The organism is Devosia yakushimensis (assembly GCF_030159855.1).
Taxonomy (GTDB): Bacteria; Pseudomonadota; Alphaproteobacteria; order Rhizobiales; family Devosiaceae; genus Devosia; species Devosia yakushimensis.
Genome location: NZ_BSNG01000001.1, coordinates 1,079,959 through 1,136,760, shown reverse-complemented (window position 1 = coordinate 1,136,760; position 56,802 = coordinate 1,079,959). Strand labels below are relative to the sequence as shown.

Genomic DNA, 56,802 nt, shown 5'->3' with positions numbered 1-56,802 from the left:
AGGGTTTACCAATCCAACAAGCCGCCGCGCGAGCTGCTTTCGATGCGGTAGCCGCTATCGGCCAGAAGCTTGACGCTGGTGCTGAGGTTGTCGAGCACAAATTCCCCGGCTCCCGTGCGCACGATCAGCACGACATGCCCTTCCCCCTGCCGCGTCTTGGTATAGCCGATCCGCAGGGCCGAACTGGGCACCCCTTGCTGGATAAGCGCGGCGCGCTTGGCAAGGACATAGTCCTCGCAATCGCCGGCGCTGGCAGTGGCGTTCCAGGTATCGATGCGTCCATCCGCGCGCGGTGTTATCGACCGGTTCACCTGCCGGTTGACCGCCTGCACCAATTGCACGAGGCCGGTTGTCGCCGCCACCGTGCTTTGCCCGGTCGCCTGGCATTGCGCGCTGTGCTTGAGGCAAAACAACTGCAATCCCAGCGGGGGCCTGTGTTCGGCAGCCTGTACTGCGATTGTAGAAAAACCCGCAACAGAGATCAAAAGAAACGCTACGAATATACTATTCAGGCGGCGATTTACATGTTGCATTTGTGTTGACTCAAGCAAAATTCCGAATAACTCTCACCGCCAATCGATTAATAAACTGATAAGGTCCTGCCGGCGTCGAACGCGGCATGGGCTGAGGATCGCGACCATGTTGCGCGTTCGAGACCTGGATCAGAATGCCGCAACCAATCCATTGCTGTTCGCCACGATCAGCGCCGTGCTGGTGGCCGCCGGTCTATGGGGCATTTCCCAGGAGGCGCCGCCCTTCTTTGCCGATGGCTGGGGCGAGCGAACCGTCGTAACGGCGATGCTGGCCGACACTATCCACCCTGCCCCCTCGATCCAGTCGCAACTGGGTTACCTCTTCAATTGCCAGGTCGCGCTCACCTCGCTGTCCGGTCGCGCGCAGCCGGCCCCGGCTCGCCAGCGGGCGGCCGAGAAATGCCGCGACGGCTCCGATATGATCACCAATTCCTCCCCCACCTTCTCCGCCGCCTGGCAGATGGGCGCGCTCGCCGCCGCGACCATGGAGGATTGGCCCGGCATGAACTGGCGGCTGCGCCAGGCCTACGAAACCGGCCCCAATGAACAATGGCTGGCCGAGCGCCGTATCGACCTGGCCCAGACCCATGTCGAACAGCTCGATCCCGATCTGCTGCCCCGGCACGATCGCGATCTCGTTTTACTTTTGCTGGACGACAATGGCCGCCGCTTCCTGGCACCGCGCTATCATGCGCTGGCCGATATGCGCGCGCGCATCGATACCGTGCTGCCCAGCCTGCCGGTCGACAACCGCACCCGCTTTGAAAGCCTGGCCGGCTATCTGGCCGTGGAACGGTCGCGCACCAATGGCCGCTGATATCTGGTTTGAAGAGGACGCCGACGAGCAGGACCGGCCCGAGCAGCGCGGCTCCCTGTCCGGCTATGTCCTGTGCTGGAGCCTGCTGGTCTTTCTCGCCTGGGCTCCGGTGCCCATGGGCAGCAACCGGGCGCTGTTCTGGGGGCTGAACATCTTCCTCATCGGCGCGATCGGGCTAACCTATTTCGGCTGGCTGGCCCGGCATGGAACGGCCCCACGCATCGCGCCGCACCAGCTCGCGCCCCTGCCGCTGCTCTATCTGGTGCTGTGCCTCTATCTCGTCACCCAGCTCATCCGTTTCCCCATTGCCGGCCTCGACCCCATCTCCATGGCGCCGGGCGCTACGCTATGGATGCTGCTGCGCATGCTCACCTATGGCATGCTGTTTTTCCTGGTGCTGCAGGCGACCCGCAATCGCGAACGGTTCCGGCTCTTCCTTGATGCCATGCTGGCCATCGGCGCCCTGCATGCCGCCGCCGCGCTCATCATGCTGCGCATGGGCGATACCTATCTGGGCTATGAGAAATGGGCCTATCTCGGCTCGGCCACCGGCACCTTCGTCAATCGCAACTCGTTCGCCACCTTCATGGCGCTCAATTGCTGCCTCGGGGTCGCCCAGCTCATGCGCGCGCTGCTCGACAGGCGCAACGAGGATTACCGGCAGGATTATTATTGGCTGCGGCTGGCGCTAACCACCTCGGCGGTGATGATCATCATGGCCGCCCTTGTCGCCAGCCAGTCGCGCATGGGCACATTGGCCGCCGGCATCGGCACGGCCACGACATTGTTTTGCGCGCTGCTGGCAACCTCGCGGCGCAAACGCACCTTCATCACTGCAGCGGGCCTGGCTCTGACCGGCTGCATTGCCATTATCTGGCTCTATGGCGCGCAATTGCTGAACCGCATGATGGAGGTCGACCAGTCCTGGGCTACCCGGGAGGCGCTCTACCGGCAGGTCATCGAACTGATCGGCCAGCGGCTCTGGACCGGCTTTGGCGGCGGCAGTTTCGAAATCGTCTTCCCCATGGTGCATGCCCCACCCGTCGCGACGGGCCTGGTATGGGACAAGGCGCATAATACCTATCTGACACTCTGGTCCGAGCTCGGCCTAGTCGCCGGGACGCTGCCGGTCCTGTTGCTGGCGGTGATCGGCTGGAAATTGCGCACCGCGCTCCGGCACGACCGCCGGCTTTGGCTGCCCGCCGCCATCGGCCTTGGCTGCCTCGTCGCCGTGGCCGTGCATGCACTGGTCGACTTCAGCATGGAAATCCAGGCAGTCGCTCTATGGCTCGTGGCTATTCTGGCCGCCGCCAGCGCCCAATGCTTGCGGCGATCGAGTGACATCTGATTGTCATTCGGAACAGACATCGAACAAAACATGGATTTTTTAAGACTCAACGGACAAAAGGCCGATATCCAAATAGACGCCCAGTCACCGTCCATGCAAATTTTGCAAGAACAAATGAGAACCTTAAAGAAACAATTGTGGAAACATCCAAGACTCGGATCGACTCAACACTCTACGAACAGGCGCCGTACTTTTTACTTAAGTACTTTCAAATAACTGGTCGTGAAAAACACCAATCGAAGCAAATGCCTATCAAATGCCTACAAGGTGCATACAGCCAACTCACCATGCCCGGCCGTCGATTTAACCAGGAAATCCGATATTATAAAAAAGCGGAAATCCGACATAGCCAATTGTCTGAATTCAAGTGTAAAGTAAATTATCCATGCCATTGCCAAGCAAACGTATGGTTTCAGTAACGCGTTCGGTCCATTGAATATTTCTGGTGGTACATGCACGAGCAAGAGTTCGGCCTTCGCAATATATTCGGCACCATTCGGCGGCAATTGGGGCTAATCCTTGCAATCCTAATACTGGTCCTGGGAGTCTCCACTCTCCTGATCATCTCACTCACTCCGATGTATCGGGCCACCACATTGGTACTGGTCGATCCATCCGAGAAAAATCTACTCAACCCGACGAACTCGACCTCGAGTTCGGCGTCCGACAACGCGCGGGTCGAGAGCGAAGTATCCATCGCCCAGTCCGAAAAGACAGTCGAACTGGTTCTCGATCAACTGAAGCTGGCGGACGATCCGTCCTTCCAGCCACAGCCCGGCCTGCGCGAGCGCCTGGCAACCATGCTGCGCATCGCCCCGCCCGAAACCTATACCGCCGAAGAGCTGCGCCAGTTCGCCGTCGGCAAGTTGCAGGACGCCATTACAGTCGAGCGGCAGGGCCTGACTTATCTGATTACTATTTCGGCCAATGCGAATTCGCCTGAAAGGGCGGCGCAGATCGCCAATACCATGGCCGAAAAGTATATCCAGTCGCAGTTGCAGTCCAAGATCAACGGCGTACTCTCCGGCCGCAATGTCATGGAGCAGCGCGTCACCGAAACCCGGACCGGCCTTGTCGATGCCGAACGCTCCTTCAACGACTTCATCATTTCCAGCGCCCGCACCATTGCCGAGCAATCGGGCCGCACGGATATCGACCAGATGCGGATCGAGCTTGAAAAGGTCGTCGGCGATCGCGAATCCGCCTCCAGCACACTGACCCTGGCCGAAACGGGCCTGGCGCAGAACAATTGGGCCCAGGTCGCCGACACGCTCAATACCCAGACCCTGCGGGATCTCCAGAAGCGCGAGCGCGAAATCCAGGCGGAGCTGACCGGCGTTGTCGACGGCTCTGAACAGGCCGATGCGCTGCGGGCCGAGCTGGTCGGCGTGCTCGACAATTTCCGCACCCAGGCCAATGCCCAGATGGAGCAATTGCGCCAGGAGATCGCCGCCAACCGCGCGGTCGAAACCGACCTGCAATTGCAATTGCGCTCCAACATTCTCACCAGCAACCTGCCGCCGGAAGTGCTGGCGACCATGTATGAGCTGCAGCAGAATGCTGAAATCGCTCGCACGCAGTACCAGCAGATGCTGGTGCGCCTGCGCGATATCGAGGCCCAGGCCTATCTCCAGCTGGCCGATAGCCGCATCGTGTCCGAAGCAACCCCGCCCACCGGCGCGGCTTTCCCCAATACCCGCTTCCTCGTCATGGTCGCAGGCATTCTGGGCCTGCTGCTGGGCCTGGCCGCGGCCTTCCTGCGCGAACAATTCATCGGCGGCGTCATCAGCACCGATCAGCTCGAAGGTATTGTCGGCCCCACCCTGGTCACCAGCCTGCCCAGCCAGAAGCGGCTCGGCCGCGGCCAGGAGGGCAAGCCGGTCAAGAGCCTCACCGAACTGATCGCCACCCAGCCCTATTCCCGCTTTGCCGAAGCCGTGCGGCGCCTCATGATCAGCACCGACCAGGCGCTGCGCCGGGTGCGGGGCGACGATCTCTCCGATGCTGCCTCGATCATCATGGTCACCTCTGCCAATGCCGGCGAGGGCAAGACCACCGTGGCGGTTTCGCTGGCCCGGTCCTACGCCATTTCGGGCCAGTCGACGATCCTGATCGACGCCGACCTGCGCCGTCCGGCCGTGCACAAGGAGCTGGGCATGGAGCCCTCCGACGGCCTGGCCGATTATCTCGGATCCTCCGGGACGCCCGGCGACGATATCGGCCCGCTCATGCTCACCGACACGCTGAGCAAGGCCAAGTTCATCATCGGCAGTAATATCCGCGGCGCCTCGGCCGGCCAGGTTGTCTCCGGTGAACGCTTCGCCCGCCTGCTGAACAATGCATCGCGCCTGTTCGACGTGGTTATCGTCGACACGCCCCCCGTCGGCGCGCTGGTCGATGCGCTCTACCTCGCCCAGCATGTCGATGTCATCGTCACCGTCGTCCGCTATGGCACCACTTCGCAACAGGAAGTGCGCTCCACCTTGCGTGAGCTGGTGGAAGCCAAGCAGGACAATGCCGAAGTCGTGGCCCTGCTGAATGCCGAGCCGCAATCCAAGGCAGAAACCCGCCGCCGCTTCGGCAGCTATTACGTTCAAGCCTGACGTCGGTCATGAGGCAAGGGGATAGCCATGCTGGATGACTCCCCAGGGATGCCCCTACCCTTCCTGCTGGCCGGCACTGGCATCTGGATCGCGCTGGTCTGGTATCTGCTGCCCCGCTTGCGGGGGCCGGCCGGACTGCTCTTCATGGTGCTGTCGGCCCGTTACATCGTGACCTTCTATCACGAATACACCACCACCCGGATTTTTGCCGGACAGAGCCTTAATTCCTTCGTGACGCTCGGCATCGCCGCCATCTGCCTGTTTTACACCCGCCACGACCTCATCCGCTACCGGGCCATCCTGCCGGTCTATGCCATGATTGCCGCCCTGCTCGTCAGTGGCCTGCTGAACATGGAAGCCACCGGCACTATCAATGCCCTGATCCGGCAGGGCCTGTTCCTGGGGCTGATGATCCTGGTTGCCACCGCGATCGATGCCGAACCCAATGACGGCAGCGTCAGCCGCATCATGCTGGCCGCCTTCGTGGTCCCCATCTGCTACCAGTTGATGTCGGTAATATTCCGCCTCGGCAAGGCGTCGGAAAACGACGGCTCCGTCAGCTATATGGGCGGCTATGTGCATGAGAGCGTCTTTTCGATCATGCTGCTGACCGCGCTCGTCATCATTGCGCTCTCCGGCGGGCTGACCTGGAAGCGCCGCACCGTCTATATGGCGCTGATCTTCACCGCCCTCTTCTTTGCCAATTACCGCACCTCGGTCATTGCGGCCGCGCCCATCCTGCTCATGCACATCATCTTTGGCAGCGCCAACAATGCCCGGGCCGGGCTCGCCAATTACGTGCGGGCGGGCGCCTTCCTGTTCGCGATCATCTTCGGCGCCTTCATGACCATCCTGCTCTCGCAGCGCATGGCCGATCTTGGCACGCTGCTTACCTCGGGCGGCGGCCTCATCAAGCCGCCCTCGGCCTTCGGCACTGAGGATCGCAGCCTGCTATCGGGCCGCATCCTGATCTGGAGCGACTACATCTACACGACCCTGCGCTCGGATGTGTCCAACCTGGTCTTCGGCTTCGGCCCGGATTCCTGGCAGCAGGTCTTCTCGATCTACGCCCATAACGTCTACATTTCATATGTCTACGAAATCGGCTTCGTGGGCACCGCGCTCTATCTCTATATGCTCGCCCATTTCCTGTGGCTGGCCTTTGCCGCGCGCCCCGACAAGCGCTGGCACCTGGTAGGCATCCATCTCTGCTACGGGATACTCTGCCTGGGCACCATGCCGACCTTCTCCATCGAAGGCGTGCTGTTCTACGCCGTCATCTGCGGCTACACGCTCTATTATTATCTGGCCGAGCGGGTGAAATCCAAACATGTCATGCCCGGCAACAGCCTCATGCCCACCCGCCTCGCCCGCGCCCGATCCCTCCGCCGCCCGTCGCGCGGCCTGCCCGACGGAACGGCAAAGCCCGCCCCGCGCAAACGGACCCCGGTGCGCTAGCGCCAATCGACATTCACTCAGGCTGAGCCGAAAATGGTGGTTTTCGAGAACCGGAGCGCAGCGTACTTTCGGGTACGTGAGCACCGGAAGCGCAGAAAACCGCCATTTGCAGGCCAGCATCAGCTGAATGTCGATTGGCCCTAGGACCCGACCTGAAAACTGACCGCTGGGCCCTAACGGCCCCGCAACAGCACACGGGACTTGTGCATGCCCCTGGCCACAACCGAACCGAACGGACTGGCCAGCGCCCGCAGCACCATGAACCGCACCGGGTTGGCGCCGGCATCGAAACCGGCCCAACTCTGCGGCTGCAACCCCTCCGTCCTGGCGCTGACCAGCGCATAGCGAAAGATTTCGCGGTTTTTCAGCTGCCGCAGCAGGTTCGCCAGGTCCGCCCGCTCCCCCTCGACCATCTGGTCCACGCTGTGCACTATGCAGGGCACCGTGTTCGAAAAGGCTTTGTTGGTCGTCATATTGACGGCGTCACGATAGTAATTGGCGGTAATCGTTCCGGTATAGACAGCATTGCCCAGGTGAGCGACGCGCAGCCAGGTGTCCTTGTCTCCGCCCCGGCTGCACCGCCCATCGGGGAATGCCCCCGCTTCCAGCAGGGACGTCCGGCGGCAGGCCGTGGCCGAGGTCCAGATGGGCGACCCGTTAAGCGCCACCCAATGACCCAGCAAAGCCTTGAAATCCATCTCCATCCGCTCCCCGGCAAAGCGCAGGGTGAAAGGATCGGTCTCGTGCCGGTCCGCCGGGAAAATGTCCTCGTAGCCGGAAAAGAGCGTCACGACATTCTCGGCATTGGCCGCGTGTGCCAGCGCCTCCGCCAGCTCGGCAAGATGATTGGGGTGCCATTCGTCATCGGCGTCGAGAAAGGCGATCCACTCGCCCCGCGCCATCTCGATGCCGCGGTTGCGGGCAGCATAGCCTCCGGCCCCCGGCCCGCTACGCTGCTCGTGCCGGATCAGGTCATTGGCCTGCGCCTTGACCCATTCATAGCCGCCATCGCTCGAGCCATCGTCCACCACGATGATTTCGAGCGGCAAAAGACTTTGCGCCAATGCGGAAGCTATAGCCCGCTCGATATGGGGGCCTTTATTGTAGAGCGGCACGACAACCGAAAATCGAGCGATCATATGCTCACCCGCGACTGAACCGATATTGCGCCAAACCGTCGCCTGGCGGAAGCATCAGCAAACCCAATTGCCCAATATTTACAGCCAATTGCGCGCGAACGCATCATATGGAGCCAAATGCCATTAAGCGGCTTCCGCCGTCGCCTATACAGATTCATGATGATGTTGATTTATCGTGGCCGGATCAGCGAGCAGGCTGGAATTCGGTGGATTGTCCGGCGGATCGGCGGCCGGAAGAGCCACCCGGATTTTCACCGGGTCCAAGCGATTGGCCTAAGCTTTGAACCACCAGCGGAAAAAAGCAAGCGTTTTACGATAAAAAGTGAATAACAACAGACATGATCGCAGAATTTCATCTGAGACAGCCGATTTATGCATGGCGATTACGTCATTATCGTCATCTGCTTTTCAAAACAATTTCATCGACGACACATCAACTTGTGTGTTGACTATTCATTCACCAACATCAATTCTGCTATCAGTAACGATGCGGCAGTTGCTTAGAATTTTTCCTCGGATATCGGGATTTTTGCATGAGTTCTGCAGCAAAATTCGCTATCTTTACAGCGTTCTGCGTGTCGTTCGGAGCACAATGGGCAATTGCGCAGGAGGCGGTTCCGCCAGGTGAGGCCGAGGTTCCGGTCATCGCCTCGTTCGAAGCCCTGCTGCAATCGGCAACGAAAGACCTGGAGGCCAGCGCCACCGGGTCGGATGCCATGGCCAATATGGCGCTGGCGCGCGTGGCCTTCTCCTCCACCGACCTGGCAGTTCAAAGCACCGGCATTCCGCTGGCCGAAAAGGCCGCTGAACTCGGCGCGGTGGAAGCAAACCTGCTGCTCGGCGACATCTATCGCCGCGGCGGCTACGGCACCGCGCCTGACCTGCTCAAGGCCAAGGGCTATTTCGAGACGGCGTTCAAGGATGGCTCGCTGCAGGCGGCCGTCGCCCTGGGCTCGCTCTATCTCGATACCGATTTTACCGCCGAAGGCCGCAAGCGCGGCATCGAGCTGCTGAGCGCAGCAGCCGAGGATGGCAGCATCGAGGCCGCCAACGCGCTCGCCAATGTCTATCTGCTCGGCCGGGGCGTCACCCCCGACACCAGCAAGGCCCTCCACTATTACGGGGTGGGCCTGGTCTCCAACAGCAATACGTCCATCGTTGCCGTCGGCGACCTGTTGCGGACCGGCGCCTCGAAGCTCCAGCCCAATCCCGAAGTGGCCCTGCAATTCTTCCAGCGCGCCTCCACCCAAGGCGATCTCGGCGCCGGCCGTCGCATCGCCGACATGCATCTGCGCGGCGAGGCCGTGGCGCAGGATATTGCTGGCGCCATCGGCATGCTGACCGAGCTGGCCGAGAAGGGCGACACCAATTCCTATATCGCGCTGGGCGATATCTTCACCCGCGGCGAATTCGTGCCCACCAATGGACCCCGCGCAATCGGCTATTACCAGGGAGCCGAAACCCTGGGCAATACGGCCGGCATGACCCGCCTTGCCGAACTTTACATTGCCGGTCTGCCCGATACCCCGATCGATCTGGGCCAGGCGCTGGACCTCTACACAAAGGCGGCCGAACTGGGCAATACGGGCGCCAAGCGCGCCCTCGCCCGGGCCCTTCTCAGTGGCCAGTTCGGCAGCACCGATCCGCGCCGCGCCATTGCCTTGCTCGAGGAATCCGCTCGTCTCGGCGATGGTCAGGCCGCCAAGGAACTGGCCGTGCTTTACGCCGGCAATGAGCCCTTCCCGGCCAACTATGACGAGGTCAAGACCTATCTCGACCTGGCCCTGGCCGTGGGCAACACTACGGCCGCCCTCGAAGTCGGCTCGGCAATTGCCACCGGCCCATTGGCACGCACGCATCGCGAGGATGCCCGCGCGCTGCTGACTGGTGCCATGGATGGCGGCGTGCCCGGCGCCGCCGCGGTCCTTGCCCGCCTACAGCTCGATGGCGCCTTTCCGGCGCAGGGCGTTTCCGGCGTCATCACCATGCTCAACGGGGCCGCCAAAAGCGGGGACATCGAATCCGCCCGGTTCCTGATCGGCCTTTATCGTGACGGCTATGGCTTGCTGCTGCCGCCCGATCCGGCCGCCGCCACTGATTTCCTCAATTCGGTCTCCGCCAATATCGGCCCCGAAGCGACGACCGTCGAGCGCATCCACCTGGAGGCACTCACGAGCGAGGATGCCGACACTCTGGCCAGCGTGGGCGAGCAGATTTCTACCTTGTCCAAAGCCAGCGCAATCCAGGTACTGGACATCCTGCGCCGGAAGAATGCGCGGGCCTATGTCTACGTCCTGCAGAAGGGCCTTGCCAGTCGCGGCGAATATAGCGGTCCGCTGTCCGGCACGCTGGATGCCACTACAATCCGGGCATTCAACGCGGTCTGTTCCGCGCTCAACGCCGAGCGCGCCTGTGCCCCCGGTCCCCTGACGCGCGGCGCGTTGCTGACCCTGGGCAATTACGTCCTGCAGCCGACAACCTGATCTTCAGGCATCGGCTGCCGGCATCTCTAAAGCACAAGCAAGCAAAACAAGGAGGGTTCGACTATGACAGCTATTTCGCCGCTTTACGCCGCCACGATCGCTCTCGGCATGAGCCTTTTGGCCGCCCCGGCAGCCTTGGCGCAGGCCTCGGCCTGCACCAGTCCCGGCACTTTTGCGTTCAGCAATATCACGCTTGGCAGCAAGGATTTCCTGCCCAGCATGTCCAAGCAATTCGCCGCCGCCGGCCTTATGGCCCAGCGCAATACTTGCACGGTCGACGTCATCTGCCCGCGCGCTGGGGACAGTGAGGCCGAGCGCGAACAGGCCGCTCTCACCTGCCGCGCCGCGCGTGACATTGTCGTTCGCGGCGGTAGTGCCGCCAGTTTCAGTTTCGACGACGTCAAGAATAACCGGCCCAGCCCCGGCAACGGCATGAGTGCCGGCAGCATCTATATCATCGTGAAATAGGCTTTGGCCGGCGCATCTCGGGGCTAGATACCAGGAGCTATCGTTATGAATTTGACGCGCCGGCATTTTTTGGCTGCCGCCACCGGCCTTGTCGCCAGCCAGGCTGCGGGTCGCGTATTGGCCGCCAGCAATATTGCCTATGTCTCCCCGAACGGCCAGGGCAACGGCACCTCCTGGGAAGATGCGGCCAGCATCCGGGCCCTGCCCCAGCTCATCGAAATGGTCGGCCCTGGCGGGCTGATCGCCCTATTGGCCGAGGGCCAATATGAAGTCGATGACGCCATCGAGATATCAGGCGGCGTCACCATTTTCGGCTCCAACCGAAATCTCGGGCCGCGCCACGCCCGCATTGTCGGCACCCGCCGTCACTGGACCTCCGGCAGAACCAATGCGGTCCAGTTCGGCGGCAATACGCTCTTCACGCTGGGCGGCAACGGCTCCAATCTGGCGCTCGCCAATCTCGATATCCGCAATGTCGGCCGCGTGCTGGACATGAGCGGCAGCCGGGCGCGCAATATCACTATCGAGAATATCGCCTTCACCAATATCCGCGACGGCATCTACACCAATGGCGGCTCGGCGGTCAGCAATGTGACCATCCGCAATTTCAGCGGCCGCGGCTTTTCCAAAAAAGCCATCCGTTTCCATGGCCGCTGCTCGAACTGGACCATCGAAAACTGCGAGCTCGATAGCGGCCAGCAATATGGCGACAGCTTCGCGGTGGGCATCGAGTGTCACGACAATGCCAGTGGCCTGCGCATCGTGGGTGGCTACACCGCCAATTGCCAGGAACAGCATAGCGGTGCCGACAAATACTGGAATGGCGATGGCGTCGCCAGCGAACGCGGCAATTCCAACATCCTCATCCAGAACCACCGCTCCTATGGCAATTCCGACGGCGGTTACGACCTCAAGTCGGAGGCCACCAAGCTCGTCAATTGCGTCTCGCAAGACAACAAGCGCAATTACCGCATCTGGGGCGGCACGGGCCGCCGGCCCGTCGAATTGCAAGGCTGCTCCAGCCTTTCCCCGCGCAATCGCGGTGGCGTCGGCGACACGCACCACATGTGGCTGCGCGGCGTCGAAGGCGGCGAGCGCTGGGCAGCCAGCGTCGTCTGGAGCAATGGCGCGCTGGCCGGTGGCAATGCCGATATCGCCATCTATGCCGAGGGCGGCAATGTCGCCGTTCACCTGGTGGACACCGACACGTCCCGCCTGCCCAAGTCGACCAAGCTCTTTTCATCCACAGTCGAGAGCTCAAAGATCCTCGTCGGCTCGGCCAGCGACAACGGCGTCGAGCAGGTGCTGACCGATGGCCCGATCGTCGCCATTGCCGGCGCACACATGGCCATTCCTCTCAAGGCCGATGGCGACGTATCCTGGCGGGTGGCCGAAGAGCAAGGCGATCTGGGCCTCGACCTCGATGGCGCAACGCTCAGCCTCGACGTACCGGACAGCAGCACAGGCGGATTGGTGCTGCTGCAGGCTCGCGATAGCCGTGGCCTGCCGATCGAGAAAGAGCTGAAAGTCGATGTGAAGCAAAATCCGGTGGGCGCGGACGCCGTCCTGGCCCTGGCATTCGCCCCAGGAGCCGAGACCGGCGCCGTCACCGATGCGGTGGGCCTCAACCAGCCCGTGCTGACCGGCAAGGCCAGTTTCCGCGACGGCGGCCTGCGGTTCTCCGGCAAAGAGACCTATCTCGAAGTTCCCAGCTCGGCCAATTTCAATTTCGCCGGCCCCTTCTTCATCCACTTCCGGTTCAGCCTGGATGCCGACAATGGCAAGGGCGAACTCAACATCCTCAGCAAGTGGCAATCCTCGTCCAACCAGCGCGTCTTCCTGTTCCGCCTGGACGAGCGTGGCCTGAGCTTTATCTGGTCCACGGATGGCCGCTCTCGGGACGAGAACGTCATATGGGGTCCGCAACTGGCCTTTGACCGGGTCTATGATGTGATCGTCAGCAAATCGGCCGAAGGCTATATCGAACTGATCGTCGATGGCGAAACGGTCGGCCGCTCGGCCAATCCGGTCGAGGCGCTGAACACCAGCCCCGCCCCCCTCCGCATCTCCGGCCGCGCCGGCGGCGACGCCGCCGCCACCGGCACACTCTACGCGCTGGAAGTCTACAACGGCCGCAGCTATCAACCGGCGTGATCGAGGCGACGGCACTGAGGGAGGAGCACTAAGCTCCCTCTTCCACCACCGTTCCTCCCTCGGGCTTGACCCGAGGGCCACCCGCCACAAGCAATGGCGTCCGTGCCTTCCCAACAGGCTCGGGTCAAGCCCGAGGGAAGAACGGTGGGTTGGTGGGATTTAGGATAGAACCCAGTGGAAAGCTCAGCACCACCCTTTGGGGGGAGAAGGCCATGAGAGCATGCTCGAATGGCCAGGATTGAGGGTGGGGTGATGGGAGCCACCAATCCGGTTGCTCCCAAAGTGAGAAGCCGCCCCTAATTCGTCCACCGCAACCCATCGGTCAGCTGCTTATTGGCAATGTGCCGCTCCAGCACCTTGAGCCGGATGAGCTGCGAATTGCGGAAATCGGCATCGGTGAAATCGAGCCCGCGCAGGCCATTGACCAATTGCTCGATCGATTGCGCCAGCGTCACCTGCGGCTGGTGGTCGGGCGCGAGCCCGGCGAATTTGTCGAAATTGACCTGATAGGACCGGCTATCCGCCGGCGCCTCGGTATTGATGCTGACTTCGGTGCCGGGCACGGCCTTGGCCACCGCATTGGCCAGATCGCGCACCTGATAATTGCGGTCGTTCGAGCCAGTATTACACACCAGATACCGCCCGCCATTGTCGGCGCTGCGATGGATCGCCCAATCCATGGCCCGGGCCATGTCCTGCACATCGATCAGCGGCCGCCAGGGCGTCCCGTCGCTGAGCACGGTGATCTTGCCCTGGCTCAGCGCGCAGGCCACGAAATCGTTCAGCACCAGATCGAGCCGCAACCGTTCCGACATGCCGCAGGCCGTCGAAAACCGCAGGCTCGTGACTGTCATATCGGTATCGAGCACGCTCAGCGCCTCTTCGGTGCCGATCTTGGATTTGGCATAGGCCGTCACCGGATTGAGCGCATCGGTCTCCTTGCGCGGCCCGCCTGCGGCGACGCCATAGACGCTGCAGCTCGAGGCAAAGACGAAGTTCTTGACCCCGGCCTTGCTGGCCATCCCGGCCACTGCCGTCGTCGCGCCCTGGTTGATTTCGGCAGTCACCGCCGCATAGCGGTCGCCCATCGGGTCATTGGACACCGCGGCCAGCTCCACGACCGCGTCATAACCTTCCAGCTGCTCTGGCCGCATGGCCCGCACATCGCCGAAATACTGGCTGTCGAGGTGCCGTTCCGGCAGCCCGGACCGCGAGGTCAGGCTATGGGCGAAATAGGCATTATCAAAGCCATCAATAGTATAGTCGGGATACTTCGCGCGCAGCGTCCGGGCCACGACCGGACCGACATAACCCATATTGCCGACAATCAAGATTTTCATCGTCTTCACCGTTCCAGTTCTGATCTTGCCGCCGCTCGTACAAAGTCACTCACGCCGCGACGCTCGCGTCGCTCAGCACCATTTCCCGGACCACCCTGGCTATCGCCAGCGCCGAGGTCAGCCCGGGAGATTCGATCCCGAACAGGTTCACCACCCCGCCCAGCCCATGTTCTCCCGGCCCGGAAATAACGAAATCGGCCGCCGGCTCGCCCGGCCCCGACAATTTCGGCCTGATGCCGGCAAAGCCTGGCCGCAACCGGTCCGGGTCGATATCGGGCCAGATGCGCTGCGCCGCCGCAAAGAATTTGCCATGCCGGTTCGGATCGACCCGATAATCGATGTCCGAAATCCACTCGACATCCGGCCCAAAACGGATTTGCCCGGCCAGATCGAGCGTCAGATGGGTTCCCAATCCGCCCGGTTCGGGCACGGGATAGATCAGCCGCGAAAACGGGCTCGCCCCCGAATAGCTGAAATAGACGCCCCGCGCATAATGCAGCGGCGGCACGAAACCCGCATCGAGCCCCTCGATCATCCCCGCCACGTCATGGGCCTTGAGCCCCGCCGAATTGACCAGGAACGGAGCAACGACCACCGGCTCGGCCTCGCCGCCGATATGGATGGCCCAGCCCTCCTTCTGCCGCGATATGCGCGTCACCTTGCTCCCGGCGGCATAGATGGCGCCATGCGCCTCGGCATCGGCCAGTAGCGACTGCATGAAGCCGTGCGAATCCACGATCCCCGTCGACGGCGACAGCAATGCCTCATGGCTGATCAGCGCCGGCTCCATGGCGCTGACTTCGGCGCCGCTCAGCCGCACCAGGTCATCCACGCCCGCGTCGGCAGCGCTGCGCTCGATCTTGTCCAGCTCATGGGTCTCATTGGCCGTATGGGCGAAGATCAGCTTGCCGCATTGCCGGTGCGGCACCCCGCGCGCCCGGCAATAGGCATAGAGTTCGTGCCGCCCCTCGACGCAGAGCGAGGCCTTGAGCGACCCCTTGGGATAATAGATGCCGGCATGGATCACTTCGCTATTGCGCGCGCTGGTCCAGGTGCCGAAATCGCTCTCCCCCTCGACGATAACCGTTTCAACGCCCGCCATGGCCAGGGCACGGCTCACCGCCAGCCCAACCACCCCTGCCCCGATGACAATGGCGCCGACAGCTTGCATGGTCAGATCTCGATTCTGCTGGGGTCGTCGATCAGCGGCCAGGCGGCGTCCTTGTCCGACAGCGTCGTCACCGCCAGCGGCCAGGAAATCCCAAGCTTGGGATCATTGTAGCGCAGGCCCCGCTCTGCCGCGGGCGTGTAATAGCCCGAGACCAGATAGGTAACCTCCACGTTATCCGTCAGAGTCTGGAAGCCATGGGCAAAGCCCCGCGGCACATAGAGTTCGTGCTTATTGTCCTCGTTCAATTCGAAGGCTTCGTGCTTGAGAAAGCTGGCCGAGCCGGGCCGCAAATCGACGATGATATCGACAATGGCCCCACGCACGCAGCGGATCAGCTTGGCCTCGGCATTGGGCACCAATTGGTAATGCATACCGCGCAACGTGCCCTTCTGGGCTGATACCGACATGTTCTGCTGCACATAATCGAGGTCCATGCCCTGGGCCTTGAATTCGTCCTTGCACATGGTCCGCGCGAAGAAGCCGCGGCTATCCCCGCGCAATTGCAGCTCTATCAGCTTGGCGTCGACCAGTGTCGTCTCGTGAAAGATCATTATCGTCCCCTCTTCCGCTCAGGATGCGAAAACCGCTTCCTGCTCGGCATAAAGCCTGTCGACCAACCGCCCCTCCGGAAACGTCACATCGTCCCAGGTCAGCGGTGTGTCCTTGGCCACGGCCCGCTTCAGCGTGCAGCCCAGCGCCAGCCCGATCGGCAGCAGCTTTTCGGCGCGGATCGGCTCGATATTCTCGGCCACGCCATAGACTTCATAGCCGCCGAATTCCTCGATGACCTCACCCGGCGCCAGGTCCTTCTTGGCCACCGCGATCACCCCCACGCTCGGCCCGCCGGCCGGCGTCAGCACCGGATCGTTGAACAACACGGCCCGCGCCACCGAAGTCGGCACCTCGAAATGGCAGAGATGATAGGGCGTATAGAAGCAGTAATAGGGGCCCGTTCCGAGCTTATAGAGATTGAGGAAATGCTTCTGCCGCTCGTTCTCGATGGCCCCGAGCACGAAGACCCCCGGTCCCGGACGCGCGCCCACCACATAGTCGACCAGCCCCGGCCCCGCCGGGTCGATATGCTGGTTGAACGCGGTGACCGTTTCCTCCAGCGGCTTGAGCGGCGCCGTCGGGTCCCCGCCCGAAAAATCGGGGCCCAACATGCCGCGCCGCGCCACCTTCATGCCGGTGCCATTGGCGACAATGGCCTGCTCGAAGGAAATCTTGGTGCCATCGGCAAAAGAGGCCACCATGGCCGGCTTCTGGCCCCATTTCTCGGCAAAGGCCTTCTGTGTCGTGGGGTTGCGATAGGGATCGTGCAACCCCTTGATATTGCCCGCCAGCACCGGCTTTACCCCGAGCCCCGCGACGAACCGGATGAGGTTCATCTGCACGCCCGGCTGGTCGCCGTCCGAAAAGCTATAGACCACGCCCCTGGCATCGGCCTTGCGCTTGAGGATCGGGCCCACGGTCCCGTCCAGCTCGGCATTCATCTGCACCGCATGCTTGCCGCTTTCGATGGCCGCCAAGACGACCTGCGCCGCATGTTCGATGGAGCCGGTCACCTCGATAATGGCATCGAGCCCATCGGCCTCGGCCAGCGCCACCGCATCCTCGGTCACCACCGGCGTATTACTGGCAATGGCCGCATTCAGCTCGGCCGCGCTATGGGCCACATTGGGCACAATGCCGGCCTGCCCGAAAGCGGCAATGGCCGGATCGATCCGCCGGTTGGCGATCGCGCAGAGCTGCATTCCCTTGGTTGCCGTCAGGATTTGCAGCGCAATTCCCGCGCCCTGAAAGCCCGCTCCCACCAGGCCAACCTTGATCGGCCTTCCCTCGGCCTCCCGCTTGGCCAGCGCCGTATCGACGATAATCATGCCAATATTCCCTAACGCGGTGCCGCTAACTCAATCTTTCCAGACCTTCCATGGCGCCTTGCCGGTCGCCCAGGCATCTTCCAGGATTTTGCGGTCGCGCAGGGAATCCATCGATTGCCAATAGCCGTCATGATGGTAGCTGCCGAGCTTGCCCTGGGCGATCATCCGGTCCATCGGATCACCCTCCCACACCGTTTGCGGCCCGTCGATGAGATCGAACACGCCCGGCTCGCACACGAAGAAGCCGCCATTGATCAGGCCGCCGTCATGCGCGCCCTTTTCGCGGAACCCGTCGACCCGGCCATCTTCCTGCATGCGCAGTGCGCCATAGCGCCCCGGCTGGGTAACCGCGGTGAGCGTGCAGAGATTGTTCTGCCGCCGATGCAGGTCGATCACCGCATTGACATCGACATTGCTCACGCCGTCGCCATAAGTCAGGCAGAACGTGCCATCGGAGAGATAGTCCCGCGCCGCCTTGATGCGGCCGCCGGTCATCGCGTCATCCCCGGTATTGAGCACAGTGATGGTCCAATCCTCCACCGGCTTGCCCAGCCACTTGACCTCCCCGCCGCGCAGCGAAACGGTGAAATCGGTCAGCTTGGCGCGGTAATTGAGGAAGTAATCGCGGATGACTTCGACTTTATATCCGCCCAGGATGACGAAGTCGGTCAGCCCGTGATGGGCATAGATTTTCATGATGTGCCAGAGGATCGGATATCCGCCCACATCGACCATGGGCTTGGGACGGACGGCGGTCTCCTCGCTCAAACGCGTACCGAAACCGCCCGCAAGAACAGCTACTTTCATGCCTCACCCACTTAACTACCGCACGCCCTGAAAATTCTGCCTCCGGCAGCGGCGGCGTTCTTGTTGATCTTTCTTGCCGCCGCAACCGAGCATGCAAGCACCCTCACGCCGAAAACATCGACGCGCCTGCCGCACACTCATTTCTTAATTAGACTTACATTTCTACTGTAACGCTATCGCATCCACTCGCCATTGCAATAGCCAATGGCAGTATTTTACTAAATCGCAATCACATACTTACCGCGCAACATGACGTGCAAAAGTCAATTTCGACAATTTCGGCGTCCTGCGGATCCATTCACCCATGAACTGCATGGTATGCTCCCGGAATATTGTCGTCATGATCAGCAAATAAAGAGTGGCGCCGAACAGCACCGAAGCCCCCAGCGCGACAATTTCGGGATAGGACGACAGCGCAAAGCGATCGAGCGCGGTCACCGATGTCAGCATCACCGCACTCCCCGCCAGCGCCGGCAGCAGCACGGTGACCACCGGCCAGGGCCGCATCCCCACGACCGGGCCGGTAACGGCGATATTGAACATCATGCCGAGATAGGCGCGGATGGCCAGCGCCGCCGTGGCCCCCACCAATCCGAACAGCGGCACCGCCACCAGCAGCGTCACGAAAGTCGTGGCCGCCGAAACCGCGCTGAGGCTGAACACCAGCTTGGTATCGTGATTGGCTGACAGCGCCGATTGCAGCATGGCGCCCAGCAGCACTGGCGGGCTGGCTGCACATAATATCTGCATGATCACCGCCGAGCTGCGCCATTGCTCGCCAAAGGCCAGCACCACGAATGATGGCGCCACGCTCGCCGCGCCGAAAAACAGCGGGAATGTAAGCATGGCGATCACCGCCAGCGACTTGATCACGCTATCGCCCAGTCTGCCCGAATGCGCCTGCTGCGCATAGGCCGACAGCGAGGCCGACCGCACCGGCGTCACGGTCAATTGCACCAGCGCGTCGAACCCCCGCGCGCCAACCCGGTAGACGGCCACCCCCACCGGCCCCAGAAAGAGGCCCAGCATCAGGTCCGGCAGGCGGTCCGACAGCAGCTTGAGCAGTTCCGCGCCCACCAGCCCCACGGCATGGCCAACCACGCCCAGCAATCCCTCCAGGGTGCCCCAGGTGGTGGGAAACCAGCGCGCCACCATGAATGTAAAGACCGTGGTGAGCAGTGAACTCGATATCCGCTGAGCCACCAGCGCCCAGATGCCCCAGCCCGTCAGCGCCAGGCTGACGCCGAGCACGCCGGAAAGCAGGTTCGCACTGAGCCCCCGCCAGGCCAGGCTCTTATAGTCGAACGCCCGCCGCAGCCGGGATTCCGGCACCACGCGCAGGCCGTCCAGGATGAAGCAGGAGGAAAGAGCGGCCAGCACAATCATGGTGCCCGGCGCGAAATAGATTTCGGCGAGCGGCCCGATGACCCGCACCATCAGCAGCACCGACAGCCCCGCCGCCGCCAGGTTGAGCCAGAAGCACATCATGGCATAGCTGTCGTTCCACACCTTCTGGCGCACGATGAGATCGGGCACCCCGGCCGAAACGAAGCTCTTGCCCATATCGACAAAGACCAGGGCCACCGCCATCACGCCGATCACGCTCGGCTCCACGGCCCGCACCACCAGCGCAAACACCAGGAAACTGATCACGTTATTGCCGGCGCTGCCCACGGCCGACCACGCCACGCTTCGCCGGAATTTCTGCGCAAAACTCATTTGCGTGCAACGAATACTAAGCAGGCGGTCACATCGTTGCTACAAGGCAAGCACCTTGAAACTATGCACATTGCAGCTCCGGCATAAAATACATGAGGAAACAATATATCCCCATTTGTAGTCCGCGTTCTTACAATCTCATTTCGCGGTACGGGAAATCAACACTCCCGTTAACTGCTCTGCTAGAATCAAAATCAAGTAACTTTTGTCCGCATCCGGCTTGGTATTCCAAAAATGGACCAATTGGATAAATATTGTTGTAAAAAATGTTGATTTTCTGCAACACAAATGCTCGTGTTCAAGAAATTTTGTCAAGTATATCAATAGCATGACGAAGTGTTCACATTGCACTCCCCCTATTGCCAGGATTCAAGCCTCATGCGATCATTAACAGACTATTAATGCCACCGCGGCGGCGGGCGCATGGCGGGTTCGTGAGGGTGATGAATATGTCGTTCGACAGTACCAATCCGCATCTGCTGCAAGACTACTCCGCTTCTGCAAATAGTGACGTGCCTGCACACCCCTATCCGCAAATCTCTCTTCGTCTGAGCGAACGTTCTGCCAATGGTCTGCCCTCTTTGTGGACTGGCAAGTATCCGGCTGATCTGACGATGACGTCACGCCGCCAGGTCGAACTGGCGATCAAGCGCGCCTTCGATATTGTGGTATCCCTGCTGGCCCTGATTTTCCTCGGCCCGCTGCTGATCATGGTGACGCTGGCGATCCGCCTGTCCGATCCTGGCCCGGCGCTGTTCCGCCAGCCACGCGTCGGCCTGGGCGGGCGCATGTTCACCATTCTCAAGTTCCGCTCCATGTATATCGAGCACTGCAACACCGAAGGGGTGAAGCAGACCGTGGCCGAGGATGACCGCGTCATGCCGCTCGGCCGGTTCCTTCGCCGCACCAGCATTGATGAGCTGCCCCAATTGCTCAACGTGCTGCGGGGCGACATGTCGCTGGTGGGCCCGCGTCCCCATGTCGGCGGGCAGCTCGCCGCCGGCATGCCCTACGAGCAATTGGTGCCCTATTACAGCTATCGCCGCCATATGCGCCCGGGCCTCACCGGCTGGGCTCAGGCCAATGGCTATCGCGGCCCCACCACGCAGAGCGAACAGGCCATCGGCCGCATCGATCACGACGTTGCCTATATCCAGAATTTCTCGCTGTGGCTGGATCTGCGCATCATGCTGATCACCATGCAGCGCGAATTCCTGCGCGGCACCGGGTCCTGAGCTTCCGTCCGGGCGTTTCACGCCCGGCGCCACCCGCAACCCTCCGATATGTGTCATCATCAAGACAATCGGGCGCCCCCGCGCCCGATTGTGTCGGCTTTGGCTATTGAAGCCCCCGGACGAATGCCGCAAATTGCGCCGCGAACGAACCTGCGAGAAGACTCATGATGATAAGCCCGACATCCCGGCAGCGTCTTGGCGCCGTGGCCGCCGCCTGCCTGTTGAGCACTGCCCTGTCCGCCGGCCCCGCCTGGGCGCAGAAGGTCAAGACTCCGGCGGCAGAACCCGCCGCTGCGCCCGTCACCGATTTCACCGTGGAAATCCCCACCATCGCGGCTGTCGGCTCCAATCTCGATGAAGCCACGCTGCGCGACATTTTCAGCGGCAATGTCGCCAGCCATGCCGATGAACTGGCCGGCCTCACCGCCACCAGCATCACCATCCCCGAAATCCTGGTCAAGGCGACCACCACGATTGGCGATGCCTCCTCCGACACCGTCATAACCTTCAGCGATCTGGTGCTGACCGATGTGACCGATGGCGTCGCCGGTTCAGTCAAGCTGGCCGGTTCGAGCATGGACGGCCTTGAAGAAGGTTCGGCCGAGATGGGCCCCTTCGCCGCCAGCAATTTCAATATCGCCGGCGTGCTCGGCACCTATGGCCTGGTGGATGCCACCGGCCAGACCGAACTCGAAACCATCTATACCGATCTCCAATTCGAGGGCGGCACCCTGACGACGCCCGAAGTGTCGTGCAATTTCGGCCCGGTCACCGCGGCCGAATTCAAGGCCCGCCCGCTCAAATACTCCTTCGCCGACATTATCGGCATGGCCGAGGCCATGGAGCGCGAGGGCGAGACGCCCTCCCCTGAAACCATCGGCAAGGCCCTCCATATCTACGCCGACATGTTTACCGCCTTTGAATCCTCCTCCGTCGAATTTGCCGGCCTTGATTGCAAGGGCACCGACGACGAGGACCGTCCGCTGACGGTCGCCATCAAGGGCATGACCATGGGCGGCATGAGCCCGGGCATTTATCCGGCAATCACCATGGATGGGCTGGAATTCGCCGTCGAAGGCGACGGCCACTTCAATATTGGCAAGCTGGAAATCAAGCAGACCGATCTCAGCGGCCCGATCGCTGTGGTAGAGGCCGCTCCCGCTGCCATCGACGAGGCCTGGCTCGAAGCCAATATGCGCTCGCTCATCCCCGCCTTTGCCGGTTTCTCCTTCGCCGATGTCGATATGGACGTGCCCGATCCAGAGACCGACGAGCGGATCGTCATCGGTATCGGCGCCTTCGAGCTGGCGCTGGACGCCTATCGCAACGGCATTCCGACCGATCTTTATACTTCGGCCAGCAACTTCGTCTTCAAGCTGCCCGCGCAGACCGATGACGAGCAGCTCCAGCAGTTGATCGACCTGGGCGTCACTTCGCTCGATCTGGGCTTTACGGTCGATGCGTCCTGGAACGAAGCCGAAGACACCATCGCCATCGACGATGTTTCGGTCACCGGCGCCAATCTGGCCACTGTCCTGCTCACCGGCACGCTGACCAACGCGACCGAGGCCCTGTTTGGCCTCAATGAAAACGCCGCCATGGCTGCGGCCATGGGCCTAGCGATCAATCACCTGCGCGTCGACGTTACCGATGCGGGGCTGTCCGACCTGATCCTCACCACCGTCGCCGCCGAACAGGGCAGTGATGCAGCGACCATGCGCCCGATCTTTGCCGGCCTCGCCGAAGGCACCGTGGTCGGCCTGCTCGCCGGCGCCGCCGACGCCCAGAAAGTGGGCGCCGCCATCAACAGCTTCGTCAGCGGCAAGGCCAAGCAGCTCACCCTCGACATGACCGCCAAGGAAGAGCCGGGCCTGGGCATGTTCGACTTCATGGCCGCCGAAAGCGACCCCGCCTCCTTGATCGGCAAGGTCAACATCCAGGCCGTCGCCAAGTAAAAACCAAAGGCCGCCCGCTGGGGCGACCTTTTCTTGGGATTTGGCGCAGCTGGGCGCACTGCGCTGCAAAATCCAGGCACCCCACAATCTCGTCCACCCACAAACGCCTCCCTCGGGCTTGACCCGAGGGCCACTCACCACACGGCACACGTTGCGAATGATCCTCGGGTCAAGCCCGAGGAAGGTGCTTGATGATGGTGGCAGGCATCGCGGACACCATGGGCGCTCCCTACCGCACCTGCTCGGCCGCCGCCCGCATCCCCCAATCCAGCAAGTCCCTCGCTACTTCAGGCGTGCTTCCCTCGACATAGCACCGCAGCTCCGGCGCGTTGCCCGAAGCGCGGAAATGCACCATGTCGCCCGACAGCGTACGGAACTGCAGCCCGTCTATCGTGGACAAGCTCGCAATCCCATGCGGCGAAAAAAACGCCTCGGCAAAGGCGCGATCCTCGCCCAGCCGCCGCAGAAACGCCCCGCTTCGCTCCGCCGCCACATCCTGCAGCCGGTCGGCCAAAGCATATTGCAGCGGCAGCTCCGCCACGAGCGCGTCGACGCTCATCGTCCGCTGCGCCGCCAATCCCAATGCGCAGAGCAAGGGCAAGACCGCGTCCCGCGTCGGCAGAGGATCGAGCCCGGCAATACCCCGGCTGACAAAGGTGCCGCCATTGGCCTCGAACCCGACGACGCCATCATCCGCCGTCTCCATCGCCTCGATCACATAAGGCGACCCCACCCGGGTCCGCAGCACCGTCGCGAAAAATCCGGTCCGCTCCAGCGCCGAATTGGAGGTAACCGGCGTCACCACCGTTCGCGCCTCCAGCATCCCTGCCGCGAGCAGGCCCAGCACATCGCCCCGCACGAATTCGCCCTTGGCGTCCATCAACAGCGGCCGATCGCCATCCCCATCCGAGGATACGATGGCATCGAGCCGCTCGCGCGCCATCCATCCCCTGAGCGGCGCGAATACCGCGTCGCCAAAGGCCTCGGTATCCACCGCGACGAAGCTCTCGGTCCGCCCCAGGCTCACCGCCGCCGCACCGGCTCGCCGCATTACCTGCCCCAGCACGTCCCGCGCCACGCTGGAATGCTCGAAGACCCCAATCCGCAGCCCATCCAGCGCCCCTTCCGGCAGCAGCCCGGCATAGCGCCTAATATAGCGCGCCACAGCCAGCTCGGCCTCATCGGCCATGGGCAGGCCGCCATCGGGCACGGTCTCGTCGCGCAAGGCCGCCACGATCCCGGCCTCATCCGCCTTGCTGATTTCCCCGCCCGGCACATAGAATTTGAGCCCATTCCGGTCCGCCGGAATATGGCTGCCCGTAATCATGATGGCGCAGCATCCTGCAGCCATGGCATGCAGCGCCAAGGCTGGCGTCGGCACCATGCCGCAATCGACCGCCTCGAGCCCGAACAGGGCAATCGCTGCCGCGCAATCCTCGGCAATAGCCGGGCTCGACGGCCGGAAATCCCGCCCGATAAACACCCTGCCGCCGTCCAATTGTCCCAGCGCCTGCGCATGCCGCAGAAACGCCGCCACATAGCGCCGCGCCGCCTGCCCCTGTAGCTCCACCGCCAGGCCGCGCAAGCCGCTCGTTCCAAATTTCAGGCTGGCTGTATTCAACGAAAACCTCAGCTTCAACAATGCCCGCAGGAGGCTTCAATTCACGCCGTAATAATGCCGGTACCACTCGACAAAGCGCGCCACGCCCACCTCGATGGGCGTTTCCGGCAGACTGCCTATCAGCTCGTTCAGCAAGGCGGTATCCGACTGCGTCGCCACCACGTCACCCTGCTGCATCGGCAGCATATTGCGCCTGGCCGGCTTGCCCATCGCATTCTCGACCGCCGCAACGAAAGCCATCAGCTCGCTCGGCTTGCCCCCGGCAATATTGACCACCCTATAGGGCGCTACCGCCGAAAGGCTATCGCCCCGAACCGGCTCGCCCTTGACCGGCGGCTTCCCCGCCAGCCGCACCAGCGCGTCGACCAGGTCGTCGACATAGGTAAAGTCGCGCCGCATCTTGCCTTCGCCATAAATGTCGATGGGCCTGTCATCCTGGATGGCGGAAACGAATTTGAACAAGGCCATATCAGGCCGCCCCCACGGCCCATAGACCGTGAAAAACCGTACGCTGGTCGAAGCAATGCCCCAGAGATGGGAATAGGAATGCACCATGGCCTCGCCCGATTTCTTGGTCGCGGCATAGAGCGATACCGGGCTATCCGCCCGGTCGGTTTCGGCAAATGGCATCTTGGTATTGCCGCCATAGACCGAGCTGGTCGAGGCAAAGATCAGATGCTCGGGCGGCATCTCCCGCGCTGCTTCGAGCACATTGGATGTCCCAACCAGGTTGGATTGCACATAGCTCTGCGGATGATCGATGCTGTAGCGCACCCCGGCCTGCCCCGCCAGGTGGAACACCAGTTGCGCCCGGCTCTCGCCCAGCGCCTCTTTCACCCGCGCGCCATCTTCCAGCATGGCCTCGACAAAGGTGAAATTCGGATGCTCGGCCAATAGCGCCAGCCGTGCACGCTTGAGGCTCACATCGTAATAATTGGTCACCCCGTCATAGCCGGTCACGCTGTGCCCATCGGCCAGCAGGCGCTGCGCCAGGTGAAAGCCGATAAACCCCGCCGTTCCCGTCACGAAAATACGTTTAGGCTCCATCAGCGTCCGGCCTTCTGCTTCTGAGTGACTTTGTGGTCGAGCGGATGGCCTTGCCCGTGAGCCGCCTCTGCTTGGATGCCAGCGTCGGCCGCGTCGCAACCCGCGCCTTGGGCACATGAGCCCCTGCCACCAGCAAATCCACCAGTCGCTGCTGCGCCTCGGCGCGGTTCATCGGCTGGTCTCTGTGGCTATTGGCCGTTATGATCAAAACGCCATCCTTGGTCAGCCGGCGCCCGGCCAGCCCCGCCACCCGCCGCTTCATCGCCTCGGGAATATTGGGGGAGGCCAAAAGGTTGAACCGCAGCTGCACCGCGCTCGACACCTTATTGACATTCTGCCCGCCCGGTCCTGCCGAGCGCACGAAATTCTCTTCGATCTCGGAGGGATCGATGGCAATGGAACGGGTAATGGGGATCAGGTCTGGCATGACGAAAGAATACCCCCTCCTAGCCTCCCCCTGATAGGGGGAGGGACCGATCCAGTTCCCGGCACTATCGCGCCACCCCACCGGCCATCCCTCCCCCTATCAGGGGGAGGCTAGGAGGGGGTACCCCAGCAAAGACTCTCTTGGCCGCTTCGTCTAGCGTCTCCACCGCCCTGCGAAGATGATCTCGCCTTCGTGGATGGTCAGCCCTTTGATAGTCGCCCGGTATTTTCCGGGCAACCCTTCGGCCTCGACCACCCAGCCCTTCTTCAGCATGCCGGCGAAAACCTTCTCGCCGATATCCTTGAAGTCGTCGGGCCCAAGCGCATTCTCCTCACCCAGATGGGTGAGTGCCTTGATCTCGCGATTGGACGGCCGCTGCGGCATCAGGCAGCGGCCTTCGCCTTGAGATCGGGCGCGGTGGCCTCGGCCATCAGCGCTACCAGGGCATCCATGAACGGAGTGACCTTCTGTCCTTCGGTGCCCAGCCGGCGAACCGACACGCTGCCTTCCTCGGCCTCGCGCTTGCCCACCACGAACAGCAGCGGCACCTTGCCCACCGAATGCTCGCGCACCTTGTAGTTGATCTTCTCGTTGCGCGTATCGATCTCGGCGCGGATGCCCGCTTCGCGCAGCTGGCGCACCAGCTTTGCCGCATAGTCATCCGCCTCCGACACGATGGTCGCCACGACCACCTGGGTCGGGGCCAGCCACATCGGCATCTTGCCGGCATAGTTCTCGATCATCATGCCGATGAACCGCTCCAGCGACCCCAGGATCGCCCGATGCAGCATCACCACATATTGCCGCGAACCGTCTTCGGCGACATAGGTCGCGTCCAGCCGCTCGGGCAGCACATAGTCCAGCTGCAGCGTCCCCACCTGCCAGGAGCGGCCGATGGCGTCGCGCAGATGGAATTCGAGCTTGGGTGCATAGAAAGCCCCCTCGCCCTCGGCGATCTCGAAATCATAGCCGGTCGCGCGCAGGGCATCGCCCAGCGCCTTCTCGGCCGCATCCCAGCGCTCGATCGTGCCGCCAAACTTTTCCGGCCGCGTTGCCAGCTTAATGACCACATCGGCAAAGCCCATATGCTCATAAACCGAATAGAGCAGATGCACGAAATGCTCCGTCTCGGCTTGGATCTGGTCTTCACGGCAGAAAATATGCGCATCGTCCTGCGTCATCTGCCGCACGCGCATCAAGCCATGCAGCGCACCATGCGCCTCGTTGCGATGGCAGCAACCAAATTCGGCCATGCGCAACGGCAGATCGCGATAGCTCTTGATGCCCTGGTTGAAGATCTGGATATGGGCCGGGCAATTCATCGGCTTGAGCGCCATCAGGTCGCCCTTGCCGCTCAGAACCGGCCCTTCTTCTTCCGTCCCCGGCACCTCGTCCGGCACCACGAACATGTTCTCGCGATACTTGCCCCAGTGCCCCGACGCCTCCCAGAATTTGGAGCTCATCAACTGCGGCGTCTTCACCTCGACATAGCCGGAATTGTTCAGACGGCGGCGGATATAGGCCTCCATCTGATTGTACAGCACATAGCCCTTGGGGTGCCAGAACACCGATCCCTGCGCCTCTGGCTGGAAGTGGAACAGGTCCATCTCCTGCCCGATCTTGCGGTGATCGCGCTTTTCCGCCTCTTCCACCATATGGAGATAAGCGTCCAGCTCTTCCCTGGTCGCAAAGGCGGTGCCGTAGATGCGGCTCAGCACCGGATTATTGCTGTTGCCACGCCAATAGGCGCCGGCCACCTTGGTCAGCTTGAATGCCGTGCCGATATCCTTGACCGAGCGCATATGCGGCCCCCGGCAAAGATCGATCCACTGGCCCTGCTTATACATCTTGAGCGACTGGTCGGCCGGAATGGCATCGACCAGCTCGACCTTGAACGTCTCGCCGCGGGCCTTGAAGAATTCCTTGGCCTGGTCGCGCGTCCAGATTTCCTTGGTAAAAGCGGCACCACGATCAACGATCTCGGCCATCTTCTTTTCGATGACCGGGAAATCCTCTTCGGAAAACGGCGTCTCGCGCTTGAAGTCGTAATAAAAGCCGTTCTCGATCACCGGACCGATCGTCACCTGCGTACCGGGCCACAGCTCCTGCACCGCTTCCGCCAGCACGTGCGCCGTATCGTGCCGGATCAGCTCCAGCGCATCCTTGGACCCGCTGTCGCGCGTGACGAATTCAATGCGGCCGTCTTCCTCCAGCGGATCGCTGAGATCGCTGAGCACGCCGTTCCAGCGCATGGCCACCGTCTTCTTGGCCAGGCTCTTGGAGATGCCCTCGACCACGGTGGTCCCGGTGGTGCCACGCGCATAGTCGCGAGCTGCACCGTCGGGGAACGTCACCTTGATCGTCATTTTAGGTCTCCAGAAATTGGGATGATGCTTGCGTTTTGCAAACAAGGCGGCCTGTCTAGCACGTATTCCATGTATTTCCAGCAGCAGGCCTCAAAAACTCGATGTCATCCCGGCGCAGGCCGGGATCGATGCTGAAGGCCATCAACACCATCTCGTGCGGGGAGAGAGCACAGCATGGATTCCGGCCTGCGCCGGAATGACCCGGTGGGGAGGCTACCTCCACCGCCCATAGCCCCAAGGCGCAAACCACCGCGCCCCCTCCGGCACCTTCTCCGGCAGCGGATCATAGCCATGCGTCCCACCCGGCCTACACCGCACGAACCGTGCAAGTCCCATCCAGCCCCCGGGCCAGAAGCCGAATTGCCAGATCGCATCCCGCGTATATTCCGAGCAGGTCGGCAGATGTCGGCAGGTCCGCCCCGCAAAGGCCGAGAGCGTATAGCGATAAATGGTGATCAGCAGCACAGCCGCGATCTTGAACGGCAGGTCGACCACGCGCCAAAAGCCGGACAAGAATCGCGCAATGACTCGATCCATCAGGAACCGGCCGTAACCGATTCAACTGCCTCGATCTTTTCCAGAGCAGCCGCCACCGCGTCGAACACCAGCAGCGTCGACATATGCCGCGCCGAATAGTCCCGCACCGGCTCGAGATATTTGAGATCGCTCCACTTGCCCGCTGGCGGCGTCCCATTCTCCTTGAGCATGGCATGCATCTGCGCCCGCACCGCCCGGAACTCATCCACCGGCGTGCCGACAATCTCCCGCGCCACGACCGCCGCCGATGTCTGCCCCAGAGCACAGGCCGAAATCTCGTGCCCATATTCGGCAATCACGCCATCCCGCACCACCACATCGACCTCGATGGTCGAACCGCAAACCCGGCTGGTTTTGCGTGCGCTGGCATGCGGTTGGGTCAGCCGGGGCGGCTGGCGGGCATTTGCTGCAAGATCGAGGATTTTATCGGAATAGAGATCGCTGAGTTCCATGAAACGAACAATTCTGTTTCTTGTCGGCCCGTGCCCAGCCTCCTATATAGGTGCTCGCACTCGGGCTGTCAGGACGTTGCACGCGTCTAACAAGTCCAAAAAATCGCTTTTGCTGCCTTTCAATGCGGTGCTGCCGCAAGGAGCTGCCAGATGGATGCCCGCGTCAAGCCGCCTTTTCCCCTGTCCCGGCCGGCAAATGCGCCCGCTCGTCCCACCAGGGAAGAAGCCGAGGCGGCCGTTCGCACCCTGATCGCCTGGGCCGGCGACGACCCCACGCGCGAAGGCCTGCTCGATACGCCGCGCCGTGTCGCCAAGGCCTATGGCGAACTCTATGCCGGCTACGACAAAGACCCCAAAGCCATCCTCAACCGCACCTTCAAGGAAGTCGGCGGCTATGACGATATTGTCCTCGTCCGCGACATTCCCTTCAGCTCCCATTGCGAACACCACATGGTGCCATTCGTCGGCAAGGCCCACATCGCCTACCTGCCCCATGATGGTGTGGTCGGCCTGTCCAAGCTCGCGCGCCTCGTCGAAGTCTTCGCCCGGCGCCTGCAGACCCAGGAAAACCTCACCGCGCAGATCATCGACGCGCTGAACGAGAACCTCGGCCCCCGCGGTGCCGCCGTCATGCTCGAAGCCGAGCATATGTGCATGTCCATGCGCGGTATCCACGCCCACGGCGTCTCCACCATCACCCACCGCTTCACCGGCGTCTTCGCCGAAGACCGCCAGGAACAAGACCGCTTCTTCGCCATGGTCGGCAAGCGCTAGGACCAATCGACGCCATTTGCCTGTTTCCCTCGCGCTCCTTATGATCGGGGCCATCGGGGGGAACAGCCATGTCCGAACAGCAGTCACTCGCCAGCGCCCCGCCAGTCCCCGAACCAGTGGCCCAAGCCCTGGCGCGCTATCCCGAGCCAGTGCAACGGCGCCTGCTGACCGTCCGCGAGCTGATCTTCGCCACCGCTGCCCAAACCACCGGCGTCGGTCCCCTGACTGAAACGCTGAAATGGGGCGAACCCGCCTATCTCACCGAGACCAGCCGTAGCGGCTCCACGATCCGGCTCGGCATGGTCCGCTCCGCGCCGGACAAATGCGCGGTCCTGTTCAACTGCCAGACCAGCCTGATCGATACCTTCCGCGCCCATTTCGCCGATGATTTCACCTTCGACGGCAACCGCGCCCTCCTGCTGCCCAGCACCGGCTCCGTCCCGGCCGAACCATTGGCCCTCTGCCTACGCGCCGCCCTGACCTATCACCTAGCGCAGCGCCCTCGCCCGCGCTAAAACCCACCCCATGAGCATCACCTTCGCCGATCCCACCGCCCTCACCCATGACGAGTTGGAAGAAGGCACCGCCTTCGCCCCGCGTTTCGACGCGGCGGGCCTTGTCACCGTTGTCACCATCGAAGCCTCAAGCAAGGACGTGTTGATGCTCGCCCATATGAATGCCGAGGCCCTGGCCCTGACGCTCGAAACCGGCATCGCCCATTACTGGTCCCGCTCGCGCAACAAGATCTGGAAAAAGGGCGAAACCTCTGGCGAATTGCAGAAGCTGGTCGAACTGCGCACCGATTGCGACCAGGACGCCCTGGTCATGACGGTCGAGCAAACCGGCCGCGGCGCCGCCTGCCACACCGGCCGCAAATCCTGCTTCTACCGCGCGGTGGAAGTGGCCGGAGGGAGTGTGGCCCTCAAAGACCTCGGCCTTCCCCGCCTGTTCGATCCGGCCAAGGTTTACTGACCACCACAATGTCATTCCCGCGAAAGCGGGAACCTCCGTTTGCTTCTTGTGAAGCGGATACCCCCACCTAACCTCTCCCTGACAGGGGGAGGAATATCTCCACTCTTGAAGTGAGATCGAGCCCCAACCACAGGGCGGTCCCTCCCCCTATCAGGGGGAGGCTAGGAGGGGGTACTCCGATCCTCCCCGCGAAGCCCTACCGCCCCTTCCGCTCAAACAGCCCCACCAGCAAAATCCCCGCAAAAAACCCGCCCAGATGCGCCTGCCAGGCCACGCCAATGGCGGTCCCCGTCAGCAGCGGCAGCACCGGCACGGCGGCATTGAGCACCACCCAGATGATGATGAACGTCCGCGCGCGTGCATCCCGCATGAGATCGCCAAAACCCGCCAGATGCCGCCCCATGACCATCCGCTCGCCTGTTTCGGGGTGCTGGGCCACGATGACCGGCTGGAAGATGAACCGCACCGCCGCCCCGGTCAGCCCGGAAACCCCGCCTGACGCCCCGATCAGATAGGCCCCCGAATAGAGTGTCGTCGCCGCAAAGAACGCCGCTCCTGCCGCAGCGGAGACGAAAAATATCGCCAGCATCGGCCCTGCCCCATAGCGCCGCGCCACCGGCGTCGCGAAAATCGCCAGCCAGGCCACATTGACCAGCAGGTGATCCCAGCCGCCATGGATCAGCGCATGGCTGAACGGGGTCCAGATCAGCGGCACCGCCGCCGCCAGATCACTGCCCGCCACCACAATCCGCAGCGGCAGGAAAGCGAACCACAGGATGAAGTCGTTATAACCCTGCTGGTTAAGCACGAAGGTTGATGCCAGGTGAATCGCTGCCATGACACCGGCCAGCGCCGTCACCGATATAGGCAGCAGAAAGACCGGCTCCCGGCCCGGCTGGCCTGGTGTCTCGCCTTGTTCAACCATCATTACTCCCCGACTCGCTGGCGCCGCGCCGCTTTGGCTCTTCTTTTCCACATTGGGACAGCCGCGTTAACCTTAACTGTTCTTTAAGGGCGCTTTTGCCCCCGCCATTTGCGAATGTCGGGATGCGGCGGATGCGTTCCAAGGGGAGAGCGCTCGCATGGCCATCGGCGAAAGAACAGCAATGCAGACCAGCACCCGGACCCTCTACGATTATTGGAACGCCATCCGCGGGTCCCGCAGCGCTCCCGACCGCAAGGATATCGATCCCACGCGCATTCGCGAAGCACTCGCCAATACCTTTATTCTCGAATTCGACGAGGCCGAGAAGTTCTCTTTCCGCCTGGCCGGTTCGCACCTGTGCACAAGTTACTGCCGCGAGCTCAAGGGGCGCTCGTTCAATGACCTCTGGCACGAGCGCGACCGCGACGCCATGGATACCCTGATCCGCGCCGTCACCGAGGATCACGCCGTGGCTCTCGTCACCTTCCAGGGCACCACAGCGCTGCACACCAAGGTTTCCTTCGAAACCATTCTCATGCCCCTGCGCCACAATGGCTCCACCCACACCCGCCTGCTCGGCGCCATGACGGCGCTCGAAGAGCCCTATTGGCTGGGCGTGCAGCCCATTCTCGAGCAGCGCATCACCGGCCTGCGCCTGATCTGGCCCGACGATGTGGCCATGGAAGAAACCGTGCGCGAAGTCGCCACTAATGTCGGCAATGACGGCGGCTATATGAGCGCCGCCTCCCCCATGCCGATTCCCGCCACGCTCTATGGCCGCAGCGCCCGCCGCTATGCCCATCTGGCGGTGATCGACGGCGGTCGCAGTAAGTAAATCATCAAGCCGCCTGGCGGTATTTGATCGGCTTTTGACGGACCCAAATAATACCAAGCATTAACCAAGCCCGCCTATGTTACCGTGCAAACACAGTGCGGCCGGCCGGTAATGCTCAGCGACGACATCCAATCACCGCGATTCATTGCTCCGGCGCGCACGCGGGCCGATTCGGCGCGCTTCCAGCGCGTCAAGGTCTCGGTGCTGGGCCGCTACATGCTGGCCGACCGCCGCGAATTCCCCTGCCAGGTCATCGAAATGTCCCCCGGCGATGCCATGGTCATCGCTCCGGTTGCCGGCGTCGTCGGCGAGCGCGTCATCGCCTATATCGACCATGTCGGCCGCATCGAGGGTACCATCCTGTCCCAGATGGAAGGCGGCTTTGAAATGGACATCGCCGCCTCCCCCCGCAAGCGCGACAAGATGGCGGCCCAGCTCACCTGGCTGGCCAATAAGGATGTCCTCAACCTGCCGGAAGACCGCCGCCACGAGCGCGTCGTCCCCGATATCCGCCATTCCACCGTCGTCCTCGACGATGGCCGCCGCTACAATTGCAAGATCATCGATATCTCGCTGTCCGGCGCCGCCATCGAACTCGACGTGCGCCCCGCCATGGGCACGCCCGTCACCCTGGGCCGCATGCGCGCCCGCGTGGTCCGCCATTTCCAGAACGGCGTCGCGGTAGAATTCGCCTCCGCCCAGGAAATGCTCACCGTCGTCCAGCAAAACCTGCGGATGAACTGATTTAGCCCCAGGGCACCAAGCCTCCCCATCACCAGAGCCCACCCTCGCCCCTTGTGGGAGAGGGACAGATCATTCTTCGTTCAGAAGAATGATCAGGGTGAGGGGTTCTGCGTCATCCCATGCCAGAACCCTAGGAGGCCCCCTCATCCGCCCTACGGGCACCTTCTCCCACAAGGGGAGAAGGCAAGAGCCCGCCATGGTAAACGCCTCCTGAATCCAACCCATAAAACTTGCATAAAAACTGCATTGCAGTTTTCGGATCGGGGCAATCGGCGGTCCCTAACGTGGTCTCCATCAGGGAGATCACTCAATGTTTTTCAACACCAAGGCACTGTTCACGGCGTTTCTCGCCTTCGCAGCCATCACCGCCCCGGCCCAGGCCCTCGACTTGACCAATGTGGCTTTCGTCCAGGTCGTCGAAGGCGCCACCAGCATTCCGGTCGGCCATGCCGAGTTCTGCAAGTCGCGCCCCGCCGAATGCCGCGCGAACCAGGAGATCGTGCCCGCCATGCCGCTCGATGAGGCCCGCTGGTCGCAGCTGCTGCAGATCAACGCCAATATCAATGGCAATGTCGTTCCCGTTGCCGATATCGATCTCTACCAGGTCGACGAATTCTGGACCTATCCCAACGGCTATGGCGATTGCGAAGACATTGCCCTGGCCAAGCGCCGCGAGCTGATCAATGCCGGCTGGCCCGTCAGCACCCTGCTGATGGCCATCGTCAAGGAAGCCGATGGCGGCGGCCATGCCGTGCTGATCGTCCGCACCGACCGCGGCGATCTGGTGCTCGACAATCAGGATGGCGCCGTGCGCCTCTGGAGCGACACCCCCTACCACTATGTCAAGCGCCAGTCCCAGGCCCATGCCGGCCAATGGGTCGACATGCTCGACAGCCGTCAGATCGCCGTCGCCACCACCGCCGGCATCAAATAATCACCCAGTTCCGGACCCCGCCCCGAGCCCAAAGCTCAGCCTATCCCTGATAGGGGTCTGAAGAATGAGGCCAGCTTCGACAAGAAGCTGGCCTCATTGTTTTTGTGGGCTCTACCGCCGATAGAGGATCATCCCGGCATGATAGAGTACGCCATCGACGAAATCGCCATCCGCCGTGAAGCCGGTGTCGTCCCAATACTCGATATGGTCGCCGCTCACCTCATAGCGCCCTTCATAGGCCCGTTCACGCGTGCCGCGCGCCTCCACATAGCGGCCATTGGGCAGCAATTCGTGGCGGATATGCCCGTCCTGGGTAACCCACATGCCGGCATAGGGGTGATGAGCCGTCGCATCGGCCGCCTCGACGTTGCCCACCTGGCCAAGCAGGGCGATTGTTGCCAGTGTTGCCAGCGGTTTTTGCATGATCTGTCTCCTGGTTGTGCTGTCACCCGAAAGCTAGGCCTTCATCATTGTCGCCAGTACCCCTATAGTGATGGACTGGATGGTTAGCAGTGCTGGACAATGAATCTCGACCTGAACCTTCTGGCACTGTTTCAAGCCGTTGCCGAAGCGGACAATTTCCGCGCGGCCGCAGATCGGCTCGGCGTGACACGCTCCGCCGTCAGCCAGGGCATGCGGCGGCTCGAAGACAGCCTGGGCGTGGCGCTGGTAACGCGCACCACGCGGTCTGTCCATTTGACCGAAGCCGGCGAGAGGCTGCACGCCGCACTCTCCGGCCCAGTCTCCGAAATCACGGCAATTCTGGAGCACCTGACGGCCGATCTGCAGCCACGCGGGCTGCTCAGGCTGGCCGTCACCTCGATTGCCGAGAGCTTCCTATCCGGTCCGCTGCTCGCCGCCTTTGCCGCGGCCTATCCCTCGGTGACCATCGATGTGACGGTAACCGACGAGGAATTTGATATCGTGGCGGCGGGGTTTGACGCCGGCGTCAGGCTGGGCGAAGTCATCGAGCAGGACATGATCGCCGTGCCGCTAGGGCCTGATCAGCGCGAAGCGGCCGTGGCCGCGCCCGCCTATCTGGCGGCCCATGGCACGCCTGCCCATCCCCGCGACCTGGTCAACCATCGCTGCATCGGCTGGCGTTCCGCACCAGATGTCGCGCCCTATCGCTGGGAATTCGCAGAGAACGGCATAGCCTTCAATGTTGCCGTCAATCCCCAGATCACGACGAACGACCTGCGCCTGATGCTGCGCGCGGCAATGAGCGGTGCCGGGATCACGTTCGCGACGCGGGAAACATTCCGGCCCCACGTGGAAAGGGGCGAGCTGATCTGGCTGCTGGAGGAGTTCCTCCCGCCCTTTCCCGGGTTCTATCTTTACTACCCGCAGCGGCGGAACATGGCCCCGAAGCTGCGTGCGCTCGTCGAACATGTCCGGCATTGGACATGGCCGCCCAGTCCTGGCGTCTAGTACCGAATGGCGACGTAGGCGCCCATGAACAGCAGCCCCGTGATGAAGGCCCAGCCGAACGCCACCAGCGCGGCAACCAGCATGGAGGTCATGGACAGCGTGCCATTGTCCTCTTGGCTCCAGCCCATTTGCAGCATGATATAGGGTCCGCAGACAAAGCTCATGGCCAGATTGCCCATCGAGCCGGCAAAGGTCACCCCGTCATAGCGCAGCATGGCCTGTTGCCGGGCCAGCCATTGGTAGAGGTGGGTTCCCGCCCCCGCCACGCACAGCCCGATACCGATAAGAAACGCCGCCAGCAGCAATTCCTTGGCCATGTCCAACCGCCCTGTCGTGCCCCGATATTCATCACATCGGGAACCAATATTAACCCTTCATTAAGCATATTGGCCGCCCTATCGCTTGTCACCTCCGCTCGCCAAATCTGGTTAATTCTGGTCATGAGCCCGCAATCGGCGCCCGCCACACCACGCCATGCCCCGCCATCGCTGGGTTTCAACCTGGCCGGCATCGCCGCCCTGGCCCTGCTGCTGGCCGTTGGCGCCGCCTATCTCATTGATGAATTGGGCCGCACCTCGCGCGTGCCGACGCCCTCGCTCGATGATCGCAACCCCATCGTGCAGACCATTTCCGGCCGCGAGCTGACCATCCCCACCGCCTGGTTCCGCTATGGCGAACAGATCCGTGATGGCTTCACCAATCAGATCGACCTGACCGTGATGTTCGCGCCCGACGGCGCAACGGCGCTCACCGTCCAGGTCATGCTGCTGCCGCGCAGCCGCGCGCGGACCAGCAGCACCCTGCTCGACGCGGTCTATCTGCATCAATTTGGCGATAAAACGCTGGCCGGCATTCCCGGCCTGGTTGGCAAGCCGCTCGGCGCCGCCGCCGGCTATGATGGCGAGCACGTCTGGTACGACCCGCTCTCGGCCAATCCCTTTGTGGCCAAATGCATGGCCCCCATCAGCCCCGGCGCGCCCGAGCAATGCGTCCGCACCGTCTACCTGCCCAGCGGCATCGCCGCCGTCTACGCCTTCGACGCCATAGCGCTGCAATCCTGGCGCCAGTTCGACGACCAGATGCAACTCTGGCTGGAAAAGATCGGGGCCTGGTAGCGGATCGTCACGCCCCGAACCGCCTGTTGCCCACGGCGTCACTCCCGCTTAGGCGGGAATCCACTCTTTCTCCGGGCACACCGCAAGGCAGAATGGATTCCCGCCTAAGCGGGAATGACGCCGTGGCGGTTGAAGGTCCCTCTACCCTCAAACTTCGTCCAGATCGATATCCAGGATCGACATGTTGAAGATGTACGACTTGTCGCCATCCTCATCGTCGACGTGAATAAGGCCGATCGATTCATCGCCGATAAACACTTCGACGGAATCGTTCAGCTTGGCGCGCGGCCGCACATCGATATTTCTGTTGTTGAACTTCAGTTGCAGGAATTTCTGCAGCTTGATGATTTCGGGATGGTTCACGGTGCTTATCCTGCTGATTTGCGTTAGCCGGCAATCTAGTCACCCGATTAACGCACACAACCCCCGTTGCGCCCCATTTTAGCGGTGACAATCCCCGATGAAGTGTTGCGGCCTTCAAACTGCGAGTGATCGGGGCGCACAACCTACCCCACCCACAACGTCATTCCCGCGCAGGCGGGAATCCACTCTTCCTTGCCGACATCCGGGAAAAACAGAATGGATTCCCGCTTGCGCGGGAATGACACAGTGTTTTCATGCGTATGCGGGAACGAGAACCGAAGCGGAGCCTACATTGGTACGTGAGCACCGGAAGCGCCGGCTACCGCCGGTTGCAGGCCGGCATCACCGGAAAATCGACCCGCTCAGCCGTTCAGATCGTGAACCAGAAACTCCTGGTCCATCACCAGCGCCGGCTGGGCGCAGCCCGCTTCGCCGATCACCTTGGCCGGCACGCCCGCCACGGTCACGCGCGGCGGCACTTCCTTGAGCACCACCGAACCGGCCCCGATCCGCGAGCAATCCCCGATACGGATATTGCCCAGAACCTTCGCCCCCGCCCCGATCAGCACGCCATTGCCGATCTTGGGATGGCGGTCCTGGTCCGATTTGCCCGTGCCGCCCAGCGTCACGTTCTGCAGCATCGACACATTGTCGCCGACCGTTGCCGTTTCCCCGATCACCAGCCCCGTGCCATGGTCGAGCATGATGCCCTTGCCCATCGGCACCGCCGGGTTGATATCCACCTGGAACACCTGGCTGGCCCGGCTTTGCAGGTAAAGCGCAAAGTCCCGCCGCCCCGCCAGATACATGGCATGGGCGAAACGATGCGTCTGGATGGCCTGGTAGCCCTTGAAGAACAGCAGCGGCTCGATTGCCCGGTGGCATGCCGGATCGCGTTCCAGCGTTGCCGCCAGATCGATCCGCGCGGCCTGCCCGATATCGGGGAAATCCACGATCATCTCGGCAAAAGCCTGCCGGATCAGGTCGGCCGAAACATCGTCATGGTCGAGCCGCGCCGCCAGCCGATGGCCCAGCGCCTGCTCGAACGTCTCGTGATTGAGAATCGCTGAGATCGCCACATTCGACAAAGAAGGCTCGGCCGCCACGATCTGCCTGGCTCCCGCCCGCACGGCTTCCCAGACGGGGTCCATGGATTGGATTTCGGCTGATTTCTTTGCGCTGACGCTCATGGGGGGCGGCACTCCGCTTTATCGAGATTTACCGATATAAGCCATCTCATGCTCTGAAACAAAGCCCTTGCGGGCCACTTGGTTCACGATTGGCTGTTGTCCGGCAACGTTCTGCCCAAAAACTCTATCGCGGCAGCCTTGAATTTTGCGTCACCGGTCGCCCGCATATGGTCGCGCTTGGGAATGACGAAGGCTTCCGCACCCGGAATCAGCTCGGCCAGCGGCACAGGCGATCCCGCCATCTCGTCCGCCTCGCCCACCGCCACCAGCACCGGCACATTGATCCGCCGCGCATCGGCCCGCGCCATGGGCTCGCGCGAGGTCTCCATGCAGGCCGCCAAAGCTTCGCGGTCGGCCCCCGTATGCTCGGCAAATATTCGGAACTGCCGCGCCGTGGGATGGGTCAGTCCCGCCAGGGCCGGCGCCCGCAGCCCGGCGATGATGTCATTGCCGTCGCTGAGCCCGTTGATGAGATTCATCCCCATGCCCCCGAATATGGCGCACACTACCCGCTCCTCATCCTGGAACGCCATGAATGCCGCGATCCGAGCACCCATCGAATAGCCCAGCAATGCCGCCTTTTCGATTCCCAGATGATCCAGCAGCGCCACCGCATCCCTGGCCATGACCTGCGGATAATAGGCATCGGGGTCATAGGGTTTGTCCGATTGCCCATGCCCGCGATTGTCGAGCGTAATTGCCCGGTATCCAGCCTCTGTCAGCGCCTCGACCCAGCCCGTATCGATCCAGTTGACCTTGCCGCTCGAGGCAAAGCCATGGATGCACAAAACCGGTGCGCCCTCCCCGAAGGACTCATAGGCCAGCGTCAGGCCGTCGGACTGGAAATTTGGCAATTCGGTCACTCTGGAGCGTGTAGATGTGAACAGTCTGCTAACCTATTCGGCCAATCGGTGTCACCTGTTTGGGCCGATGTGAACAGCCGCAAGACCTTTCTTTCGCCTCTGCCATTGTTTATGGTCCGGCCCACCAAATCATCTATCCAGGTTATCCCCGATGGCAGCCCACGGCACCACGCCCCACTTCCACAACACCGAAGGCCTCCGCCAGATCGAGGTCGGGTCCAAGGAATTCCAGTGCGTCGGCGCCCTGCCCCCGTTTGATCATCCCCATATCTTCATCGACATGGGCAAGGATAACGAGGCCGTCTGCCCCTATTGCTCGACCCATTACGTCTACAATCCCGCCCTCGCCGCCGGCACCGCCAACCCGCTCTCGGCCATCTATCACGCTGACGCCGCTTGAGTTTTAGCTGACATGCCGAAGACCGGCCGCCGCACCTTCTTCATCGCAGGTGCCGGCATATCGGGGCTTACGCTGGCTCTGGCGCTCGCCAAGTTCGGCGCCAATGTCACCGTGCTCGAACGCAACGCTTCCGTCTCCGAATTCGGCGCGGGCCTGCAGATCAGCCCCAATGCCCGTCGCGTTCTCGATCGCCTCGGCCTCGATGAAGCCATCACGGCCAATAGCCTCGAACCCACCGGCATCGACCTCTACCCGCCCCGCGCCAAGCGCCCATTGGTGACGCTCGAACTCGGCGCCATCATGCGGGAACGGTTCGGCGCCCCCTATGCAGTCATGCACCGCGCCGACCTCGCCGAGGTGCTCCACAAGGCCACGAGACGCTTTGCCAACATAGATATCCTCTATGGCACCCACTCATGGGACGCTGTGGCCAGTGCTCACGGCATTGCCCTTGCGGTCGAAGATGCCAGTGGCCAAATCCGTTCCCTGCGTGGCGACGCATTGATCGGGGCCGACGGTGTGCATTCAAAAACCCGCACCACGCTGGTCGGCGGCCCGCCCGCTACCTGGCGCGGCCGCGTCGCCTGGCGCACGCTGCTGCCCTTCGACGCCCTCGCCAGCCATATTGCACTGGACCGCGTCTCGGTGCTGTTCGCCGCCAACTACCACATCGTCTGCTACCCCTTGCCCCACCGCCAGCAGGTCAATATCGCCCTCTTCGCCGCCGCCGCCTCGCGCGACGAACTCCCCGACCAGGGCGCCCCCCGCCTGCCCCGCCGCCTCCCTGCCCGTGCCCGGGCCATCCTCTCCGCAGCCGGGCAAAGCTGGACGCCCTGGCCCCTCTACACCGTCGACACCCCCGTCTGGCACCAGGGCAATATCGGCCTCATAGGCGACGCCGCCCACGCCATGGTCCCCTTCCAGGCCCAGGGCGCCGCCATGGGCATCGAAGACGCCGCCGTCCTCGCCCCGCTTCTCATCGAGGAGCCCAGCGCCGAAGCCGCCTTCACCAAATTCGAGCAAATCCGCCGTCCCCGCGTCGAGCAGGTCGCCAGGGTTTCACAGGCCAATGGTCGGATTTTCCATCTCCGCTTGCCCCTGAGCCTGGGCCGCAACCTGGTCATCGCGGCCCAGGGGAGCCGCGGCCATCTCAAACGCCTCGCCTGGCTCTACGGGCATGATGCGCAACCCTGAGGGCTTGAATCGTCCCACGAACCATCCGAGTTAAAGCCCTGAAACGACTCGCGATCTTCCCGCGTTACCCTGTCGCGCATACCGCCTGCGGCACCCTTCGGCCTTGCTTTGGCCGATCCGGCTGTGTCAACTGCGCGACACCAACCAGCCCGCATGGGGCACCCAGATTCACAAAGGTTAGCGCCACCGTATGCAAGCTGCGACCCGCTCCCGCCTGACGCTGGCCTGTATCCTGGTCACCATTCTGCTCGACATGATCGGTGTCGGCATCATCGTGCCGGTCATGCCCGAGCTGCTGGAAGAGCTGACCGGCGGCAGCGTTGCCAATGCCGTGGTCATCGGCGGCTACCTCGTCTTCGCCTACGCCTTCATGCAGTTCGTTTTTTCGCCGGTGCTCGGCAATCTCTCGGACCGCTTCGGCCGCCGCCCGGTCCTTCTCTGCTCGCTGCTCGGCCTCACCTTCGACTACCTGATGATGGCGATCGCCCCCTTCGTCTGGTACCTGTTCGTCGGCCGCATCATCGCAGGCGTCGCCGGCGCCGCCGTCGCCACCGCCACCGCCTACATGGCCGACATCACCCCGCCGCATAAGCGTACGCACCGCTTCGGCCTCATCGGTGCGGCCTTTGGCCTGGGTTTCATCATCGGCCCTGTCATCGGCGGCGAATTGGGCGAACTGGGCCCGCGCGTCCCCTTCTTTGCTGCCGCGGGCCTGGCTTTCGCCAACTTCCTCTTCGGCCTTTTCATCCTGCCCGAAAGCCTGCCCAAGCACGCCCGTCGCAAGTTCGACATCCGCCGCGCCAATCCCTTCGGCGCCGTGATTGCCCTGCGCAAATACCCCGTCGTGCTCTGGTTGCTGGCCGTGTTGTTCGCTTTCTCGCTGGCCGCCCAGGCGTTGCCCACCGTGTTCAGTTGGTTCACGACCGAAGTCTTCCGCTTCAGCTCATCCAATATCGGCCGCGCGCTGGGCGCCTTCGGCATTGGCTTTGCCATCTGCCAGGCCTTCCTCGTCGGCCCCCTGGTCAAACGCGTCGGCGAGCCACCCGTGGCCATGCTCGGCCTGTTGGCCGCCATCGCCGCCTTTATCGGCGTCGCCTTCACCGATCAGGTCTTCTATCTCTACGTCTTCATCATGATCGGCGCGATCAGCGGCCTTGCCCCGCCCGCCATCAATGGCGTCCTCTCCCGGCAGGTGCCAGACAATGCCCAGGGCGAGTTGCAGGGCGCGGTCAACGCCGCCAATTCACTGGCCACCATTATCGGCCCGGTCATCGCCACCCAGATTTTTTCCTATTTCACCTCGGCGCCCGATTCCCCCGGCTATTTCCCCGGCGCACCCTGGGTTGCCGCGGCAGGTTGCGTGGCCGTAGCCTTTATCCTCTTTGCTACCGCCTCCTGGCGGTTCGAGCTGCGCCACCGCCCATCCATCGCCAACAAACCTATAATCCCGGACATGGCCCCACCTGGCCAGATCCGCGTCCCACCCATTGATGAAGACGATAATGACGCTGCAAATCCGCCCGGCCGCTGAGGCTGATCGCGAATCTATCCTCGCCATCGTCGCGCCGGTCCTCGCCGGCGGCGAGACCTACGCTATCGCCCGCGATCTCGATGCTTCAGGCGTCCTCGCCTATTGGCTCGGCCCCACGCACGAAGTCTTCGTCGCCGAGGAAAACGGCGTAATCCTGGGCACTTACTATCTCATGGCCAACCAGCAGGGCGGCGGCGCCCACGTCGCCAATTGCGGCTACATGACAGCCCCCGCAGCCCAGGGGAAAGGTGTCGCCCGCGCCATGTGCCAGCACTCGCTGATCCGCGCCGCCGAGCGCGGCTTCCGCGCCATGCAGTTCAACCACGTCGTCTCCACCAACACCCGCGCCGTCGCCCTCTGGCAGTCCCTCGGCTTCGACATCGTCGGCACCCTGCCCAAGGCGTTCAACCACCCGGCACATGGCTATGTGGACAGCTACGTGATGTTCAAGACGCTGTAAGGGCGCCTTGCATACGGGTAGACCGCCCTCACCAAACGATGGCGTGCGTCTCCCCCGTCGCCACATTCACAAACCCCTCCGGCGCCAGCGGCGATGGCGCCACCAGCACCCAGCGCCAGGGCGCACAGGTCAGCGTGGCAAAGGCCAGCCGCTCGGGAAAACCCGGCCACCAGCGCGGCGAGAAGGTGGGCTCATACATCCATTCAATGCCCTCGGCCGCCGCATAAAGCGCCTGCATTTCGGCATCGAGTTCCGCCGGCGGCCGGCAGGTCATCAGCCCACCCACCTCATAACGCACCGTCGCCGCCAGCCTGCCCTCGCGCACCAGCGCCCAGCCGCCTTGCGTTTCCCGCAGCGCATTGACAGCCTTGGCCATGGCCGCGTCCGACGAACCCACCACCCAGATATTGTGCTTGTCATGCCCCATGGAGCAGGCCAGCGCCGTCTCCGGCGTCTTTGGTCCGGTGCCCAACCAGAACATTTTCGACGTCAGCCCCTGCCCCGAAAACCGGTCGACAATGGCAAATTTGGTGACATTCCGCTCAGAGTCCCGCTGCACCAGCCCATCAACAACGGGCAGTTCCATGGTGATGAACTCATCGGCCCAGTGGAACGGCCGCAGAATGGCTGCCGACATGGTCTCGCGCCCCGGCTCAGCCGCAACCGCGAAATCCGCAGCGCTCATCTCACGCTGAATATTCACCGTCCCCGTCGCCCAGCCCGGCCAGGCAATCTTGGGCAGCGGCCCGCTATAGGCTCTACCTTCTGAAACCTGCAGCCCATCCGCCCAAACCTCGGCAATGGACAGGCTCGCCACGTCATCGAGCAGCACCAGATCGGCAAACCGCCCCGGCGCGATCGAGCCCACCCATGGCGTCAGCCGCATATGCCGCGCCGGATTGATGGTCACCAGCTGAATGGCGATCTCAGGAGCCAGCCCCGCCTCGATGGCCAGCCGCACATTGTGGTCGGTCGCCCCCAGCTTCATCGTGTCCGAGCACGAGCGGTCATCGGTACACAGCGCAAACTGCGACCAGTCCTGCTGCCCCTCTGCTAAAAGCCCACCAATCATCTCCTTGGCCGAATGCGGCCGCAGCTCCATGAACAACCCGCGCCGTAGCTTGTCCCGCACTTCCTCGGCCGTCCACGCCTCATGGTCCGATGCCATGCCGGCCGCCGCGAAAGCATTGATATCGTCAATCGCCCGCATGCCCGCCGCGTGCCCCTCGACCACACCGCGCTGCTCGAATGTCGCCCGGATCATCCCCCACAGCCGCTCATAAGACGGGTTGTCCGGGTTCCACACCGCCGGCCAATCCATCACCTCGTCGAGCCCAGCCACCATCAGCTGCTGCTTGAGAAAGCTCTGCTGCTCGTCATAGCCAAAATGCCCGCCGCCCCATTCATAGGCCGTCGGCGGCACAGCTGATCCCGGCAGCGGAAAGATCTTCATCGGCGACCCCGCCTGCCGCGCCGTCAGCCAGAATTGCAGATTATTCGGTCCGTCCACATTGGAGAATTCGTGGCTGGCCTCGCAGGTCCAGGTATTACCAAAGGGCAGCACCAAAGCCGCCTCATGCTCGGGCGTCAAATGGCTTGATTCAATATGTTTATGAACCTCGCCAAACCCCGGCACCGCATGGAGATTTAGCCGCTCGGCACGTTCGGCAACCTCGCCCTTATAGGCGCCCGCCGGCCCCACCCAGGCAATCCGCCGCCCGGATATGACCACTTCCTGATCGTCATGCCAGCGCCGCCCATGCACATCGAGCAAACGCCCGGCGCGCACCGCGCGATCCGCCGGACGCTTGCCCAGCGCCACCAGCGCCAGATGCTGGCGGATACGAACCTCATCGGCGGCGTTGATCAGCAGATCGTCCGGCAAATCCATGGCTTAAATCTCTCCTGCGGCTTATGCCATGCGCTGCTTAGCGAAGCCGTGCCCGGCCATCAACGCTACTTTCATTCACCCCCGAAACGCGCGATCGACTTTCGCACCACCAGCTCCACCGGCAGCCGGGTGACCGTTTCCGTCTCGGTCTTGTTGATCAGCGCCAACAGGCGCTCAAAGGCGAGCCGCCCCATTTCGGCAACCGGCTGGCGCACCGTCGTCAAGGCCGGGTCCACCAATTCGGCGAAGGGCATGTCGTCAAAACCCACCAGCGAGATATCACCGGGCACCGAAACCCCGGCCTGCCGCAGTGCCTGCAACACGCCGATGGCGAGATAATCCGAACAAGCCACAATCGCGCTGGGCCGTTTCCCGCTCGCCAGCAGCCGCTCCGCCGCCGCCCGCCCGAACTCCCGCGAATATTGCCCCAGCAACACCCACTCCTCGCGGATCGCGATATCAGCCTCGCCCATGGCGCGCTGAAATCCCGCCAGCCGCTCGCGCACGCTCATCAGCCCGACCGGCCCGCTGATCACAGCAATATCGCGATGTCCGGCCTCGATCAGCAGCTGTGTCGCCGCATAGGCACCCTGCTCGTTCTCGACGAATACCCGCGGCACCGACACGCCCGGAATATCCTCATCCAGCAACACAACATTGTCATGCCGCGCCAACAGTTCGGCCAACGTGCCGTCATCGGGCTGGTTGGTCATCATGATCAGCCCATCGACATGCTGGTCATGCAGCCGCTTGATGGCATCCACCTCGCGCGCCCGGTCGCCCCGGGTCGAAGACATGTAGACGGCGTAGCCATGGCGCTCTGCCTCTTCCTCCACCGCCGCCGCCAGCTCCGCAAAAAATGGATTGCCGATTTCCGGCGTCACGAGGCTAATGGCCTCCGCCTTGCCGGTAGACAGCCGCTTGGCCAGAAGATTGGGCCGGTAATCCAGCTTGGCAATCGCCGCATCGATCCGGTCGCGCGTCGCCTGCGGCAGCTCGATCCGGTTATTGAGATAGCGTGACACCGCCGTCGGCGACAGGCCCGCCTCTTCCGCCACGTCGCTCAGCGTTGCCATGCCCCACCCCTGATTCTCGCACTCATTGCCTATCCTCGGCCATCTGCATGTCACTGAGCCATGCCGCAGGCTTGTGCATTTCCGTCATTCGCATATGGTTTGTGCAAATCATCTGCGATAGCATTTGACATTGTGCCGTTAACTAGCGTTAATTCGCCATGTAAAGCGGTTTACTTGGCTAGGTCAAATGAGTTCTGTTCTTATCTACGACGCAACAATCCTGACCGTCGATGCCGAAAACACCGTTTATGAATGCGGCTGGGTCGCCTTTCTGGATGGCCGCATCACTGGAACCGGCCCCAAGGCCACCCGGCCCGATACCACTCCGTTCGACGAGGTCATTGCCCTACCCGGTCACCTCGTCATGCCCGGCCTCATCAACGCCCACACCCATTCGGCCATGGTTCTGTTCCGCGGCTGCTCCGAAGGCCAGAGCCTCCTCACCATGGAAGGCTGGTACAATTCCATCCGCGAGCCCGAACTCTCCCTGCTCGCCTCCGATATCGGCCCCGCCGTCGCCCTCTCCTGCGCCGAAATGGTGCTGAGCGGCACCACCACATTCTGCGACCAGTATTTCTTCGCCGAGGAAATCGCCGAAGCCGCCGGTAAAAGCGGCCTGCGCGCCGTCATCGCCTATGGCATTGTCCAGCTCGGCGATAAGGATCGCGGTGAGGACGAGCTCGCCAAGGCCGCCGCCTTCATCGAAAAGCAGCGCTCTGCCGATGGCCGGGTCATCCCCTGGTTCGGCCCCCACGCCCCCTATGTCGACAATTCCGAAGACCTGCTCCGCGCCGAAGTCGACATGGCCGTCAAATATGGCGTCGGCATGCACCTGCACATGGCCGCGGGCCCCGAGGATAACGAGCAGACCCTGGCCCAATATGGCCTCACCGCCACCCAGGCCCTCTCCCGCGACGGCTTCTTCGCCGGCCGCGTGCACGCCGCTCATTGCCTTGACCTGTCCGACGAAGACATTGCCATCTTCGCCGCCGCCCCCGCTGCCTCGGTCTCCTACAATGCCACGGCGGGTCTGCGCTCGGGCCGCGAGGGCATTTGCCCGGTGGTCAAGCTCAAGGCCGCCGGCGTCACCGTCGCCCTGGGCACCGACAATGTCGCCGCCAACAATTCCTATGACATGATCGCCGAAATGCGGGTGGCGGGCCTCGTCGCCTCCCACCGCGAAGGCGTAGCCCAGCCCATTTCCAGCGCCGAGCTGATCCGCATGGCCACTATCGAGGGCGCCAAGGCTCTGGGCCTCGACCACGAGATCGGCTCGCTCGAAATCGGCAAGGCCGCTGACATCATCGCTGTGGATATGCGTGGGCCCGGCTATTCGGAAACGCCGGACATCGAGACCGTGCTCGTCTATTCTGGCAGCGGCCGGGACGTTACCCATGTCTGGGTCGCCGGCGAAGACATCGTCCGCGATCGCATGCTACAGCGCGCCGACTACCAATCCATCAGGTCGAATTATTCGGCCACTTACCAGGACTTCTGGGCGCGTGTCGAACGGGCGCGCCAGGTCGCATGAGGCAAATTTGAACAAACTGATTCTTGATACCGACGGTGGCGTTGACGACGCGCAGGCCCTGCTGATGCTCATCGCGGGCGGCCGCACGCCCGACGCCATCACCACTGTATTCGGCAATGTCGGCCTCGATGCCGCCACCCGCAACATTCTCTCTACCCTCGCTATCGCCGGTGCCAATGTGCCCGTGCATATGGGCGCCGACCGCCCCCTGACGCAAAAGATCATCGACGCCAAATATATCCATGGCGAGGACGGCCTGGGCGGTGCCCCGCGCCCGCTCGAAAATGCCAAGCCCGCCAGCGAGGACGCCATCGGCTTCCTGCGCCAGACCTTCCGCGAAGCCGGCGGCAATGGCGAAAAGATCGATTTCCTGATGATCGGCCCGCTGACCAACCTGGCTTTGGCGCTGCGGCTTGAGCCCTCCATCATCAACGGCATCGGCCAGCTCACCATTATGGGCGCCACCGTATATGGCCGCGGCAACACCACCCCGGCCGCCGAGTTCAATATCTATGCCGATCCCGAAGCCGCTTCGGTGGTCTTCTCGGCCGATATCGACATCGTCGTCATCCCGTGGGAGCCCTGCGTCACCCACAATATGAGCGGCGCCGACGTCGACACCGCCTTCGCCAAAGTGGCTGCCGGCCCCGAAAAGGCCTTTTCGGAAGCCCTGGCCGATCACGCCCGCCGCACCAATGCCAGCTATGGCGGCGGCGACGTGTTTCGCTTTGTCGATCCGCTAGCCGCTGCGGTGGTCGTCGATCCCACTATCGTCACCAAGTCGCTGCGCGCCTCCATGGACGTTGCGCTGGCCCCCGGCATCACCCGCGGCATGACCGTGGTCGATCCTTCCGGGCGCCTGGGCACCCCCATGGTGACGCTCGTCGAAGAAGCCAAAATCGATCGCCTGGTCGATCTCTACAAGGCATCCATCGCCTATACCCCCTGACAAACCCGAACTCGGAGTGCGCCCATGTCGTTTCGTTCCCTGACCCGCCGTTCGGCCGGTCTCCTGCTGGCCGCCGGCCTGCTGACGTCAGCAGTTCCGGCCACCCTGCAGGCACAGGAATACACTGCTGAAAATCCGCTCACCGTCGCGCTCGTGCTGCATGGCACGCGCGGCGACAAGAGCTTCCTCGACAGTGCAACGGCCGGCGTGGAGCGCGCAGCCGCCGAATTGCCGGTCGAGATCAAGATCATCGAAGCCGGTTATGATCGCGGCCGCTGGGAGCCGGCTTTGGCCGATGCCACCGACACCGGCTATGACGTCGTCATCGTCGGCACGTTCGACATGACCGGCTTTGTCGCCAAGCTGGCGCCTGAATATCCCGATACCAAGTTCATCATTTTCGACGACAGCCCCGATTTCTCGACAGGCTGCTGCTCGAATGTGCTGGCCCTGCAATATCAGACGTCGGCCGCCGGCTATCTCGCCGGCTATGCCGCCGCCAAGCTCTCCACATCGGGCATTCTGGGCACCATTATCGGCATGGAATTCCCCACCGTCACCGATTTCAAGGTCGGGTTCGACGAAGGCGCCAAGGCCGCCAATCCTGATATCCAGATCCTGAACACCGTCGCCGGCACGTTCAGCGATCCTGCCAAGGGCAAGGAAATGGCGCTGGCCCAGCTCGGCCAGGGAGCCGACGTGATCTTCCCGATTGCCGGCGGCACCGGCATCGGCGCCCTGCAGGCCGTGCGCGATGCCGGCAAACTCGCCGTCGGCGTCGATAGCGACCAGGCCGAAATCTTCGCCGAGACCGATCCGGCCCAGGCCGACGTCATCTTTACCTCGGTGGAAAAGAAGGTCGGCGACTCCCTCTTCCTCGCCCTCCAGCAAACCATTGACGGCACTGCCGCCTATGGCTCGGCCCTCCTGCTGGGCATGCCCGAAGGCGCGGTCGGCATTTCCAAGAACAGCTATTACGAAAAGCTCGTTCCAGCGGAAATCCGCTCCGAGGTCGACGCTCTCGAAGCCAAGATCAATTCCGGCGAACTGGTCCCCGCCACCGACATGAAGTGACAAGCCCGGCGCCGCCCCCCAAAAAGGGCGGCGTCTTTTTTTTCCAACGGGAATGACGTGCATGACCCCGCTGCTGCAAGCTATCGACATCGGCAAGACCTATCCGGGCGGCGTTGTCGCCAATGATGGCGTCAACCTCACCATCAATGCCGGTGAGGTCCATGCTGTGGTCGGCGAAAACGGCGCGGGCAAATCCACCCTGATGAAAATCCTCTTCGGCATCGAGCGCCCCGATCGCGGCACGCTCCTGCTCGATGGCAAGCCCGTCAGCTTCACCAATCCGCGCGAGGCGATCGACGCCGGCATCGGCATGGTGTTTCAGCACTTTTCCCTCGTGCCGTCCTTTTCAGTTTACGAAAACGTCGTGCTGGGCTCCGAGCCCCGCACCGGCGTCCGGTTCGACCGCCAACAGGCGATCGAGGCGGTGCGCGCGCTCTCCGAAAAGTTCCGTCTCTCCGTCGACCCTCTGCCGCCGGTCGGTCAACTCCCTGTCGGCCAGCAGCAGCGCGTTGAGATCCTCAAGGCACTTTATCGGGACGCGCGCATCCTCATTCTCGACGAGCCCACCGCCGTCCTCGCCCCGCAGGAAGTCGAAGAGTTGTTCGTCGCCGTCCGCGCTCTGGTCGAACAAGGCCGCACCGTTATCTTCATCGCCCACAAACTGCCCGAAGTGCTCGAAATCTCCGACCGCATCACCGTCATGCGCGCCGGCAAATCGGTAGGCGAAGTCGCTGCCAGCGAGGTTACCGAAAAAAGCCTCGCCACCATGATGGTGGGCCGCGAAGTCGCCCTGCGCGTCGACCGCGCCGCCAATCAGGGGGCTCTGACCTGCGAGATCAAGGCCCTCAAGGTCACCGGCGAAAACGGCACCACCCTGGTCGATGACCTCAACCTGCGCGTCCATGCCGGCGAAATTGTTGGCTTGGTCGGCGTCGAGGGCAATGGCCAGTCCGAATTGCTCGAAGCCGTCGCGGGCCTGCGCCCCATTGCCGATGGCGTCGCCTATCTGAACGGCAGGAGCCTCACTTCCCTCTCCATCCTGGAGCGCCGCGCCGCCGGCCTGGCCAGCATCCCCGAAGATCGCCTGGCCCGAGGCCTCGCCACTGGCGCCAGCGTCGCCGAAAACCTCGTCGCCACACGGCTCGACGACAAGCGCTATGTCCGCAATGGCCTGCTCGACCTCAAGGCCATCAAGGCCAATGCCGAAACGCTCATCGAGCGCTTCTCCATCCGCGTCGGCGGCCCCGGCGCCGCTGTAGGCACCCTGTCCGGCGGCAATATGCAAAAGGTCGTGGTCGCCCGCGAACTCTCCGAACAGCCCAAGCTCCTGCTCGTCAACCAGCCCACCCGCGGCGTTGATCTGGGCGCCACCCAATTCATCTGGCGCTCCTTGACCGACGCGCGCGATGCCGGCGCCGCCATATTGCTAAGTTCCGCCGATCTGTCCGAACTGCTGGCCCTGGCCGACCGCCTCGTCGTGCTCTATCGCGGCAAGATCGTCGCCGCCTTTGTCAATTCCGACGACCTCACCCCCGAAACCCTGGGCACCTATATGCTGGGCATCGCCACCCAGACCCCGGCCGAAATGCAGGGAGCCCTGCGATGAGCATGACCAGTGAAGCCGTGCTCGGCCGCAAGGCCCGCTGGGCCAATATCCGCCGCGAAACCGGCCGCGCCCTCGCCGCCGCGCTCATCGCTTTGGGCGTCGCCTTCATCATCATCCTGTTCACCTCCAAGGCCCCGCTCGAAGCCTTCAATGTGCTGCTGACCGCCCCCATCTCCCGGCCGCGCACTATCGGTCTGTGGATCGATGACGTCGCCAAGCTGACCATTACGGGCCTCGCCTTCAGCCTGGTCTTCCAGGCCCGCCAATTCTCCATGGGCGTGCAGGGCCAGGTCTATGTCGGAGGCCTCGCCGCCGCCTATGTCGCCCTCTCCCCCATCGGCGCCACCTGGCTGGCCATCCCCGTCGGCGTGCTCTGCGCCATGATTGCGGGCGGCTTTTATGGCTTCATCCCCGGCATCGCCAAGGCCAAGCTGGGCGCCAACGAAATCGTCTCCTCGCTGATGCTCAACTATATCGCCATCGAGCTGTGCAACTACCTGGTCCGCACCCAGCTCGTGCCGCCCGGCAGCGGCGTGCTCACCACCAATGATTTCCCCGCTACCGCCGTCTTCCCCGCGCTGGTCGCCGGCACCCGCATCGATATCGGGCTGATCCTTGCCATCGTGGCCGTGCTTGCTGTCTGGTTCGCGCTCTATCGCACCGCCTGGGGCCTCAAACTGCGACTTGTCGGCCACAATGCCCAATTCGCCGAATATTCCGGCATTCGCTCCACCGTGATCATGGTCTCCGCCATGACCGTCGCCGGCGCGCTGGGGGGCCTGCTCGGCGCCATGTTCGTGCAGGGCCAGTCCTACGGCAAGCTCACCATATTGTTCGAGGGCGGCCTGGCCTTCGAGGGCATCCTGATCGCTATCGTCGCCCGCAGCCGCCCGCTCGCCGTGCCTGTCGTCGCCCTGTTCTATGGCTACCTCCGCCAGGGCGCGCAGCTCATGAATATCCGCACCGACGTCCCCTCCGAAGTCATCGGCGTCGTCACCGCCATCATCATCCTTCTGGTCGCTTCATCCTTCTCCCTGCCCGGCCGCAAATTCTTCGCCCGCCTGTTTGGCCGCGACCCCGCATCCTCCGCCGTCATGGAGGCCGGCAAATGATCGAACTGTTCATGACGGTCTTTTCGGCGACCTTCTTCGTCACCGTCGTCCGCACCTCCACTCCCCTGCTGCTCTCCACCCTGGGCGGCCTGATTGCCGATCTCTCCGGCGCTCTCAACGTGGCCCTCGAAGGCATGATGCTGGTGGGCTGCCTCACCGCCGTCATCGTCTCGGTCTTTGCGCCCTGGTATGTCGCCGTCCTCGCCGCCATCGCCGCCGGCGCCTTGCTCGGCGCGGTCATGGCTTTCTTCCACCTGCGCCTAAAGGCCGACATCATCCTGGTCGGTTTCGCCATCAACATCTTCGCCACAGGCGGCACGGTCTTCGCGCTCACCCTAGCCACCGGCGGCGACAAGGGCACCTCGATCAACCTGCCCTCCAAGGCCATCCCCGCGCTCGACCTCTCCTTCCTGGGTGTCATTCCCGGCATCGGCCATACCCTGGTCCAGTTCCTCTCCGGTCATTCCATCCTCTCCTGGGTCGCTGCCTTCCTGGTCTTTGCCATCTGGTATTTCCTCTACCGCACCCCTTGGGGCCTCTGGCTGCGCGGCGTCGGCGAATACCCCGCCGCCCCCGAAGCGGCCGGCATTCCCGTCAACGCCATCCGCGCCTGGAGCCTTTTGGTCTCGGGTGCTCTTGCCGCTCTCGGCGGCGCCCAACTTGCGATGTTCAACTATGTCGGCTTCACCCGCGACATGACCGCCGGCCGCGGCTTCATCGCGCTCGGCGCCGTCCTGCTCGGCGCCCGCCACCCGGTCGGCGCGCTATTGGCCGCCCTGCTCTTTGGCTTCTTTGAAGCCCTCGCCGTGGTCATGCCGGGCCTGTTCAACTGGATTCCAGCCGAGCTGATCCGCATGATCCCCTTCATCGTCACCGTGCTGGCCCTGGTCCTCTTCAGCTATCGCGCGATGCGCGCCCGTCAACTCCGCACCCTGAGCAAAATATGATCCTGCGCGGCCGCGCCATTCTCGGCACCTTCCTGCACGCCCCACAACAGGGCACACTTGAAGTGCTGGCCGATACATTGATCGAGATCGACGCTACCGGCACCATCACCGCAGTCCTGCAACCCACTGATGCCGGCTACGCCGAAGCCACCGACCGCACCGACGTCCTCCGCCTTCCCCGAGGCCGCTACGTCCTTCCCGGCTTCGTCGACCTCCACATCCACGCGCCCCAATATCCCCAGCTCGGCCAAGCCTTGGACGAGCCGCTCGAAGTCTGGCTGCAAAAATACACCTTCCCGCTCGAAGCCCGTTACGCCGACCTCGATTTCGCCCGCCCGCGCTACACGGCCCTCGTCGAAGACCTGCTCGCCAACGGCACCACCACCGCGCTCTACTTCGCCACCCAGCACACCGAAGCCACCAATCTCCTGGCCGATATCTGCATCGACAAAGGCCAGCGTGCCCTGGTCGGCAAAGTGGTGATGGACGATCCCGCCGCCTGCCCCGATTTCTACCGCGACGCTTCCCCAGAAGCCGCTGTAGCCGGTACCCGCGCCGTCATTGACCATATCCGCACCCACCCCGCCAATACCGATGCCCGCGTGCTCCCCGTCATCACGCCCCGCTTCATTCCGTCCTGCACCGACGAGGCTCTGACGGCTCTCGGCCAACTCGCCGCCGAATGCGATTGCCACGTGCAAACCCATTGCTCGGAAAGCGACTGGGCCCATGGCCACGTCCTGAATCGATATGGCCATACCGACGCGCAAGCCCTTGATAGCTTTGGCCTTCTGACCCGAAAGTCAGTCCTCGCCCATTCCAATTTCCTCACCGACGCCGATATGGACCGGCTCGTCGTCCGCCAATCCGCCGTCGCCCATTGCGCCCTCTCCAATATCTATTTCGCCAATGCCGTCTTCCCCCTGCGCCGCGCTTTGGAAAAACACCTCCATGTCGGTCTGGGCACCGACATATCCGGCGGCCCCAGCGCCTCCATGTTCGAAGCCTGCCGCACCACCGTGCAAGTCTCCCGCCTTTTGCAGGATGGCGTCGACCCAACTTTACCTGCGGCAAATCGCGGCACGCCCGGCTCGGCCATCGACCTCAAGACCGCCTTCCACCTGGCCACCGCCGGCGGCGGCATCGCCCTCGATCTGCCCATCGGCCTCTTTGCCCCCGGCTATCGTTTCGACGCCCTGGTTATCGATACAACAGCCGCATCCGGCTCTATCCGCCTGTTCGGCGAAACCCAGCCCGGCGCCGTCTTCGAGAAAATCCTCTATGGCGCCAGCCGCGCCAATATCGAACAGGTCTGGGTGGATGGGCGCCTGACCGGCCAAACTCACTAAAATCGCGTTAATAAACCGCTTGACTGAGGCCCCGGCCTATTCTTTGTGCTTGCTGGCGGCACGCCACAAAAATAGGCTAATCATCCAGGGGCTGGGCGACAGCCTGCGATGCAAAGGAACATTCAAGAATGCAAAACACCCTCGTCAAAGCCCTGGCGCTGGCGATCTCCGCGACGGCCCTGCTTTCGGCCGCTCCGGCCATGGCCCAGTCCAAGACCCTGACCATTTCCTGGTGGGGTTTTAACGGCGACAAGCTCGAATCCATCATCCTGGCGCCGTTCCGCGAGCAGTGCGACTGCGAGATCGTGTTCGAGACCGGCAATAATGGCGAGCGCCTGAACAAGATTCAGATCCGCAATGGCGCCGGCGTCGACGTTGCCTATTTCTCCGACAGCTATAGCCAGCAGGGCATCGAAGCCGGCCTGTTCCAGAAGATCGATCCCGCCAAGCTGCCGAACCTGGCCGGTCTTTATGACCTCGCCAAGGACCCGCAGGGCGGCTACGGCCCGGCCTATTCCATCGGCCGCGTCGGCGTGGTCTATGACTCTGCCAAGGTCACCACCCCGATCACCTCGTGGAACGACCTGTGGCGCGCTGATCTGGCGTCCTCGCTCTCGCTGCCCGGCATCACCACCACGGCCGGCCCGATGGTCGTGCTCAAGGCCGGCGATCATGCCGGTGTCGATGCCTATGCGGATGCCGATGGCGCCTTCAAGGCCCTCGAAGAGCTCAAGCCCAACGTGGTCAAGAACTACAATACCGGCTCGGAAATGATCAACCTGTTCTCGACTTGCGAAATCTCCGCCGCCATCGCGCAGGATTTCACCCTGGCCCAGATCCAGGCCGCCGTCCCAACCACCGTTTGGGCTGACCTGTCGGAAGGCTCGATCGCCACCCTCAACACCGTCAATATCCCGACCGGTGCCGCCGAGCCCGAACTGGCCTACCAGTTCATCAACTTCATCCTCAGCCCCGAAATCCAGCAGCAGCTGGCCGAACAGGGCGTCGATGCTCCGGTCAACACCGCCGTCAAGCTCGAGCCCGAGCAGGCAGCCCTGTGGACCTATGGCGCCGACGTCATCGCCGGCCTGCAGCGCGTCGACTACACCAAGCTGAATGCCGCCAAGAGCGGCTGGATCGACCGCTGGAACGAATTGTTCGGCATGTAATGTGAAGGCGCGGGGCCTTTCCTTGGTCCCGCGCCAACGCTATTGACCACCAAAACACGATCCAAAACCACAATGTCATTCCCGCGCAGGCGGGAACCTCTGTTTCTTGTACAAGAGTACAGGTCCGCGCAGGAACACATCGTGGTATTTCTAAGCCCCGTGCTTGAGCTGAAAGCTGAATGCCCATGAAACGCTTCGCCGGATGGAGCCTTGCCTCCCCCGCGACGCTTGCCGTCGTCATCTTCCTGGTGCTGCCGGTCCTTGCGACCATCATCACCACCTTCCTCACCCCGGCGGGCCCGCTCGCGCCCTATCTCGGCTTTTTCGGCAGCGGCTTCCGGCGCACCGTCCTCTGGCGCACCATCCAGATTTCGCTGATCACCACTGTGATCGCGCTCTTTGTCGGCTTCATCACCGCCTATGTCGTGTCGCGCTCGCCCGGCTGGCTCAAGTCCATCCTGATCATCGCCGCGGTCTTCCCCCTGCTGACCGGCGTTGTCGTCCGCTCCTTCGCCTGGATGATCATTCTGGGCAAAAACGGCATTCTCAACGGCGCACTTGTCGGCTCCGGCATCATCGCCGAGCCCATGACCATGCTCTACACGCAGGGTGCCGTCATCGTCGCCATGGTCTATCTCTTTGTGCCGCTCATGGTGCTCACCCTGGTCGGCGTGCTCGAATCCATCCCCGATGATCTGATCCAGGCCTCCGCCTCGCTGGGCGCCAAGCCCATGGCCACCTTCACCCAGGTCATCCTGCCGCTCGCCGTTCCCGGCCTCATCGTCGGTGCCGTGCTGGTCTTTACCG

The 56,802-nt window shown here is 62.7% G+C and carries 53 protein-coding genes and 1 other annotated feature (1 of these 54 only partly in view); of the genes, 30 read left to right on the top strand and 23 right to left on the bottom strand.

Annotated features, from left to right (window positions below; translation table 11 throughout):
• Positions 1 to 5: 5 nt before the first annotated feature.
• Complete coding sequence (locus QQL79_RS05505; protein WP_284388700.1) at positions 6 to 533, bottom strand: transglutaminase-like cysteine peptidase; 528 nt, start codon at positions 531 to 533, stop codon at positions 6 to 8.
• A 106-nt stretch (positions 534 to 639) separates the two neighbouring features.
• On the opposite strand from QQL79_RS05505, the gene QQL79_RS05500 reads away from it, so the two are divergent.
• From QQL79_RS05500 to QQL79_RS05485, 4 genes are all read left to right on the top strand, one after another.
• On the top strand, positions 640 to 1,350 hold the full coding sequence (locus tag QQL79_RS05500) for a hypothetical protein (protein WP_284388698.1): 711 nt from the start codon (positions 640 to 642) through the stop codon (positions 1,348 to 1,350).
• On the top strand, positions 1,340 to 2,698 hold the full coding sequence (locus QQL79_RS05495; RefSeq protein ID WP_284388695.1) for an O-antigen ligase family protein: 1,359 nt from the start codon (positions 1,340 to 1,342) through the stop codon (positions 2,696 to 2,698). Before QQL79_RS05500 ends, QQL79_RS05495 begins: the two co-directional genes overlap by 11 nt.
• A gap of 452 nt (positions 2,699 to 3,150) precedes the next feature.
• Positions 3,151 to 5,301, top strand: coding sequence for a GumC family protein (locus tag QQL79_RS05490; RefSeq protein WP_284388693.1), 2,151 nt, complete (start codon positions 3,151 to 3,153; stop codon positions 5,299 to 5,301).
• Positions 5,302 to 5,328: 27 nt separating this feature from the next.
• Complete coding sequence (locus tag QQL79_RS05485) at positions 5,329 to 6,759, top strand: O-antigen ligase family protein (protein WP_284388691.1); 1,431 nt, start codon at positions 5,329 to 5,331, stop codon at positions 6,757 to 6,759.
• 173 nt (positions 6,760 to 6,932) lie between these two features.
• Here QQL79_RS05485 and QQL79_RS05480 read toward each other — a convergent pair whose 3' ends face one another.
• Positions 6,933 to 7,898, bottom strand: coding sequence for a glycosyltransferase family 2 protein (locus tag QQL79_RS05480; RefSeq protein WP_284388689.1), 966 nt, complete (start codon positions 7,896 to 7,898; stop codon positions 6,933 to 6,935).
• Positions 7,899 to 8,107: 209 nt separating this feature from the next.
• Positions 8,108 to 8,163, bottom strand: a sequence feature (sul1 is cis-regulatory element that is thought to sense ions involved in sulfur or methionine metabolism; They are found in Alphaproteobacteria).
• Between the two features lie 268 nt (positions 8,164 to 8,431).
• Between QQL79_RS05480 and QQL79_RS05475 the strand changes: the two genes are divergently transcribed.
• From QQL79_RS05475 to QQL79_RS05465, 3 genes are all read left to right on the top strand, one after another.
• Positions 8,432 to 10,381: a tetratricopeptide repeat protein gene (locus tag QQL79_RS05475; protein ID WP_284388687.1), complete on the top strand. Its 1,950-nt coding sequence runs from the start codon at positions 8,432 to 8,434 to the stop codon at positions 10,379 to 10,381.
• Between the two features lie 63 nt (positions 10,382 to 10,444).
• The gene (locus QQL79_RS05470; RefSeq protein WP_284388685.1) at positions 10,445 to 10,849 is read left to right on the top strand and encodes a hypothetical protein; all 405 of its coding nucleotides are present in this window, start codon (positions 10,445 to 10,447) and stop codon (positions 10,847 to 10,849) included.
• Between the two features lie 45 nt (positions 10,850 to 10,894).
• Positions 10,895 to 13,003, top strand: coding sequence for a LamG-like jellyroll fold domain-containing protein (locus tag QQL79_RS05465; protein ID WP_284388684.1), 2,109 nt, complete (start codon positions 10,895 to 10,897; stop codon positions 13,001 to 13,003).
• Between the two features lie 296 nt (positions 13,004 to 13,299).
• On the opposite strand, the gene QQL79_RS05460 is transcribed toward QQL79_RS05465, so the two are convergent.
• From QQL79_RS05460 to QQL79_RS05435, 6 genes are all read right to left on the bottom strand, one after another.
• Positions 13,300 to 14,343 carry an NAD-dependent epimerase/dehydratase family protein gene (locus QQL79_RS05460; RefSeq protein ID WP_284388681.1) on the bottom strand — a complete coding sequence of 348 codons (1,044 nt, stop codon included), beginning with the start codon at positions 14,341 to 14,343 and terminating at the stop codon, positions 13,300 to 13,302.
• A 49-nt stretch (positions 14,344 to 14,392) separates the two neighbouring features.
• Positions 14,393 to 15,514, bottom strand: a complete 1,122-nt coding sequence (locus QQL79_RS05455; RefSeq protein ID WP_284388680.1) for an NAD(P)/FAD-dependent oxidoreductase — start codon at positions 15,512 to 15,514, stop codon at positions 14,393 to 14,395.
• A 2-nt stretch (positions 15,515 to 15,516) separates the two neighbouring features.
• A complete protein-coding gene (gene rfbC, locus QQL79_RS05450; protein ID WP_284388678.1) occupies positions 15,517 to 16,065 on the bottom strand; it encodes a dTDP-4-dehydrorhamnose 3,5-epimerase in 549 nt (182 codons plus the stop codon).
• Positions 16,066 to 16,083: 18 nt separating this feature from the next.
• Entirely contained in the window at positions 16,084 to 17,394 is a 1,311-nt protein-coding gene (locus QQL79_RS05445; RefSeq protein WP_284388676.1) for an NAD(P)H-dependent oxidoreductase, read from the bottom strand.
• Between the two features lie 30 nt (positions 17,395 to 17,424).
• Positions 17,425 to 18,201, bottom strand: coding sequence for a glucose-1-phosphate cytidylyltransferase (gene rfbF, locus QQL79_RS05440; protein WP_284388675.1), 777 nt, complete (start codon positions 18,199 to 18,201; stop codon positions 17,425 to 17,427).
• 237 nt (positions 18,202 to 18,438) lie between these two features.
• Positions 18,439 to 19,920 carry an oligosaccharide flippase family protein gene (locus QQL79_RS05435; protein ID WP_284388673.1) on the bottom strand — a complete coding sequence of 494 codons (1,482 nt, stop codon included), beginning with the start codon at positions 19,918 to 19,920 and terminating at the stop codon, positions 18,439 to 18,441.
• A gap of 614 nt (positions 19,921 to 20,534) precedes the next feature.
• Between QQL79_RS05435 and QQL79_RS05430 the strand changes: the two genes are divergently transcribed.
• Both QQL79_RS05430 and QQL79_RS05425 read left to right on the top strand, forming a co-directional pair.
• On the top strand, positions 20,535 to 21,155 hold the full coding sequence (locus QQL79_RS05430; protein ID WP_284388671.1) for a sugar transferase: 621 nt from the start codon (positions 20,535 to 20,537) through the stop codon (positions 21,153 to 21,155).
• 164 nt (positions 21,156 to 21,319) lie between these two features.
• On the top strand, positions 21,320 to 23,110 hold the full coding sequence (locus QQL79_RS05425; RefSeq protein WP_284388669.1) for an aq_1923 C-terminal domain: 1,791 nt from the start codon (positions 21,320 to 21,322) through the stop codon (positions 23,108 to 23,110).
• Positions 23,111 to 23,339: 229 nt separating this feature from the next.
• Here the strand turns inward: QQL79_RS05425 and QQL79_RS05420 are convergent, their stop codons facing one another.
• The 7 genes from QQL79_RS05420 to QQL79_RS05390 all read right to left on the bottom strand — a co-directional run bounded on the left by QQL79_RS05420 (position 23,340) and on the right by QQL79_RS05390 (position 29,560).
• Positions 23,340 to 24,716: a phosphohexomutase domain-containing protein gene (locus QQL79_RS05420; protein WP_370461243.1), complete on the bottom strand. Its 1,377-nt coding sequence runs from the start codon at positions 24,714 to 24,716 to the stop codon at positions 23,340 to 23,342.
• A gap of 51 nt (positions 24,717 to 24,767) precedes the next feature.
• Positions 24,768 to 25,778 carry an NAD-dependent epimerase/dehydratase family protein gene (locus QQL79_RS05415; protein ID WP_284388665.1) on the bottom strand — a complete coding sequence of 337 codons (1,011 nt, stop codon included), beginning with the start codon at positions 25,776 to 25,778 and terminating at the stop codon, positions 24,768 to 24,770.
• Complete coding sequence (gene arfB, locus QQL79_RS05410) at positions 25,768 to 26,205, bottom strand: alternative ribosome rescue aminoacyl-tRNA hydrolase ArfB (RefSeq protein WP_348523171.1); 438 nt, start codon at positions 26,203 to 26,205, stop codon at positions 25,768 to 25,770. The genes QQL79_RS05415 and arfB overlap by 11 nt, the downstream gene beginning before the upstream one ends.
• A gap of 153 nt (positions 26,206 to 26,358) precedes the next feature.
• Positions 26,359 to 26,589 (bottom strand): hypothetical protein, encoded by a 231-nt coding sequence (locus QQL79_RS05405; RefSeq protein ID WP_284388663.1) that lies wholly within the window; start codon positions 26,587 to 26,589, stop codon positions 26,359 to 26,361.
• Positions 26,589 to 28,571 (bottom strand): threonine--tRNA ligase, encoded by a 1,983-nt coding sequence (gene thrS, locus QQL79_RS05400; protein WP_284388661.1) that lies wholly within the window; start codon positions 28,569 to 28,571, stop codon positions 26,589 to 26,591. The genes QQL79_RS05405 and thrS overlap by 1 nt, the downstream gene beginning before the upstream one ends.
• A gap of 213 nt (positions 28,572 to 28,784) precedes the next feature.
• A complete protein-coding gene (gene yidD / locus QQL79_RS05395) occupies positions 28,785 to 29,084 on the bottom strand; it encodes a membrane protein insertion efficiency factor YidD (RefSeq protein WP_284388659.1) in 300 nt (99 codons plus the stop codon).
• Positions 29,085 to 29,107: 23 nt separating this feature from the next.
• A complete protein-coding gene (locus QQL79_RS05390) occupies positions 29,108 to 29,560 on the bottom strand; it encodes an iron-sulfur cluster assembly scaffold protein (protein WP_284388657.1) in 453 nt (150 codons plus the stop codon).
• Positions 29,561 to 29,710: 150 nt separating this feature from the next.
• On the opposite strand from QQL79_RS05390, the gene folE reads away from it, so the two are divergent.
• The 3 genes from folE to hisI all read left to right on the top strand — a co-directional run bounded on the left by folE (position 29,711) and on the right by hisI (position 31,306).
• Complete coding sequence (gene folE, locus QQL79_RS05385) at positions 29,711 to 30,334, top strand: GTP cyclohydrolase I FolE (protein ID WP_284388655.1); 624 nt, start codon at positions 29,711 to 29,713, stop codon at positions 30,332 to 30,334.
• 68 nt (positions 30,335 to 30,402) lie between these two features.
• On the top strand, positions 30,403 to 30,849 hold the full coding sequence (locus tag QQL79_RS05380; RefSeq protein ID WP_284388652.1) for a DUF1801 domain-containing protein: 447 nt from the start codon (positions 30,403 to 30,405) through the stop codon (positions 30,847 to 30,849).
• 10 nt (positions 30,850 to 30,859) lie between these two features.
• Entirely contained in the window at positions 30,860 to 31,306 is a 447-nt protein-coding gene (hisI, locus tag QQL79_RS05375) for a phosphoribosyl-AMP cyclohydrolase (RefSeq protein WP_284388650.1), read from the top strand.
• A gap of 196 nt (positions 31,307 to 31,502) precedes the next feature.
• On the opposite strand, the gene QQL79_RS05370 is transcribed toward hisI, so the two are convergent.
• On the bottom strand, positions 31,503 to 32,234 hold the full coding sequence (locus tag QQL79_RS05370) for a rhomboid family intramembrane serine protease (protein WP_284388648.1): 732 nt from the start codon (positions 32,232 to 32,234) through the stop codon (positions 31,503 to 31,505).
• Positions 32,235 to 32,412: 178 nt separating this feature from the next.
• On the opposite strand from QQL79_RS05370, the gene QQL79_RS05365 reads away from it, so the two are divergent.
• The 3 genes from QQL79_RS05365 to QQL79_RS05355 all read left to right on the top strand — a co-directional run bounded on the left by QQL79_RS05365 (position 32,413) and on the right by QQL79_RS05355 (position 34,744).
• Positions 32,413 to 33,066, top strand: a complete 654-nt coding sequence (locus QQL79_RS05365; protein ID WP_284388646.1) for a PAS domain-containing protein — start codon at positions 32,413 to 32,415, stop codon at positions 33,064 to 33,066.
• Between the two features lie 111 nt (positions 33,067 to 33,177).
• The gene (locus QQL79_RS05360; RefSeq protein WP_284388645.1) at positions 33,178 to 33,810 is read left to right on the top strand and encodes a PilZ domain-containing protein; all 633 of its coding nucleotides are present in this window, start codon (positions 33,178 to 33,180) and stop codon (positions 33,808 to 33,810) included.
• Positions 33,811 to 34,120: 310 nt separating this feature from the next.
• Positions 34,121 to 34,744: a transglutaminase-like cysteine peptidase gene (locus QQL79_RS05355; RefSeq protein ID WP_284388643.1), complete on the top strand. Its 624-nt coding sequence runs from the start codon at positions 34,121 to 34,123 to the stop codon at positions 34,742 to 34,744.
• A gap of 111 nt (positions 34,745 to 34,855) precedes the next feature.
• On the opposite strand, the gene QQL79_RS05350 is transcribed toward QQL79_RS05355, so the two are convergent.
• Entirely contained in the window at positions 34,856 to 35,167 is a 312-nt protein-coding gene (locus tag QQL79_RS05350) for an Atu4866 domain-containing protein (protein WP_284388641.1), read from the bottom strand.
• A 99-nt stretch (positions 35,168 to 35,266) separates the two neighbouring features.
• Here QQL79_RS05350 and QQL79_RS05345 point away from each other — a divergent pair, with 99 nt between their 5' ends.
• Complete coding sequence (locus QQL79_RS05345) at positions 35,267 to 36,175, top strand: LysR family transcriptional regulator (protein WP_284388639.1); 909 nt, start codon at positions 35,267 to 35,269, stop codon at positions 36,173 to 36,175.
• Here QQL79_RS05345 and QQL79_RS05340 read toward each other — a convergent pair.
• Positions 36,172 to 36,492 carry a DUF6949 family protein gene (locus tag QQL79_RS05340; protein WP_284388637.1) on the bottom strand — a complete coding sequence of 107 codons (321 nt, stop codon included), beginning with the start codon at positions 36,490 to 36,492 and terminating at the stop codon, positions 36,172 to 36,174. The two genes, QQL79_RS05345 and QQL79_RS05340, sit on opposite strands and share 4 nt — an antisense overlap.
• 123 nt (positions 36,493 to 36,615) lie before the next feature.
• Here QQL79_RS05340 and QQL79_RS05335 point away from each other — a divergent pair, with 123 nt between their 5' ends.
• Positions 36,616 to 37,290 (top strand): hypothetical protein, encoded by a 675-nt coding sequence (locus QQL79_RS05335; protein WP_284388635.1) that lies wholly within the window; start codon positions 36,616 to 36,618, stop codon positions 37,288 to 37,290.
• Positions 37,291 to 37,437: 147 nt separating this feature from the next.
• On the opposite strand, the gene QQL79_RS05330 is transcribed toward QQL79_RS05335, so the two are convergent.
• The 3 genes from QQL79_RS05330 to QQL79_RS05320 form a co-directional block, all read right to left on the bottom strand.
• Complete coding sequence (locus QQL79_RS05330) at positions 37,438 to 37,653, bottom strand: DUF3126 family protein (RefSeq protein WP_284388633.1); 216 nt, start codon at positions 37,651 to 37,653, stop codon at positions 37,438 to 37,440.
• 362 nt (positions 37,654 to 38,015) lie between these two features.
• Complete coding sequence (gene cysE, locus QQL79_RS05325; RefSeq protein WP_284388632.1) at positions 38,016 to 38,843, bottom strand: serine O-acetyltransferase; 828 nt, start codon at positions 38,841 to 38,843, stop codon at positions 38,016 to 38,018.
• Positions 38,844 to 38,926: 83 nt separating this feature from the next.
• A complete protein-coding gene (locus tag QQL79_RS05320) occupies positions 38,927 to 39,706 on the bottom strand; it encodes an alpha/beta fold hydrolase (protein ID WP_370461180.1) in 780 nt (259 codons plus the stop codon).
• Between the two features lie 151 nt (positions 39,707 to 39,857).
• Between QQL79_RS05320 and QQL79_RS05315 the strand changes: the two genes are divergently transcribed.
• From QQL79_RS05315 to QQL79_RS05300, 4 genes are all read left to right on the top strand, one after another.
• Positions 39,858 to 40,106 carry a zinc-finger domain-containing protein gene (locus QQL79_RS05315; protein WP_284388630.1) on the top strand — a complete coding sequence of 83 codons (249 nt, stop codon included), beginning with the start codon at positions 39,858 to 39,860 and terminating at the stop codon, positions 40,104 to 40,106.
• A 12-nt stretch (positions 40,107 to 40,118) separates the two neighbouring features.
• Positions 40,119 to 41,300 carry an FAD-dependent monooxygenase gene (locus QQL79_RS05310; protein WP_284388628.1) on the top strand — a complete coding sequence of 394 codons (1,182 nt, stop codon included), beginning with the start codon at positions 40,119 to 40,121 and terminating at the stop codon, positions 41,298 to 41,300.
• A 190-nt stretch (positions 41,301 to 41,490) separates the two neighbouring features.
• Positions 41,491 to 42,831 carry a TCR/Tet family MFS transporter gene (locus QQL79_RS05305; protein WP_284388626.1) on the top strand — a complete coding sequence of 447 codons (1,341 nt, stop codon included), beginning with the start codon at positions 41,491 to 41,493 and terminating at the stop codon, positions 42,829 to 42,831.
• Positions 42,809 to 43,291, top strand: coding sequence for a GNAT family N-acetyltransferase (locus tag QQL79_RS05300; protein WP_284392823.1), 483 nt, complete (start codon positions 42,809 to 42,811; stop codon positions 43,289 to 43,291). The genes QQL79_RS05305 and QQL79_RS05300 overlap by 23 nt, the downstream gene beginning before the upstream one ends.
• Positions 43,292 to 43,319: 28 nt before the next feature.
• Here QQL79_RS05300 and QQL79_RS05295 read toward each other — a convergent pair whose 3' ends face one another.
• Together QQL79_RS05295 and QQL79_RS05290 are read right to left on the bottom strand one after the other, a co-directional pair.
• Positions 43,320 to 45,182 (bottom strand): adenine deaminase, encoded by a 1,863-nt coding sequence (locus QQL79_RS05295; protein WP_284388623.1) that lies wholly within the window; start codon positions 45,180 to 45,182, stop codon positions 43,320 to 43,322.
• A 71-nt stretch (positions 45,183 to 45,253) separates the two neighbouring features.
• Positions 45,254 to 46,258 (bottom strand): LacI family DNA-binding transcriptional regulator, encoded by a 1,005-nt coding sequence (locus QQL79_RS05290; RefSeq protein ID WP_284388621.1) that lies wholly within the window; start codon positions 46,256 to 46,258, stop codon positions 45,254 to 45,256.
• Positions 46,259 to 46,445: 187 nt separating this feature from the next.
• Between QQL79_RS05290 and QQL79_RS05285 the strand changes: the two genes are divergently transcribed.
• The 9 genes from QQL79_RS05285 to QQL79_RS05245 form a co-directional block, all read left to right on the top strand.
• Complete coding sequence (locus tag QQL79_RS05285) at positions 46,446 to 47,789, top strand: amidohydrolase family protein (RefSeq protein WP_284388619.1); 1,344 nt, start codon at positions 46,446 to 46,448, stop codon at positions 47,787 to 47,789.
• A gap of 7 nt (positions 47,790 to 47,796) precedes the next feature.
• On the top strand, positions 47,797 to 48,738 hold the full coding sequence (locus QQL79_RS05280) for a nucleoside hydrolase (RefSeq protein WP_284388617.1): 942 nt from the start codon (positions 47,797 to 47,799) through the stop codon (positions 48,736 to 48,738).
• Positions 48,739 to 48,762: 24 nt separating this feature from the next.
• Positions 48,763 to 49,812, top strand: a complete 1,050-nt coding sequence (locus QQL79_RS05275) for a BMP family lipoprotein (protein WP_284388615.1) — start codon at positions 48,763 to 48,765, stop codon at positions 49,810 to 49,812.
• Between the two features lie 61 nt (positions 49,813 to 49,873).
• Positions 49,874 to 51,418 carry an ABC transporter ATP-binding protein gene (locus QQL79_RS05270; protein WP_284388613.1) on the top strand — a complete coding sequence of 515 codons (1,545 nt, stop codon included), beginning with the start codon at positions 49,874 to 49,876 and terminating at the stop codon, positions 51,416 to 51,418.
• The gene (locus QQL79_RS05265) at positions 51,415 to 52,530 is read left to right on the top strand and encodes an ABC transporter permease (RefSeq protein ID WP_284388611.1); all 1,116 of its coding nucleotides are present in this window, start codon (positions 51,415 to 51,417) and stop codon (positions 52,528 to 52,530) included. Before QQL79_RS05270 ends, QQL79_RS05265 begins: the two co-directional genes overlap by 4 nt.
• Positions 52,527 to 53,477: an ABC transporter permease gene (locus QQL79_RS05260; RefSeq protein ID WP_284388609.1), complete on the top strand. Its 951-nt coding sequence runs from the start codon at positions 52,527 to 52,529 to the stop codon at positions 53,475 to 53,477. The genes QQL79_RS05265 and QQL79_RS05260 overlap by 4 nt, the downstream gene beginning before the upstream one ends.
• On the top strand, positions 53,474 to 54,826 hold the full coding sequence (gene guaD, locus QQL79_RS05255; protein ID WP_284388607.1) for a guanine deaminase: 1,353 nt from the start codon (positions 53,474 to 53,476) through the stop codon (positions 54,824 to 54,826). The genes QQL79_RS05260 and guaD overlap by 4 nt, the downstream gene beginning before the upstream one ends.
• A 128-nt stretch (positions 54,827 to 54,954) precedes the next feature.
• Positions 54,955 to 55,995 carry an ABC transporter substrate-binding protein gene (locus QQL79_RS05250; protein ID WP_284388605.1) on the top strand — a complete coding sequence of 347 codons (1,041 nt, stop codon included), beginning with the start codon at positions 54,955 to 54,957 and terminating at the stop codon, positions 55,993 to 55,995.
• A gap of 185 nt (positions 55,996 to 56,180) precedes the next feature.
• Positions 56,181 to 56,802: the 5' portion of an ABC transporter permease gene (locus tag QQL79_RS05245; RefSeq protein ID WP_284392822.1), read on the top strand. 203 nt of this gene lie beyond the right edge of the window; only the first 622 of its 825 coding nucleotides appear in the window; its start codon is at positions 56,181 to 56,183; its stop codon lies off the right edge, out of view.

Coding starts and splice junctions, on each gene's coding strand:
- QQL79_RS05350 (WP_284388641.1), bottom strand. CDS start 35,167: ATGCAAAAACCGCTGGCAACACTGGCAACAATCGCCCTGCTTGGCCAG.
- QQL79_RS05445 (WP_284388676.1), bottom strand. CDS start 17,394: ATGATTATCGTCGATACGGCGCTGGCCAAGCGGGAGGCCGAGGGAAGG.
- QQL79_RS05460 (WP_284388681.1), bottom strand. CDS start 14,343: ATGAAAATCTTGATTGTCGGCAATATGGGTTATGTCGGTCCGGTCGTG.
- QQL79_RS05455 (WP_284388680.1), bottom strand. CDS start 15,514: ATGCAAGCTGTCGGCGCCATTGTCATCGGGGCAGGGGTGGTTGGGCTG.
- QQL79_RS05480 (WP_284388689.1), bottom strand. CDS start 7,898: ATGATCGCTCGATTTTCGGTTGTCGTGCCGCTCTACAATAAAGGCCCC.
- QQL79_RS05475 (WP_284388687.1), top strand. CDS start 8,432: ATGAGTTCTGCAGCAAAATTCGCTATCTTTACAGCGTTCTGCGTGTCG.
- QQL79_RS05435 (WP_284388673.1), bottom strand. CDS start 19,920: ATGAGTTTTGCGCAGAAATTCCGGCGAAGCGTGGCGTGGTCGGCCGTG.
- folE (WP_284388655.1), top strand. CDS start 29,711: ATGGATGCCCGCGTCAAGCCGCCTTTTCCCCTGTCCCGGCCGGCAAAT.
- QQL79_RS05295 (WP_284388623.1), bottom strand. CDS start 45,182: ATGGATTTGCCGGACGATCTGCTGATCAACGCCGCCGATGAGGTTCGT.
- QQL79_RS05370 (WP_284388648.1), bottom strand. CDS start 32,234: ATGATGGTTGAACAAGGCGAGACACCAGGCCAGCCGGGCCGGGAGCCG.
- QQL79_RS05405 (WP_284388663.1), bottom strand. CDS start 26,589: ATGCCGCAGCGGCCGTCCAATCGCGAGATCAAGGCACTCACCCATCTG.
- QQL79_RS05340 (WP_284388637.1), bottom strand. CDS start 36,492: ATGGCCAAGGAATTGCTGCTGGCGGCGTTTCTTATCGGTATCGGGCTG.
- QQL79_RS05495 (WP_284388695.1), top strand. CDS start 1,340: ATGGCCGCTGATATCTGGTTTGAAGAGGACGCCGACGAGCAGGACCGG.
- arfB (WP_348523171.1), bottom strand. CDS start 26,205: ATGCCAGACCTGATCCCCATTACCCGTTCCATTGCCATCGATCCCTCC.
- QQL79_RS05490 (WP_284388693.1), top strand. CDS start 3,151: ATGCACGAGCAAGAGTTCGGCCTTCGCAATATATTCGGCACCATTCGG.
- thrS (WP_284388661.1), bottom strand. CDS start 28,571: ATGACGATCAAGGTGACGTTCCCCGACGGTGCAGCTCGCGACTATGCG.
- QQL79_RS05430 (WP_284388671.1), top strand. CDS start 20,535: ATGACGTCACGCCGCCAGGTCGAACTGGCGATCAAGCGCGCCTTCGAT.
- QQL79_RS05500 (WP_284388698.1), top strand. CDS start 640: ATGTTGCGCGTTCGAGACCTGGATCAGAATGCCGCAACCAATCCATTG.
- QQL79_RS05290 (WP_284388621.1), bottom strand. CDS start 46,258: ATGGCAACGCTGAGCGACGTGGCGGAAGAGGCGGGCCTGTCGCCGACG.
- QQL79_RS05380 (WP_284388652.1), top strand. CDS start 30,403: ATGTCCGAACAGCAGTCACTCGCCAGCGCCCCGCCAGTCCCCGAACCA.
- QQL79_RS05260 (WP_284388609.1), top strand. CDS start 52,527: ATGATCGAACTGTTCATGACGGTCTTTTCGGCGACCTTCTTCGTCACC.
- QQL79_RS05345 (WP_284388639.1), top strand. CDS start 35,267: ATGAATCTCGACCTGAACCTTCTGGCACTGTTTCAAGCCGTTGCCGAA.
- QQL79_RS05270 (WP_284388613.1), top strand. CDS start 49,874: ATGACCCCGCTGCTGCAAGCTATCGACATCGGCAAGACCTATCCGGGC.
- QQL79_RS05285 (WP_284388619.1), top strand. CDS start 46,446: ATGAGTTCTGTTCTTATCTACGACGCAACAATCCTGACCGTCGATGCC.
- QQL79_RS05275 (WP_284388615.1), top strand. CDS start 48,763: ATGTCGTTTCGTTCCCTGACCCGCCGTTCGGCCGGTCTCCTGCTGGCC.
- QQL79_RS05485 (WP_284388691.1), top strand. CDS start 5,329: ATGCTGGATGACTCCCCAGGGATGCCCCTACCCTTCCTGCTGGCCGGC.
- QQL79_RS05355 (WP_284388643.1), top strand. CDS start 34,121: ATGTTTTTCAACACCAAGGCACTGTTCACGGCGTTTCTCGCCTTCGCA.
- QQL79_RS05470 (WP_284388685.1), top strand. CDS start 10,445: ATGACAGCTATTTCGCCGCTTTACGCCGCCACGATCGCTCTCGGCATG.
- QQL79_RS05360 (WP_284388645.1), top strand. CDS start 33,178: ATGCTCAGCGACGACATCCAATCACCGCGATTCATTGCTCCGGCGCGC.
- QQL79_RS05365 (WP_284388646.1), top strand. CDS start 32,413: ATGCAGACCAGCACCCGGACCCTCTACGATTATTGGAACGCCATCCGC.
- cysE (WP_284388632.1), bottom strand. CDS start 38,843: ATGAGCGTCAGCGCAAAGAAATCAGCCGAAATCCAATCCATGGACCCC.
- QQL79_RS05310 (WP_284388628.1), top strand. CDS start 40,119: ATGCCGAAGACCGGCCGCCGCACCTTCTTCATCGCAGGTGCCGGCATA.
- QQL79_RS05305 (WP_284388626.1), top strand. CDS start 41,491: ATGCAAGCTGCGACCCGCTCCCGCCTGACGCTGGCCTGTATCCTGGTC.
- QQL79_RS05390 (WP_284388657.1), bottom strand. CDS start 29,560: ATGGAACTCAGCGATCTCTATTCCGATAAAATCCTCGATCTTGCAGCA.
- rfbC (WP_284388678.1), bottom strand. CDS start 16,065: ATGATCTTTCACGAGACGACACTGGTCGACGCCAAGCTGATAGAGCTG.
- guaD (WP_284388607.1), top strand. CDS start 53,474: ATGATCCTGCGCGGCCGCGCCATTCTCGGCACCTTCCTGCACGCCCCA.
- hisI (WP_284388650.1), top strand. CDS start 30,860: ATGAGCATCACCTTCGCCGATCCCACCGCCCTCACCCATGACGAGTTG.
- QQL79_RS05415 (WP_284388665.1), bottom strand. CDS start 25,778: ATGGAGCCTAAACGTATTTTCGTGACGGGAACGGCGGGGTTTATCGGC.
- QQL79_RS05505 (WP_284388700.1), bottom strand. CDS start 533: ATGCAACATGTAAATCGCCGCCTGAATAGTATATTCGTAGCGTTTCTT.
- QQL79_RS05335 (WP_284388635.1), top strand. CDS start 36,616: ATGAGCCCGCAATCGGCGCCCGCCACACCACGCCATGCCCCGCCATCG.
- QQL79_RS05465 (WP_284388684.1), top strand. CDS start 10,895: ATGAATTTGACGCGCCGGCATTTTTTGGCTGCCGCCACCGGCCTTGTC.
- QQL79_RS05425 (WP_284388669.1), top strand. CDS start 21,320: ATGATGATAAGCCCGACATCCCGGCAGCGTCTTGGCGCCGTGGCCGCC.
- QQL79_RS05250 (WP_284388605.1), top strand. CDS start 54,955: ATGCAAAACACCCTCGTCAAAGCCCTGGCGCTGGCGATCTCCGCGACG.
- QQL79_RS05315 (WP_284388630.1), top strand. CDS start 39,858: ATGGCAGCCCACGGCACCACGCCCCACTTCCACAACACCGAAGGCCTC.
- rfbF (WP_284388675.1), bottom strand. CDS start 18,201: ATGAAAGTAGCTGTTCTTGCGGGCGGTTTCGGTACGCGTTTGAGCGAG.
- QQL79_RS05265 (WP_284388611.1), top strand. CDS start 51,415: ATGAGCATGACCAGTGAAGCCGTGCTCGGCCGCAAGGCCCGCTGGGCC.